The 50,798-nt window shown below is 72.8% G+C and carries 42 protein-coding genes; 21 read left to right on the top strand and 21 right to left on the bottom strand.

Features of this window, described 5'->3' with window-relative positions; translation table 11 throughout:
- Positions 1 to 443 precede the first annotated feature (443 nt).
- Positions 444 to 1,184, top strand: coding sequence for a hypothetical protein (locus AB0K34_RS28005; protein ID WP_364551940.1), 741 nt, complete (start codon positions 444 to 446; stop codon positions 1,182 to 1,184).
- A gap of 5 nt (positions 1,185 to 1,189) precedes the next feature.
- On the opposite strand, the gene AB0K34_RS28000 is transcribed toward AB0K34_RS28005, so the two are convergent.
- The 4 genes from AB0K34_RS28000 to AB0K34_RS27985 all read right to left on the bottom strand — a co-directional run bounded on the left by AB0K34_RS28000 (position 1,190) and on the right by AB0K34_RS27985 (position 5,715).
- Positions 1,190 to 2,587 carry a serine/threonine-protein kinase gene (locus tag AB0K34_RS28000; RefSeq protein ID WP_364551938.1) on the bottom strand — a complete coding sequence of 466 codons (1,398 nt, stop codon included), beginning with the start codon at positions 2,585 to 2,587 and terminating at the stop codon, positions 1,190 to 1,192.
- Positions 2,588 to 2,639: 52 nt separating this feature from the next.
- Positions 2,640 to 3,707, bottom strand: coding sequence for an NDP-sugar synthase (locus AB0K34_RS27995; protein ID WP_138639523.1), 1,068 nt, complete (start codon positions 3,705 to 3,707; stop codon positions 2,640 to 2,642).
- 31 nt (positions 3,708 to 3,738) lie between these two features.
- Positions 3,739 to 4,887 (bottom strand): glycosyltransferase family 1 protein, encoded by a 1,149-nt coding sequence (locus AB0K34_RS27990; protein ID WP_364551935.1) that lies wholly within the window; start codon positions 4,885 to 4,887, stop codon positions 3,739 to 3,741.
- A 123-nt stretch (positions 4,888 to 5,010) separates the two neighbouring features.
- The gene (locus AB0K34_RS27985) at positions 5,011 to 5,715 is read right to left on the bottom strand and encodes a class I SAM-dependent methyltransferase (protein ID WP_138639521.1); all 705 of its coding nucleotides are present in this window, start codon (positions 5,713 to 5,715) and stop codon (positions 5,011 to 5,013) included.
- Between the two features lie 65 nt (positions 5,716 to 5,780).
- Between AB0K34_RS27985 and AB0K34_RS27980 the strand changes: the two genes are divergently transcribed.
- Entirely contained in the window at positions 5,781 to 6,749 is a 969-nt protein-coding gene (locus tag AB0K34_RS27980) for a lysylphosphatidylglycerol synthase domain-containing protein (protein WP_240808284.1), read from the top strand.
- Positions 6,746 to 7,069, top strand: a complete 324-nt coding sequence (gene trxA, locus AB0K34_RS27975) for a thioredoxin (protein ID WP_138639520.1) — start codon at positions 6,746 to 6,748, stop codon at positions 7,067 to 7,069. The genes AB0K34_RS27980 and trxA overlap by 4 nt, the downstream gene beginning before the upstream one ends.
- Here trxA and AB0K34_RS27970 read toward each other — a convergent pair.
- Genes AB0K34_RS27970 through AB0K34_RS27960 form a run of 3 tightly spaced genes read right to left on the bottom strand, consistent with a single transcriptional unit; the run spans position 7,044 to position 11,306 of the window.
- Positions 7,044 to 8,132: a glycosyltransferase family 4 protein gene (locus AB0K34_RS27970; protein WP_364551933.1), complete on the bottom strand. Its 1,089-nt coding sequence runs from the start codon at positions 8,130 to 8,132 to the stop codon at positions 7,044 to 7,046. The two genes, trxA and AB0K34_RS27970, sit on opposite strands and share 26 nt — an antisense overlap.
- Before the next feature lie 17 nt (positions 8,133 to 8,149).
- Entirely contained in the window at positions 8,150 to 9,205 is a 1,056-nt protein-coding gene (locus AB0K34_RS27965) for a glycosyltransferase family 2 protein (RefSeq protein ID WP_364551930.1), read from the bottom strand.
- Between the two features lie 40 nt (positions 9,206 to 9,245).
- The gene (locus AB0K34_RS27960) at positions 9,246 to 11,306 is read right to left on the bottom strand and encodes a hypothetical protein (protein ID WP_364551927.1); all 2,061 of its coding nucleotides are present in this window, start codon (positions 11,304 to 11,306) and stop codon (positions 9,246 to 9,248) included.
- 122 nt (positions 11,307 to 11,428) lie between these two features.
- On the opposite strand from AB0K34_RS27960, the gene AB0K34_RS27955 reads away from it, so the two are divergent.
- The 5 genes from AB0K34_RS27955 (at position 11,429) to AB0K34_RS27935 (ending at position 19,986) form a co-directional block, all read left to right on the top strand.
- Positions 11,429 to 12,313 (top strand): TIGR03089 family protein, encoded by an 885-nt coding sequence (locus AB0K34_RS27955; RefSeq protein ID WP_364551924.1) that lies wholly within the window; start codon positions 11,429 to 11,431, stop codon positions 12,311 to 12,313.
- Positions 12,314 to 12,429: 116 nt separating this feature from the next.
- Positions 12,430 to 13,845: an LCP family protein gene (locus AB0K34_RS27950; protein WP_138639515.1), complete on the top strand. Its 1,416-nt coding sequence runs from the start codon at positions 12,430 to 12,432 to the stop codon at positions 13,843 to 13,845.
- 14 nt (positions 13,846 to 13,859) lie between these two features.
- Positions 13,860 to 15,155 (top strand): acyltransferase family protein, encoded by a 1,296-nt coding sequence (locus tag AB0K34_RS27945; protein ID WP_364551920.1) that lies wholly within the window; start codon positions 13,860 to 13,862, stop codon positions 15,153 to 15,155.
- Between the two features lie 150 nt (positions 15,156 to 15,305).
- Complete coding sequence (locus AB0K34_RS27940; protein WP_364551917.1) at positions 15,306 to 18,806, top strand: CDP-glycerol glycerophosphotransferase family protein; 3,501 nt, start codon at positions 15,306 to 15,308, stop codon at positions 18,804 to 18,806.
- A 172-nt stretch (positions 18,807 to 18,978) separates the two neighbouring features.
- Positions 18,979 to 19,986 (top strand): CDP-alcohol phosphatidyltransferase family protein, encoded by a 1,008-nt coding sequence (locus AB0K34_RS27935; protein ID WP_364551914.1) that lies wholly within the window; start codon positions 18,979 to 18,981, stop codon positions 19,984 to 19,986.
- On the opposite strand, the gene AB0K34_RS27930 is transcribed toward AB0K34_RS27935, so the two are convergent.
- The 7 genes from AB0K34_RS27930 to wecB all read right to left on the bottom strand — a co-directional run bounded on the left by AB0K34_RS27930 (position 19,974) and on the right by wecB (position 28,274).
- Positions 19,974 to 21,563, bottom strand: a complete 1,590-nt coding sequence (locus AB0K34_RS27930) for a hypothetical protein (protein ID WP_364551911.1) — start codon at positions 21,561 to 21,563, stop codon at positions 19,974 to 19,976. The two genes, AB0K34_RS27935 and AB0K34_RS27930, sit on opposite strands and share 13 nt — an antisense overlap.
- 143 nt (positions 21,564 to 21,706) lie before the next feature.
- Positions 21,707 to 22,858, bottom strand: a complete 1,152-nt coding sequence (locus AB0K34_RS27925; protein ID WP_364551909.1) for a glycosyltransferase family 4 protein — start codon at positions 22,856 to 22,858, stop codon at positions 21,707 to 21,709.
- 8 nt (positions 22,859 to 22,866) lie between these two features.
- Positions 22,867 to 23,379 carry a hypothetical protein gene (locus AB0K34_RS27920; protein ID WP_364551906.1) on the bottom strand — a complete coding sequence of 171 codons (513 nt, stop codon included), beginning with the start codon at positions 23,377 to 23,379 and terminating at the stop codon, positions 22,867 to 22,869.
- 338 nt (positions 23,380 to 23,717) lie between these two features.
- The gene (locus tag AB0K34_RS27915) at positions 23,718 to 24,140 is read right to left on the bottom strand and encodes a hypothetical protein (RefSeq protein WP_138638158.1); all 423 of its coding nucleotides are present in this window, start codon (positions 24,138 to 24,140) and stop codon (positions 23,718 to 23,720) included.
- A gap of 180 nt (positions 24,141 to 24,320) precedes the next feature.
- A complete protein-coding gene (locus tag AB0K34_RS27910) occupies positions 24,321 to 26,501 on the bottom strand; it encodes a glycosyltransferase family 1 protein (protein WP_364551903.1) in 2,181 nt (726 codons plus the stop codon).
- Positions 26,502 to 26,512: 11 nt separating this feature from the next.
- A complete protein-coding gene (locus AB0K34_RS27905) occupies positions 26,513 to 27,211 on the bottom strand; it encodes a hypothetical protein (RefSeq protein WP_240807929.1) in 699 nt (232 codons plus the stop codon).
- Positions 27,204 to 28,274: a UDP-N-acetylglucosamine 2-epimerase (non-hydrolyzing) gene (wecB, locus tag AB0K34_RS27900; RefSeq protein WP_364551942.1), complete on the bottom strand. Its 1,071-nt coding sequence runs from the start codon at positions 28,272 to 28,274 to the stop codon at positions 27,204 to 27,206. Before wecB ends, AB0K34_RS27905 begins: the two co-directional genes overlap by 8 nt.
- A gap of 54 nt (positions 28,275 to 28,328) precedes the next feature.
- Between wecB and AB0K34_RS27895 the strand changes: the two genes are divergently transcribed.
- The 3 genes from AB0K34_RS27895 (at position 28,329) to AB0K34_RS27885 (ending at position 32,330) form a co-directional block, all read left to right on the top strand.
- On the top strand, positions 28,329 to 29,771 hold the full coding sequence (locus tag AB0K34_RS27895; RefSeq protein ID WP_364551900.1) for a glycosyltransferase family 4 protein: 1,443 nt from the start codon (positions 28,329 to 28,331) through the stop codon (positions 29,769 to 29,771).
- A 19-nt stretch (positions 29,772 to 29,790) separates the two neighbouring features.
- A complete protein-coding gene (locus AB0K34_RS27890; RefSeq protein WP_138638162.1) occupies positions 29,791 to 31,053 on the top strand; it encodes a nucleotide sugar dehydrogenase in 1,263 nt (420 codons plus the stop codon).
- Positions 31,054 to 31,202: 149 nt separating this feature from the next.
- Positions 31,203 to 32,330 carry a glycosyltransferase family 4 protein gene (locus tag AB0K34_RS27885; protein WP_364551898.1) on the top strand — a complete coding sequence of 376 codons (1,128 nt, stop codon included), beginning with the start codon at positions 31,203 to 31,205 and terminating at the stop codon, positions 32,328 to 32,330.
- 24 nt (positions 32,331 to 32,354) lie between these two features.
- Here AB0K34_RS27885 and AB0K34_RS27880 read toward each other — a convergent pair whose 3' ends face one another.
- Positions 32,355 to 34,283 carry a PQQ-binding-like beta-propeller repeat protein gene (locus tag AB0K34_RS27880; protein ID WP_364551896.1) on the bottom strand — a complete coding sequence of 643 codons (1,929 nt, stop codon included), beginning with the start codon at positions 34,281 to 34,283 and terminating at the stop codon, positions 32,355 to 32,357.
- Positions 34,284 to 34,470: 187 nt separating this feature from the next.
- Between AB0K34_RS27880 and AB0K34_RS27875 the strand changes: the two genes are divergently transcribed.
- The 6 genes from AB0K34_RS27875 to AB0K34_RS27850 all read left to right on the top strand — a co-directional run bounded on the left by AB0K34_RS27875 (position 34,471) and on the right by AB0K34_RS27850 (position 40,417).
- A complete protein-coding gene (locus AB0K34_RS27875; RefSeq protein ID WP_364551894.1) occupies positions 34,471 to 35,067 on the top strand; it encodes an HD domain-containing protein in 597 nt (198 codons plus the stop codon).
- A 57-nt stretch (positions 35,068 to 35,124) separates the two neighbouring features.
- Positions 35,125 to 35,622: an SRPBCC family protein gene (locus tag AB0K34_RS27870; RefSeq protein WP_364551892.1), complete on the top strand. Its 498-nt coding sequence runs from the start codon at positions 35,125 to 35,127 to the stop codon at positions 35,620 to 35,622.
- A 51-nt stretch (positions 35,623 to 35,673) separates the two neighbouring features.
- A complete protein-coding gene (locus tag AB0K34_RS27865) occupies positions 35,674 to 36,408 on the top strand; it encodes an acetoacetate decarboxylase family protein (protein ID WP_364551890.1) in 735 nt (244 codons plus the stop codon).
- Entirely contained in the window at positions 36,405 to 37,070 is a 666-nt protein-coding gene (locus AB0K34_RS27860; protein WP_364551888.1) for an SDR family NAD(P)-dependent oxidoreductase, read from the top strand. The genes AB0K34_RS27865 and AB0K34_RS27860 overlap by 4 nt, the downstream gene beginning before the upstream one ends.
- Before the next feature lie 91 nt (positions 37,071 to 37,161).
- Positions 37,162 to 39,675 carry an AAA family ATPase gene (locus tag AB0K34_RS27855; RefSeq protein WP_364551885.1) on the top strand — a complete coding sequence of 838 codons (2,514 nt, stop codon included), beginning with the start codon at positions 37,162 to 37,164 and terminating at the stop codon, positions 39,673 to 39,675.
- A 100-nt stretch (positions 39,676 to 39,775) separates the two neighbouring features.
- Positions 39,776 to 40,417: a TetR/AcrR family transcriptional regulator gene (locus AB0K34_RS27850; protein WP_364551883.1), complete on the top strand. Its 642-nt coding sequence runs from the start codon at positions 39,776 to 39,778 to the stop codon at positions 40,415 to 40,417.
- Between the two features lie 22 nt (positions 40,418 to 40,439).
- Here AB0K34_RS27850 and AB0K34_RS27845 read toward each other — a convergent pair whose 3' ends face one another.
- The 4 genes from AB0K34_RS27845 to AB0K34_RS27830 form a co-directional block, all read right to left on the bottom strand.
- Positions 40,440 to 41,321 (bottom strand): glycosyltransferase family 2 protein, encoded by an 882-nt coding sequence (locus tag AB0K34_RS27845; protein WP_364551881.1) that lies wholly within the window; start codon positions 41,319 to 41,321, stop codon positions 40,440 to 40,442.
- Positions 41,318 to 42,175, bottom strand: a complete 858-nt coding sequence (locus tag AB0K34_RS27840) for a CDP-alcohol phosphatidyltransferase family protein (RefSeq protein WP_138640141.1) — start codon at positions 42,173 to 42,175, stop codon at positions 41,318 to 41,320. The genes AB0K34_RS27845 and AB0K34_RS27840 overlap by 4 nt, the downstream gene beginning before the upstream one ends.
- The gene (locus AB0K34_RS27835; RefSeq protein ID WP_171069320.1) at positions 42,165 to 43,220 is read right to left on the bottom strand and encodes an iron-containing alcohol dehydrogenase family protein; all 1,056 of its coding nucleotides are present in this window, start codon (positions 43,218 to 43,220) and stop codon (positions 42,165 to 42,167) included. The genes AB0K34_RS27840 and AB0K34_RS27835 overlap by 11 nt, the downstream gene beginning before the upstream one ends.
- Before the next feature lie 114 nt (positions 43,221 to 43,334).
- On the bottom strand, positions 43,335 to 44,066 hold the full coding sequence (locus tag AB0K34_RS27830) for a phosphocholine cytidylyltransferase family protein (RefSeq protein WP_138640143.1): 732 nt from the start codon (positions 44,064 to 44,066) through the stop codon (positions 43,335 to 43,337).
- Between the two features lie 331 nt (positions 44,067 to 44,397).
- Here AB0K34_RS27830 and ispD point away from each other — a divergent pair, with 331 nt between their 5' ends.
- Both ispD and AB0K34_RS27820 read left to right on the top strand, forming a co-directional pair.
- Positions 44,398 to 45,099, top strand: a complete 702-nt coding sequence (ispD, locus tag AB0K34_RS27825; RefSeq protein ID WP_138640144.1) for a 2-C-methyl-D-erythritol 4-phosphate cytidylyltransferase — start codon at positions 44,398 to 44,400, stop codon at positions 45,097 to 45,099.
- A complete protein-coding gene (locus tag AB0K34_RS27820) occupies positions 45,096 to 45,860 on the top strand; it encodes a glycerophosphodiester phosphodiesterase (protein WP_138640145.1) in 765 nt (254 codons plus the stop codon). Before ispD ends, AB0K34_RS27820 begins: the two co-directional genes overlap by 4 nt.
- Here AB0K34_RS27820 and AB0K34_RS27815 read toward each other — a convergent pair whose 3' ends face one another.
- Positions 45,861 to 46,604: a hypothetical protein gene (locus AB0K34_RS27815; RefSeq protein ID WP_364551878.1), complete on the bottom strand. Its 744-nt coding sequence runs from the start codon at positions 46,602 to 46,604 to the stop codon at positions 45,861 to 45,863.
- Between the two features lie 105 nt (positions 46,605 to 46,709).
- Positions 46,710 to 47,738 carry a glycosyltransferase family 2 protein gene (locus tag AB0K34_RS27810; protein WP_364551875.1) on the bottom strand — a complete coding sequence of 343 codons (1,029 nt, stop codon included), beginning with the start codon at positions 47,736 to 47,738 and terminating at the stop codon, positions 46,710 to 46,712.
- Between the two features lie 294 nt (positions 47,739 to 48,032).
- On the opposite strand from AB0K34_RS27810, the gene AB0K34_RS27805 reads away from it, so the two are divergent.
- Both AB0K34_RS27805 and AB0K34_RS27800 read left to right on the top strand, forming a co-directional pair.
- A complete protein-coding gene (locus tag AB0K34_RS27805; protein ID WP_364551872.1) occupies positions 48,033 to 49,703 on the top strand; it encodes an LCP family protein in 1,671 nt (556 codons plus the stop codon).
- Between the two features lie 47 nt (positions 49,704 to 49,750).
- Entirely contained in the window at positions 49,751 to 50,551 is an 801-nt protein-coding gene (locus tag AB0K34_RS27800) for a thioesterase family protein (protein ID WP_364551870.1), read from the top strand.
- Positions 50,552 to 50,798 lie beyond the last annotated feature (247 nt).

Raw genomic sequence — 50,798 nt, 5'->3', positions numbered from 1 at the left:
GGGTGGGACGGAGTCCCATCGCGAAGCGACGCCGAAGGCGCCCTTGACTTTGGAGGGGCGGCCCCGTACGCAGCGCCGCCCCCACCACAATTCCACGAACACCGAACAGGCCATCCGGAACACCAGCCACGCCAAAGCGCCGAGGATCCAGCTCTCGGCATGTCCAGCCGTATGCCGGAACACCACACTCGGTTTGATGCCACTGCACCACTGACCCCTTTTCATCCGTTAGGCGAAGTGCGGCCCCGGCAAGGCCCGGCCACCTCCTCACGACCATCGCCGCCCTACAGAACTACGTGATCACCCAAAGACCAAAAAAGGCTCCCTGGCCATCACCCGCCTCGCGCGCCTGCCCGCCTCAGAGTTCACATGCAGTCGAGGCGGAACGGTGAGTACTGTGAGGCGTGCTTTCTCAGCCCAGTGAAGCCACGAGCACTTGGTGGGTGATGATGCACGCCGCTGTCCGTGATGGCCGTCCTCTCACTTTGTGGCAGGCCACCAGAATTCTGGTAGTAGCAGCCACCTCGGTTGGGATCACGGCGTGCGGCTCTTCCGGAGGGACCCCGGATGGCGCCTCTCACTCCCGCGCCTCCGCAGCCGCCGTTGTACGGGATGGCGCCGGTCTCTTCCTGGAGGTTCCCGACGTAGCTGGGCTGGTCGCCGGATCGCTTCCGCCGGACGTCGCCAAGAGCAGGTACTGGCGTGATCCCTTCAACGACCGGACGGGGAAGCAGTTCTTCTCGTGGAAGGTCTTCGACCTTCGACACAATCGCAACCTGACCGTCGAAGTGACCAGGAAGGCGAGCGTCGCGCAAGCCCGGGAAAAGGCCGCTTACGTCCGGACGGTTCTCGCGGACGATGACGTGCGGGAAGGCAGGCAGATCATCCGCACGAGCAAGGCGACGGAGGTCCCCGGCATCGCGGACGAGTGCCTCGGCTTCCGCATCTCACGCAAGAACGCCATGAGCGCGCTCCCGGACGACCCCGGCCAGAAATACGCCATGAGCGGCCGGTACCTCTACTGCCGTCTCGGCAACGTCAACATCGTGATCGACTGGGAAGGGCTGGACTACTCCCAGCCGGGGACCGTGGATGCCGGAACCGGGCTGGGCGACGTGGCCGCCGACCGCGATACGCGGCGCATCGCCCACTCCATCGGAGCGGCATTGCGGAGCTTTCGATAGAGCGGTCAGCTTTGCGGGCCGGCGGAGTTGGCGGCTTCCTCGGATGCCGCGGTCAGCCACGGCTCAAGGTCGCCGTCTCTGGTGAGGTCGGAGCGGTAGGCCATGACGGTGACCAGGTAGCGGAAGTGCACCCGGTTGCGCGAGTGGCGATAGTACTGGCGGCCCGGGATGAGGGGCCTGATGTCGGCTCCGTCCGGTTGGTGCCATGTGGTGAGGTGCCAGCGCGCGAGGCCGTTGAGGTAGTCGTACATGGCCCTGGCCGTGGCGGCGTCCGGGAAAGGGAAGATCGAGACTGAGACCCGAAGCGGACGGCCGGTCGCGGGACAGGAAGCCCGCTCTTCGTAGAGTCCCGCCATCACCTGCGTGCAACCGTGGGCGGTGATCTCCTCGAACACTTCTTTGGCGGTGAGCGGCCCATCGCCGGTGACCATTTGGCCGCACGGTCTGGCCCCGGCACCGACCAGGGTGAACTCGACGCCCTTCTCATCGGTGAACCTGCGGGCGAGCAGGGCGTCTGCGGTGAAGGGCGTCGAATCGGTGTCGCGGTTGTTCCAGGAAGCCGGGTCCAGGACGGGGCTGGTGTCGGTGTAGTCGAATCGGGTGTTCTCGGGCGGCGGGGATGTGGCACGGCCGGTGATCAGCATGTCGAGGACCTGGCGTGCCGTGGGACGCTCCGCGGGGTCCTTGGCCATGCACGCCAGGACGATGTCCAGCATGGGCGCGGCCAGGTCGCCGGTCTCGGGCGAGCCGGTCAGGACGCGTTTGATGCGGGCGGCCTGGCTCGGGCTGGGGAACGCCTCGCCTCCGGTGGCCGCGTAGATCATGACCGCTCCCCAGGCGAACAGGTCCGCCGACGGCCCCAGGGTCGTGCCCTCCAGTTGCTCGGGAGCCATGTAGCCGACGGTGCCGATCCGGGTGGCCGAGGAGGTGTCGGCGTCCAGCACGCGGGCGATGCCGAAGTCGATCACCCGCGGGCCGTCCGGGCCCAGCAGGATGTTGGCGGGTTTGAGGTCGCGGTGCACCACCCCGGCCGCGTGGACGGCGCTGAGCGCGGTGATGGTCTGCACCGCGAGGCGCTGCAGGTCACCGCCGGTGCGGGGGCCGTGCTCGCGGACCGCCTGGGCCAGGGTGGGGCCGTCGATGTACTCGGTGGCGATCCAGGGACGGGGCGCCTCGGCGTCGGCGTCCAGGATCTCGGCCAGGCAGAAGCCCTGGACCCGGCGCGCGTTGACCAGCTCCTGGGCGAAGTAGCGGCGCACCTGGGGGTCGTTGGCCAGGTGCGGGTGCAGGAACTTGATCGCCGCTCGGCGTCCGGAGGCGTCCTGTCCCAGGTACACCGAGCCGAATCCGCCCGAGGCCAACTCCCGGATCAGGCGGAAACCGCCCGCCCACTGCTCAGCCAAGGCCGCTCCCCTCGCTCACCTGCTCCCACTCAGCGTGCCTGCCCGGGGATGGTCAGGTGTCGGTGGAGAAGCGGATGGCGGTCGGGGGAAGTTCTATGCCGGGCCAGACGCGCAGGCCGGGGCGCAGTTCGTTGCCTGGGCCCACCACTGCGGCGTCGCCGAGGACCACGCCGTCCAGGACGGCACCGGGGCCCACCCGGGCGCCTCGGCTCAGGACGGAGTCGCGGACGGTGGCGCCCTCGGCGACGAAGGCGTCCTCCAGGAGGACGCTGCCGGTCACCGTGGCGCCCGACTCGATCACGGCGTTGCGGCCCACGGTGGTGCCGCCGCGGACCACGGCGCCCTTGGCGACGCGGGCGCCGGAGAGCGTCAGGCGTTCGCCCGGGTCGCCGGGCATGGCGGGGGACGCGAGGGCGCCCATGACGAGGTCTCGCGAACCCTGCACGAAAGCCTCAGGGGTGCCGACGTCCAGCCAGTAGGCCGACTCGACGTGGCCCATGACCAGGGCGCCGGACGAGATCAGCGACGGGAACGTCTCGCGCTCGACGGAGACGACCTCGTCCTCGGGGATCGTGTCGATGGCGGAGCGGCGGAACACGTAGCAGCCCGCGTTGATCTGGTTCGTCACCGGATGCGGGGTCTTCTCCAGGAAGGCGGTGACGCGTCCGTCGGGGGAGGTCGGGACGCAGCCGAAGCGGGACGGGTCGTCGACCTCGGTGAGGTGGAGGGTGACGGCGGCGCCGGCCTCCTCGTGCAGCTTCACCTGGGCGCGGACGTCGTGGCCGGAGAGGATGTCGCCGTTCAGGATGAGGACGGGGTCGTCCGGGCCGCAGGTCAGCGCGCGCGCCGCGTTGCGGATGGCGCCGCCGGTGCCGAGCGGCTCGCGCTCGCTGACGTAGGCGAGGTCGACGCCGTAGGCGTGGTCGCCGAAGGCGGCCTCGAACATCTCGGCCCGGTAGGACGTCGCGAAGACGATCCGCTCGACGCCCGACGCGTGGGCCCGGGCCAGCTGGTGGGCCAGGAACGCCACCCCCGCCGTGGGCAGCAGGGGTTTCGGGGTGGAGATCGTCAGCGGGCGCAGGCGGGTGCCCTGGCCGCCCACCAGGAGGATCGCTTCCACTCGGTTCCTTTCTCCGGGTTGGAGAGAGAGCCTAGTGGGTGCGAGTGGCGGTGTATTGGGCGACCGCGCGCTGGTATGAGGCCATGTGGGCGGTCGCGGAGGCCGTCCAGGAGAACTCCTGCGCGCGGGTGTGCGCGGCCTCGGCCAGGTCGGCGCGGCGGGACGGGTCGTCGATGAGCGCGGTCAGGGCCGAGGCGATGCCGGCGGCGTCGGGCTCGGTGTAGGCGACCGCGTCGCCGCCGACCTCGGGCAGCGGGCCGCGGTGGGTGGTGAGGACGGGCGCCCCGCACGCCATCGCCTCCAGGACGGGCAGCCCGAAGCCCTCGCCGCGGCTCGGCAGCGCGACGACGAGGGCGCCGCCGAAGAAGCCCGGCAGGGACGGCCACGGCAGGTAGCCGGGGCGCAGCACGCGCAGCCCGAGCGGGACGGTGGCGAGGGCCGCGTCGACCTCGTCGTCCCAGCCGCCGCTGCCCGCGAGGACGAGGGCGGGCGGGTCGTCGCGGCCGGCGCAGGCGCGGGCCCAGCCGCGGATCAGGTTCGGGACGTTCTTGCGCGGCTCCAGCGCACCCAGGTAGGCGATGTAGGGGCGGCCGTGCAGGCCGAGCCGGTCGGAGACCTGCTTGACCTCGGCCTCGGACGGGCGGTGGAACACCTCGTGGTCGACGCCGTGGTAGGCGACGTCGATGTGCGCCGGGTCGGCGCCGAGGACGCCGACCAGTTCGTCGCGGGTCGCGCGGGACGGGACGATCAGCCGGGTCGCGCGGCGGGCGGCGCTGCGGGTCGCCGACTTGATGTACGACGTGCGCACCGGGTCGTGCTGCTCGGGCTCGGCGAACAGGGTGACGTCGTGGATCGTCACGACGGTCGGCAGGGCCGCGCCCACCGGCATCGTGTAGGCGGGCAGGTGGATGACGTCCGCGCCGACGCTCTCGGCGACGCGGGGCAGGCCCGACTGCTCCCAGGCGAGGCGGGACGCGCGATGCGCCAGCGTCGCGGGGCCGGCGACGACCCGGGCCCCCGGGACGAGGCCCTCATAGCGTTTCTCGTCCGCCCGCTGGCAGGCGACGGCGAGGTCGGCGCCCTGCGCGTGCAGGGCGGTCAGGAGCCCGTCCACGTACCGGCCGAGCCCGCCGCGGTCGGCAGGCACGGCGGTGGCGTCGAGGAGAATTCGAGGCGCCACGGTCCACTCCCCCATCCAGCGCGGTGGCGTAGATCACTCTTTACGTTCCGAGCCTACGCCCGCCGGGCGGGCGCTCGGGTGACCTCGTTCCACGCGATTCACGATGGCCCTCTTACCCGACCGCTATCTCTTACGCGCTTGAACGAGCACAATGCTGCCCTGCTCGTTCGGTGCCTTGCGGTCGGCGAGGGCGACGAGCGGGGTCAGCGGCGCGGCGGCGTTGAAGCCGACCTTGCCGCCGTAGGTGGAAAGCGACAGGTAGAGGCGCTCCGTGGCGGCCGTGCGGAACTGGTAGCTGTGCCGGACGAGGTCGAGGCCGCGCTCGTCCATCAGCTTGCGCAGGCTTTCGTGGGTGTAGGTGTGCTGCACGTGGTACTTGGCCTTGTGCGCGTCGCGCAGCTTCGGCCAGGCGTCGGCGCGGCTGAGGACGTCGGCGGACATGAAGATCTGGCCGCCCGGCTTCAGCACTCGCGCCATCTCGTCCAGGGACTTGCCGCCGTCGTCGAAGTGCTCGATCGCGCAGACCGACAGGACCGCGTCGAACGAGCCGTCGGCGAACGGCAGCCTGAGGGCGTCGCACTCGATCAGCGCGGGCGCGTGCGCGAGCGTCCGGCCGTAGGTCATCTTGCCGCGGGCGAGGTCGATCGAGACGGCGTCGGCGCCGCGCCTGCGCGCCTGCCCGGCCCAGTACCCGTCACCGCCCGCGACGTCGAGGACGCGCTTGCCGCGCAGGTCGCGTCCCATCCAGCCGAGCAGCGTCCCCGCCTCCCGGTACCGGCACACGTGCACCTGGTGCCCCATGAAGGCGACCACATCCGAAATCTTCATCGTCCCCAACTCTAGGCCGAGCGCGCGGGTGGGAGGCCGCGTTCGCCTACGCTGGGCGCGTGAAGATGAAGGTCGTCGCCGTGCGCGCGCTGCGGGTGCTGCTGGTGCTGCTGGCACTGGCGTTCTGCGGCTACAGCGTGGCGTCCCAGTGGGACGACACGGTCCGCGCGTTCCAGCAGATGTCCTGGGCGACGCTCGCCGCGGCGCTGGCCGCGGGGCTGGCGGGGCTCTTCGTCTGGATGCTCGGCTGGCGGGAGTTCCTCGCCGGGCTCGGGTCGCCGCTGCCGGTGCGCGCCATCTTCCGGATCTCCGGGATCTCCCAGCTCGGGAAGTACGTCCCGGGCAAGGTGTGGGCGCTGGTCACGCAGATCGAGATGACCCGCGAGCACAAGGTGCCGCCGGAGCGCAGCTTCGGCTCGACGCTGCTGGCGGTGGCGACGTCCACGGCCTGCGGGCTGGCCGTCGCGGCGGTCACGCTGCCGCTGACGTCGGCGGCCGCGCGGGACGAGTACTGGTGGCTGTTCCTGCTGGCGCCCGTCCTGCTGGTGCTGCTGCACCCGAAGATCGTGACGTGGGCGCTCGGGACGATGCTCAAGCTCATCCGCCGCCCGCCGCTGGAGCACCCGGTGAGCCTCGCCGCGACGCTGAAGGCCATCGGCTGGACGGTGCTCGGCTGGGCGCTGTTCGGCGTGCACACCTGGCTGCTGTGCATGGCGGTGGGAGGCGACGGCGCGGGCCTGCCGTTCGTCGCGACCGGCGCCTACGCGCTGGCGTTCGTCGCCGGGTTCCTGGTCTTCATCGCGCCGGGCGGCATCGGGGCGCGGGAGGCGGCGCTGACGGTGGTGCTGACGCCGGTGCTGCCGGCGGGCGCGCCGGTCGTGGTCGCGATCGCGTCCCGGGTGCTGCTGACCGCCGCCGACCTGATCAACGCCGGGGTCGCGTTCCTGCTGGGGCGTACGGCGCCGGACGCGGGGAATGAACCGCCCTCCGAGGCGCTTGTGACGGGTACGCAGCCTACGAAGGAGGGACCGTGACGGCCCCGATCACCGTGACCGACGCGACATTCGCGGACGAGGTCCTCAAGAGCGACATCCCGGTGCTGGTCGACTTCTGGGCCGACTGGTGCGGGCCCTGCCGCATGATCGCCCCGATCCTGGAGGAGATCGCGCAGGAGAAGGACGGCAAGCTCAAGATCGCGAAGATGGACTACGACGCGAACCCGAACACGCCGAACTCCTACGGCGTGATGGGCCTGCCGACGCTGCTGCTCGTGAAGAACGGCGAGGCCGTGAAGCAGATCGTCGGCGCCAAGCCGAAGCGCGCCCTGCTCAAGGAGCTCGAAGGCCACCTGTGAGGGTGTCGACGTAGGCGGCCCACAGCGGGCCGTGGTCGACCGGGCGGACGCCGGAGCGCAAGCGCTCCGGCTCCCCCGGCTCGTAGAAGCGGCGCAGCGCGCCCGCCAGTGACGCGACGTCGTCCGGCGCGCAGATCAGCCCGTCGACGCCGTCCCTGACCTGGTCGGCGAAGCCGCCCACGTCGGTGGCGATCACCGGCAGGCCGTGCTCGTGGGCCATCCAGACGTTCTGCGAGGCGGTCGCCGTCCGGTACGGCAGGACGAGCGCGTCGGCGGCGGCGAACAATCCCGGAACGTCGGCGGCGGGGACGTACCCCGGACGCAGTTCGACCCGCGAGGTCAGGTCGAGCGAGCCGATCAGCTCGCGGGTCTCGTCGAGCCCGCCCCAGAACTCGCCCGCGACGGTCAGCGACACGTCGTCCGGGCCTTCGGCGAGGGCGCGCAGCAGGACGTCCAGCCCCTTGTACGGGCGGACGATCCCGAAGAACAGCAGCCGCCGGCGGACCTTCTCGTCGCCCGGTGCGGCGGCCCCGCCCGACGGCAGGTGCGCGGCCATCTCCGCGACCCGCACGGGACGGCTCGTCAGACCGCGCGCGACCTCGGCCTGCGCCTCGGTGTGGACGAGCACGCCGTCCACCTTCCGCAGCAGGCGCTTCATCAGCGGCTCGTCGTAGGGCTTCCGCTCGTGCGGCAGGACGTTGTGGCACAGTGCCACCACCCGCGTCCCCCGCCGAATGCCCGTGAGAATCCCCAGGTAGGACGGCACCTGGACGGTGCTCAGCACCACGAGCACGACCAGGTCGTGCGAGCGCAGCGCGCGGCCCGTCCGCCACCAGCCGTCCGGGCGCCGCCAGTCGAGCCGGTGCCGGGTGCCGGGGAACGGCTCGCCCTCCGGCTCGGCGATCGTCTGCTGCCCCGGGTACAGGAACGACGGGTACTGCGCCCGCCACGACTCGATGGCGACGTCGTGCCCGGCCGCCGCGAGCCGGTGCGCCAGCTCGGTCGTGTGCCGGGCGCCGCCGCCCTTGTACGGGAACGCCGGCCCGACGATCGCGATGCGCATGCCGCTGGACGCCACCGCTAGACGTCGCCGCGGGACCGGACGATCAGGTCCGCGAGCAGCGCCAGCGACGCGATGATCAACCCGGTCACGAAGATCATGATGGTGTTGTTGGCGAAGTAGCCGAAGTGCACCACCATGTCGAACACGCCCTTGCCGAGCCCGATGAGGATCAGCCACAGCGCGGGCGGCATCAGCACCTTGAGCGGGTTGAAGTACATCACCATCCGCAGCACCTGCAGGATGTAGCGGTAGGCGTCCTTGGTGAAGTGGAACTTGGACTTGCCGGCCCGCTTGGCGTAGTCGATCGGCATGTACCGGACGGGGTGCTGGTTCGACAGGAACGCGATCGTGATCGTGGTGACGCAGGAGAACCCGGGCGGCAGCAGCCGCAGGTACGGCAGCGACACCTCGCGGCGGAACGCGCGCAGCCCGGAGTTCAGGTCCGGGATCTTGGAGTTGGTGAGCCGTTCGGCGATCTTGCGGATGAACCACTTGGCGGGAACGCGCAGCACCTTGTGCGTGCCCTCCTCGGTGGTGCGCGCCCCGACGACCTGGTCGATGGACGGGTCGGTGTCGAGGGCGTCGACGAGGTCGGGGATCCGCTCGTTCGGGTACGACATGTCGGCGTCCGTCCACACGACGATGTCGCCGCGGGCCTGCTGGGAGCCGATGCGCCGGACGGTGCCCGAGCCGCTGTTGTGCTGGAACGCCATCACCCGCATGTTCGGGAAGCGCGGCTCCGCCTCGCGCAGCCGGGCGAGCGTGTCGTCCGTCGAGCAGTCGTCGACGGCCAGCAGCTCGTAGGTCTTGCCGCTGGCGTCCATCGCCTTGCAGATGCGCTCGACCTCGGCGATCACGTGGTCCTGCTCGTTGTAGCAGGGCAGGACGATCGTGACGTGGACGGGCCCGGCCTCGGGTGCGGGCGCGGGCGCGGCTTCGGGCGCGGGCTCGGGCGGCGCGGCGGCCTCTGGCTGCGCGGCGGCCTCGGGCTGGACGGGCTCGGCCGCGGGCTGCGCGGCGGGCGCGGTCGCGGTCGCGGTCTCGGTCGTCGGCTCGGCAGACTGGGTGCTCACGCAGCGCGAGGATACTCGCCCCGCCGAACCTCGGCAGCCGCTAAGGCGCGGACGGCTCCGCGATCCAGACCTCCATGGACAGTCCCCACGTCCCGCCGGGGGGCTTGGTGAGGGTGCGCCCGTCCTGCCGCGTCCGCACGTGGAGGACGCGTTCCGGCGTGCCGTAGGGGGCGACCTGCTCCCGCTTCGCCGCCATGATCACCGGACGCCGTCCGGCCCCGGTGACGCCGGCGATGACGCGCCGCACGTCGGCGGTCGTGGCGCCGCCGCTCACCCGCGCGGCGGGCAGCCCGCACATGCCGCGCACGACCTGGAGGAACCGGTCGGCCGTGGACTGCTCGACCACCACGACGGAGCTGCGCGGCTTCAGCGCGTCGCACATGCCGCGCACGGCGCCGACCTCGTGCTGCTCGGTCCGCGTCACCAGGAACCCGCCGGACGTCAGCACGATCGGCACCAGCATCAGCGCGACGCCGATGACCGTGCCCCGGTTCACCATCTTCGGCCCGTACCCGACGCGGCGGACGCGCCGCACCGTCCACGCGCACGCGAACACGGTGAACAGCAGCAGTCCGGGGATGACCAGGCCGATCAGCCGCCGGGACGCCCACGGATGGTCGGGGGTGATGCCCGGCCGCAGCAGCACCTGCGCGGTCGTCCAGACGACCATCGCGTAGGGAAGCAGCCACTCCGGCGACTGCCCGCGCAGCAGACGCCGCACCAGCAGCGCCGCGCCGAGCGTCGCGAACAGCAGCGCGGGGACGCCGATGTACCAGACGACCCAGTAGAGCGACAGCTCCGAGTACTGGCGGGTGCCGTCCACCGGCAGGTGCTGGATGCGCTGGATCGTCTCGATGAACTGGACGTTCAGCTGGTCGTCGCGTGTGGCGGGCACCCGGCGGACGGTCTGCACCAGCGGCCGGACCGCGAAGCCCGCCATCACCAGCACGGTGAGGACGGCGGCGACCCCGGGCAGCTGGCCGCGCGCCACCGCCGTGCCGAGCCGCCGCAGCCGCGTGCCCGTGCGGTCCGCGCGCAGCAGCACGACCATGGCGACGGTGGCGACGAGGATCGCCGCGCTGATCGCCAGCAGCGGCTTCAGCGACGACCCCAGATAAGAGAGGTAGGGCCGCGACAGCGTGAACCCCTCGACCAGGCCCGCGGCCGTGCCGAGCAGCAGCCCGCCGGCGACCCAGTAGCCGGTGCGCCGCCTGCGCCCGATGAGGAGGCCGGCGAACACGAGCACCGGCAGGACGTCCCGCAGCCCGTCGATCCGGACGAGCACGATCAGCCCGAGCGCCGCGCCCGCCAGGAACGCCTTGAGGTCGGCGCCGCGCCCCTCGTCGCGGCGCATGTCGTACAGCAGCGACAGGCCGCCCAGCAGCAGGACGATCGCGGGCAGCTCGCTGAACGTGCTGCGCGAGACGTAGAGCATCGGCAGCGTCAGCGCGAGCAGCAGCGCCCCGGCGGGCGCCCAGCGCGGGCCGGCGAGCCGCGCGACGAGCCCGGCGAACGCGAGCACGCAGCACGCGCCGAGCAGCGGCGCCATCAGCAGGATGCCGTGGGTGCCGCCGAGCCAGCCGCCGAGCGCGAGGATCAGCGGCATGCCCGCCATGAACTGCGGGACGACCGCGCCGCCGTCCTGGTAGAAGGCGGGGCTGGCGAACCCGAGGACGGGGTCGGGCCCGCCGAAGGCCGCCGCCGACTCGGGGATGGGCAGCGACCCGTGCTCGGCCAGCCACGTCGCGAACTGGACGTAGGACGCCGGGTCGCGCCGGACGACGATCTGCTCCGCGCACATCACCACCTGGAGCACCAGGAACGCGACGGTGATCGCGAGGACGCTCCAGGTGACCCACCGCGGCACCGACTCCACGCCGCCGGGGGCGTTGAGGCTCCCCCGCTTCGCGGCTTCGTCCACGCCGGGACGGGAGCGCAGGCCGAACCACAGCACCGCGGCCGCGACCGGCACGAACAGCGCGATCGCCGGGACCGGCCGGAACACGCCCGCCAGCAGCAGCGGCAGCGACACCGCCAGCCACGCCACCACGAGCAGCGCCGGGGCGACCGTGACGCGGACGAGCAGCCGGCCAGCGTTCATCGTCCCGCCCCGAGTCGGTGTGCGCAGAAATGGTGTGTGCGGTGGTCGTCCACCCGTGCGGAGCGTAGCGGCACCCGGTGGGTGGTGGGCCTCGGGCGATCATGCGGGCATACGCTCGGGCCATGAGCGAACCCGACCCGGGCGCGGCCACGCCCGCCGAGCTGCTGCGGCGGCGGGTGGCGGACGCCCCCGCCAACCCGCTGGTCACCTTCTACGACGACGCGACCGGGGAGCGCGTCGAGCTGTCCGCGAAGACGTTCGACAACTGGGTCGCCAAGACGGCGAACTTCCTCGTGGACGGGCTCGGCGCCGAGCCGGGCACCCGCGCCGTGCTCGTGCTGCCGCCGCACTGGCAGACGGCGGTGTGGCTGATGGCCTGCTGGTCGGCGGGCGTCGTCGCCGAACCGGTCGACCCGGAGGCGGTGAAGGGCCGCGCCGGCGAACCGGTGGGCGGTTCCGGGCCGTACTCAGGTGGGGGGACGACCCCCCACACCCCCCGGAAGGGCCCTTACATCCTGGCGGCGGCTCAGGAGGTGCTGGACGACGTGGTCGGCGACACGGAGGCCGAGGAGATCGTCGGGCTGTCACTGCACGCGCTCGGCGGCCCGCTCGCCGACTGCCCGCCCGGCGTGACCGACTACGCCGACGAGGTCCGCGGCCACGGCGACCGGTTCACGGCAGGGCCTGAAGTGACTCCAGGAGCTCCCGCGCTCAGTGTGACAAAGACCACACTCGGCCAGGGCGAGCTGGTGGCCGCCGCCCGCGAGGCCGCCGAGAAATGGGAGCTGGACGCACGCGACCGCCTGTTGGTTGACGTGCCGTTCACCACACTGGAGGGGGTACTGGCGGGTCTACTCGCACCACTAGCCTCGGGTGCTTCCGTCATAATTCAACGAAACTTTGACAAAGCCATCCTAGATCAACGCCTGACCGTGGAGCATGTGACGGTGGTGGCCGGCACGCCGGGTCCGAATGACGGATCCGGGTCCCCGTACCGGCTCTCCTGACCTACGCTCTCCTTGCCCTCGTCCAGACCCCGACCCCGGAAAGCGGGCGATCCCGTGTGGGGGACCATCACCCCCCACGCCCCCAAGAACCGCTGAGACCCCGGACCACGGAGCCGATGAACAGCAATCCGATGTACATGGAGTACGTCGACGACGCCGATCCCCAAGCGGCGCCGCGACGCGGCTGGCGCATCCTCGGATGGGTGTGCATCGGGCTGTCGGCGGTCATGGTGGCCGGCTCCCTGACGGCCTACGGCCTGTACCGCAAGGCGTTCGGGAACATCTCGCACGAGGACGTCAACGCGCAGCTCGGCCCCAACCGGCCGAAGAAGCTGAACAGCGCGATGAACATCCTGCTCCTCGGGTCCGACACCCGCGCGGGGTCCAACGGCAAGTACGGGCGCGGGCTGAAGAACGAACTGCCCCGCTCCGACACGATGATCCTGCTGCACCTGTCGCCCGGCGGCGGGCAGGCGATGGGGATCAGCTTCCCCCGCGACCTGATGATCCCGATGCCGTCCTGCAAGGGCCGCAAGGGCGAGACGATCGCGGCGCAGTCCCGCGCCCAGATCAACTCGGCGTTCACCAACGGCGGCGCGGCCTGCGTCATCAAGACGATCGAGAGCATCTCCAACATCCGCATCGACCACTTCATGCAGGTCGACTTCACCGGGTTCAAGACGATCACCACGGCGGTCGGCGGCGTGCCGGTCTGCCTGCCGAAGGCGGTCAACGACCCGAAGTCCGGGCTCCGGCTGGGCAAGGGCCCGCACAAGATCAAGGGTGAGACGGCCCTGGCGTACGTGCGCGTCCGGCACGGCCTCGGCGACGGCTCCGACACCGACCGCATCAAGCGCCAGCAGAAGTTCATGGGCTCGCTCGCCAACCAGGCGATGAGCGCCGGCGTGCTCAGCAACCCGAAGAAGCTCTACACGCTGATGAACGCGGTCACCAAGTCGCTCACCACCGACGAGGAGCTGACCCCGGACGTCATGATGGACATCGCCCGCGAGATGCAGGGCATGACCTCCGGCAAGCTGCGGTTCGTGACCGTCCCGTCCGGCCCCGACCCGCAGGACCCGAACCGCGTCGCGCTCCGGGACGCCGCGCAGCCGTTCTTCGCGGCGGTCCGCAACGACAAGACCGTCCCGAAGGAGCCGAAGGCCGGGACGCCGAAGATCTCGCCGAGCCAGGTGCGGGTGCGCGTCTACAACGGCAGCGGCGTCCAGGGGCAGGCCGGGCGCGTCGCCGACGACCTGGAGTCGCAGGGCTTCCAGGTGACGGTCGGCGGAAACGCACCGGCCGCCACCCCGGCCACCAAGGTGTTGTACGGTGCCGGTGCCGACCAGCAGGCCCAGACGCTCGCCGATCTGATCCCGAGCAAGCCCCAGCCGACGGCGCGCAAGGGCGGCACGCCGGGCGTCGTCGACCTCGTCGTCGGGCGGAACTGGACGGTCCTGAAGAGCGCCGGCGCCGGCATCCCGAAGCAGGAGGGCGAGATCCGGGCCAGCGACAACATCTGCGACACCTGACCCCGGACGGCCTCATGACCTACCCCAGCCGGCCTCCCGGAGCCGAGCCGCCTCCCGGAGCCGAGCCGCCCCCCGCCCACGAACCGCAGGCGCCCCTCGGCGCGGCGGTGCCCCCCGCTCCCCGGGCGCCGGGCACGGCGGCCATGGCGCCGCCCGCGCCGGGCACCGCGCCGCCCGCCCCCGGCACGCCGCCGAGCAGCGCGGCGGGCAGTGCGGCGGGCGCGGCCTCACCGGGGCAGGGCGCGCGCCCGCGCAAGCCGCGTGACCCCTTCTTCGACAACGCCAAGTACTTCGCGATCCTGCTGGTGGTCGCGGGGCACGTCATCGCCAACATCCGGTCGGACGTGCCGATCGCCAAGGCGCTGTACCTGTTCATCTACATGTTCCACATGCCGCTGTTCATCGTGATCACCGGCTACCTCTCCCGGAACTGGACGTTCTCCACCGGCAAGGCGCGCAAGCTCATCACCCACGTCGGCGTGCCGTACGTGGTGTTCGAGGTCGCGTACGAGCTCTACGCCTGGCTGGGCAAGGGCGGCGAACTCACGATCAGCCTGCTGAAGCCGTACTGGCTGATGTGGTTCATGTGCGCGCTCTTCCTCTGGCGGCTGTCCACCCCGGTGTGGCAGCAGATCCGCTGGCCGCTGGGCATCGCCCTGCTGTTCGCGCTGCTGTCCTACATGAGCGATCTCGGCGGGACGTTCAACATCCACCGGGTGCTCGGGCTCCTCCCGCTGTACGTGCTCGGCCTCACGCTGAAGCCCGAGCACTTCGAGCTGCTCAAGAAGCCGATCGCCCGGCCGATCGGCGCCGCGGTGCTCGCCGGCGGGCTGGCCATGGCGTACTTCGCCAAGGACCGCATGACGGAGAACTGGGTCTTCTGGAAGACCCCGTACGAGGACCTCGGCGTCAACAACGTCACCGGCACCGTGATGACGCTGGCGATGTTCAGCTGCGCGACGGTGCTGGTCGCGGCGTTCCTCGCGGTCGTCCCGCGCGGGCGGCACTGGTTCAGCGCGCTCGGCGCCACCACGCTCTACACGTACCTTTTGCACGGGTTCATCATTCGGCTGCTGGACTACCTCGATTGGTGGGAGTTCGCCTGGATGCACACCGTTCCGGGGACGATCATTCTCCTCGGCGCGTCCGCCGTCCTCGGCACCGTGCTGTGCAGCCCGCCGGTGGTGCGGTGCATGAGCTGGGCCATCGAACCCAAGATGACCTGGGCATTCACGTCCCTGCGCCGTCCCGCCGGGCGCGGCCCGGCCGGCAAGGGCGCCAAGCGTGCGGCCGGCGGGCAGGCCCGTTAGCCCGCCGGGCGGCGCCCCCCGCCGAGACGAATCTCGTGTTGTGCCATGTCGGATATCATCAACTCGGCCTTATCCGCCTCTTAATCCCGCAGTGAAGCGGATTTCACCATCCCGCCACAATTTGGCGCTCGTCCCCCTGGGGAGAACCGGTTGTCACCGCTGCTGAGCATCGTCGTCCCGTTCTACAACGTCGAGGCCTATCTGGAGGCCTGCCTGGAGTCCGTCGCCCAGCAGACGCTGAGCGACCTCGAGGTCGTCATGATCGATGACGGCTCCACCGACGCGAGCGCGACGATCGCCAAGGAGTTCGAGACCCGCGACCCCCGCTTCCGGCTGGTCCGCCAGGAGAACCAGGGCCTCGGCCTCGCCCGCAACGCGGGCCTGCCGCACACCTCGGGCCGCTACCTCGCGTTCATCGACAGCGACGACATCATCCCCCGGTACGCCTTCGACCTGATGGTCGGCTCGCTGGAGGAGACCGGCTCCGACATCGCCTGCGGCGCCGTGCGGCGGATCGGCATCAACGGCCTGCAGCGGTCGGCCATGCACGACGACATCTTCCCGATCGACCGCAAGGGCACGCACGTCCGCAACTTCCCCGAGCTGCTGTGCGACCGCACCGCCTGGAACAAGGTCTTCCGCCGCGCCTTCTGGGACAAGCACGACTTTAAGTTCCCCGCCGGGCTGTACGAGGACATCCCGGTGACGATCCCGGCGCACGTCCTCGCCTCGAAGGTGGACGTCCTGCGCGAGGTCGTCTACCACTGGCGCATCCGCGAGACCGGCACCCGCTCGATCACGCAGCGGCGCACCGAGCCGGGCAACCTCGCCGACCGGATCCGCTCGGTGCGCGCGGCCTCCAGCTTCCTGGCCAAGAACGCGCCGGACCTGAAGGACGCCTACGACCGGTCGGCGCTCGCCGACGACATCCGGATCTACGTCAACGTCGTCGACCAGGGCGACGACGCCTACCGCGAGTCGTTCCTCGCGCTCGTCAACGAGTTCCTCGACGAGATCGACCCGAAGCTCCTCAACGACCTCGCCGCCATCGACCGGCTGAAGTTCCACGCCGTCCGCGAGCGGCTGATGGACGAGCTGATCGACATCGTCTCGTTCGCCAAGAGCAACCCGATGCGGCACAGCGCGATCCAGCGCGAGGGCGGCGGCGACACCTGGTACGGCGACTACCCCTACCTCGGCGACCCGCGCTTCCCCGACCACCTCTACGCGCTGTCCGACGAGCTCAAGCTGCAGACCGGCGTCGACGAGATCATGTGGCACAACGGCCGGCTGCGGATCGAGGGCCACGCCTACATCGACCGGATGGACGCCCCCGGCCCCGACGACAGCACGATCGAGGTGGAGTTCCGCAAGCGGCGGATGGTGCTCGTCCCGAAGATCCTGCGGCCGAAGCCGGAGCGGATCCGGCGGCCCGACGTCACCGCGCAGAGCGGCCAGGCCACCGCCTGCCACGACTGGTCCGGCTTCGCCGTCGAGATCGACCCCGCCCAGCTCGGGTCCAACGAGGGCACCTGGCACATCTTCGTCACGGTGACCACCCACGGCATCAAGCGCCGGGGCAGGCTCACCACGCCGCGCGGCGCGGGGCTGTGGCCGCCGGACCGCGAGGTCGCGCCCGGGATGCTGATCAAACCCAAGTACACCCAGGCCAAGGAACTGATCGTCGGCGTGCAGCCGGTCCGCGCCCTGGTGACCGACGTCAAGGTGGACGGGGAGCGGCTGCTGCTGTCCGGCCGGGTCCGGCAGGCCGACGCCGCCTACGTGCGCAAGGGCGAGATCACCGCGGCGTACCGGCAGGGCACCACGACCGTGTCGTGGCCGATGACCGTGACGAAGGACGCCCCCGCCGGGCACCTCGGCTTCACCGCCGTCGCCGACCTCAGGGACCTCGCCGAGGGGCTGGGCGCCGGGGGCGCGGCCGCCGGCGGCACGGCCGTCACCGACAGCATCGAGTGGGACTTCTCCCTCACCGCCAAGGGCGAGGACAGGCTGCGGCTGGCCGTCGAGGCCGACCTGCTCGACCTGCGCGCCGACGTGGCCGGCCGCGAGTACGACGTCATCGCCACCAACTACGGCAACCTCACGCTGGTCGAGCGCGCCCCCCGGCCCACGATCACCCGGGTCGAGTGGCTGGACGGCACCACGATCCGGGTGACCGGCACCAGCGCCGACGAGGGCACCCGCCCGGACCGGCTGATCATGCGCCGCCGCCGCACGTCCGACGTCCACGAGGTGCCGCTCAGCTGGGACGGGCCGGCGTTCACCGCGCTGCTCAACGCCCGGCGCGAGAGCGGGTTCCCGCTGCCGACCGGCCGGTGGGACCTGTACGTCCCCGGCGAGCACGGCGAGATCAACATGGGCATCGACCGGGCGACGCGCAAGGCGCTGCCCGAGCCGCGGTTCGTGGGCGTGCACGAGCTGTCGCTCCAGTCCCACCGCGGCGACCTGCTCCACCTCTGGATCCGGACGGCGCTGAGCGACGACGAGCGCGGCCCCTACGCGCAGCGCAGGCTGCAGCGGCACTACTACTCCTCCGCCAACACCGCGCCGCTGCGCGACCTGGTGGTGTTCGAGAGCTACTTCGGCCGCCAGTACTCCTGCAACCCGCGGGCCGTCTTCGAGGAGATGCAGCGGCGCGAGCCGGGGCTGGAGTACGTCTGGTTCACCGCCGAGGGGCAGTTCGACGTGCCCGAGGGCGCCCGGACGGTGCTGCGCGGCACCCGCGAGTACTACGAGCTGTCCGCGGCGGCGCGCATCGTCGTGAACAACTGCCTGCAGATGCAGGGCTACGCCAAGCGGCCCGGGCAGGTCTACCTCCAGACCTGGCACGGGACGCCGTACAAGCACATCGGCTACGACCTGGTGAAGAACGGCCGCATCGCGAGCAACACCACCAAGCTCAGCCGCTACGAGGAGGACGTCCCCCTCTGGGACCACCTCATCTCGCCGTCCGCGCACGTCACCGGCATGCTCCGGCAGGCGTTCCGGTACGAGGGCGACGTCCTGGAGGTCGGCTACCCGCGCAACGACCTGCTGTTCGCCCCCGACCGGGAGGAGCGGGCGCGGCGGGTGCGGGAGCAGCTCGGCGTCCCGCACGGGCGCCGGGTCGCGCTCTACGTCCCGACCTGGCGGGAGGACATCTGGCTCACCCGCGGGCGGCAGGCCGAGCTGGTGCTGGACACCGCGCGCCTCACCGCGGCGGTCGGCGACGAGTACACGATCCTGGTGCGCCAGCACCACATGGTCGCCGACCGGACGGCCGGCATCGGCGGCGACGTCATCGACGTGACCCGCCACCCCGACATCACCGAGCTGTACCTGATCGCCGACGTGGTGATCACCGACTACTCCTCGGTGATGTTCGACTTCGCCGCGACCGGCCGGCCGATCCTGTTCTTCACCCCGGACCTGGAGTTCTACCAGGAGGAGCTGCGGGGCACCTACTTCGACCTCACCGCGGAGGCGCCGGGCCCGCTGCTGCGCGAGGTCGACGAGGTCGCCGACGCGCTCCGCGACCTCGACGGCGTCACGTCGACCCACCTTCGCGCCTACACGGCGTTCCAGAACCGCTACTGTGCGATGGACGTCGGTCAGGCGGCCGCGCGGATCGCGGACCGGCTGCTGGGTTGACGATCATCGGTGACAAGTCGGCAACGACGCGCCGGGCCCGCTCCCGGGGGGAGTAGATTCTCCCTTCGGGAGCGGGCCCGGGCGCGTCATCGTCCCTTGTCAGCGGCCGGTTCCGCGTCTGCCACCCCGCGGCCGGGGCCCGGATCTCCCATCACGAAAGGACGGCTCTTCAATGGCGGACTTCACGCTCGACGACGTCCGGCAACGGACGTACAAAGCGCGTGACGCATGGTGGACGGTCCTGCTGGTCGACCCCCTCGCCTCCCGGCTGGTCAAGTTCACCGCCAACCGGACACGCATCACCCCCAACCAGCTCACCGTCGGAGCTCTGATCCTCGGCCTGGCCGCCGGCGCCTGTTTCGCCGTTGCCACCCCGCTCTGGCTCGTCGTCGGCGCCCTGCTCTACCACCTGTCGTTCACGCTCGACTGCATGGACGGCAAGATCGCCCGCCTGAAGGGCACCGGCTCGGTCTTCGGCGCCTGGCTCGACTACATCTTCGACCGCGTCCGCGTCCTCGCCTGCGCCATCACGCTGATGGCGGGCCAGTACCACAACACCGGGAACACCGCCTACATCTGGACCGGCCTCGCCGTCGTCTTCCTCGACATGCTCCGCTACATGGACGCCCTTGAGATCTACAAGGTGCGCAACCAGATGCGGGCGACGCTGCGCACCGCGCAGGAGAGGGCGCAGGAACTGCTGGACGAGGCCGCCCGGGCGGAGGGCGGGCCGTCCGCGGCGGCCGCGGCCGACGACCGGCTCCGCTCGGCGCAGGCCGACCTGGAGCCCTCCGAGGCCGACCTGGAGGACCAGGTCGTCGCGGAGAACCCGAACATCGCGCTGCAGCAGGGGTTCAACCAGCGGTTCCCGTGGTACGCCCGGATCCGCAACGTGCTGATGCGCGGGCGCATCCGGCCGCACCTGATCAGCGGCATCGAGTTCCAGATGGGCGTCTTCATCGTCGCGCCGCTCATCGCGGCGGTCGTCTCCGGCGCGGTGATCCCCGTGGTGGCGGTCAGCGCGGCCGGCATGCTCTTCTTCGAGTTCGTGATCATCTACAAGTTCTGGCTGTCCAGCCGGGACTACGGCCGCAAGCTCGCCGATGTGCAGGCCGTCATCGCCGAGCAGGAGGCCCGATTTCCCGAGCGGGCGCAGGTGAGCGCCGGTCAGCAGGCCTGACCGGACGGCGCCGGATCCAAGGACGTCCCCTGGGAACCCTTCCCGGGGGACGTTTCCTTTTCCCCGTCGCTCGGCTCGGCCCCGGACCCGTCGTCCTTCTCCGCGTCCTTCGCCGCGTCCGGACCCGCGTCCTCGGCCTTGTCCTCGGACTTGTCCTCGGTCTCCGGGGCCGTGACGGGGGCGGGGGCGGGCGGACGGCGGGCGAACGCCAGGCCGGCGGCGAGCGCGGCGAAGGGCATCGCGGGCAGCACGTACCGGTAGTCGAAGTCGGCCGTCGCCGCCGGGACCACCAGCAGCGCGAGCCCCGTGCCCCAGGGCAGCAGGACGGCGCCGCCGAGCCGCCGGATCCGCAGCAGCAGCCCGATCAGCCCGATCAACATCATCGCGCCGAGCATGGGGCCGCGGACGTAGAAGCGGTCCTGGTAGTCGCGCATCCATTCGGCGTAGGGGTCCACCACGCGCGGCTGCGCCGTGTCGCCGCCGTAGGGGTAGGCGACCATGGCGTCCCAGTCCCGGAGGACCGCGCCCACCGGGAACTCGTACTCGTCGGCCGTGATGCGCGTCGGGTAGGGATGGCGCTCCCATTCGAACGCGCGGAGCGTGTCCCGCAGGACGGTGTCGAGGTAGGCGCCGGGCTGCTCGCGGATGGCCTCCTTGGCGAACTCGCCCGCCAGCTCGTTGGCCCGGGGGTCGCGGATCCCGTCGGGGAACTGGCGGAAGGGCGAGTCGTTCCCCCACAGCGCCCTGAAGGCCGGGGCCGCGCCCCGGCGCTCCGGCAGGTGGTCGCGGCAGAACGCGGCGACCTCCGGGTCCGGCTTCATGACGGTGCAGTCGGCGAAGTCGACCGTGCGGCCGTACAGCCAGACGTTGCTCGTGTTCGTCATGGCGAACTGGCCATGGGCGGAGTGGAACCACGACATGTAGGCCACGACCGGGATCACGGCCGCCGCCACCGCCGCCGTGACGGCGCGCCAGCCGGCCCGCCGCACCAGCATGCAGAACACCACGACCAGCAGCATCGGCAGCCCGACGGAGCGGACGAGCGCGCCGCAGGCGACCAGCAGGCCCGCCAGCGCCCCGGTCCACCAGCTCATCCGCTCCCGCCACAGGACGACGGCGACGGCGGCGAACAGGACGACCGTGAACAACCCGTCCGCCATCAGCAGGTGTTCCAGCTCGATCTGGTAGGCGTCGTACAGGACCGGCACGCTCACCGCGGCGCCGACGAGACTCGCCGGCCACCACCAGCGCCGCGCTCCCGCACGGACGGCCCGCCACACCAGGACGTAGACCAGCACGCCGGTGAGGAGGCCGAGCAGGTGCTGCGTCCACAGCAGGACCGTGAAGCTGTGGAACGGGCCGAGTGCCCAGAGGAAGAGCGAGTACCCGCTCGGCCGGAGGACCGAGGGCTCCAGGTCCAGCGCGCCCTGCAGATAGGTCGCCGAGTCACCGAACCACAGGGGGGACGGGTAGCCCTTCATCGCGACCCAGCGGACCGCGAACGCACCGGCCAGCACGACCAGGAAGAGCCCATGGACGAGCAACGACCGTCCGGCGGCTCGCAAAAGCACGGGCAATTTCGGACGCTGTCCCATCGTCTCCCCGCCAGGATCGCCTTGCGGCACCACGTTATGCCACCGACCCGGACCCCCAAGTGGAGTCCGGGTAAATCACCTGATGAAGGACGGGCGCGCGCAGGAACGCCCGTCCGGCCGCCGCGTCAGCCCTTGGCGGCGGTGAGATCGGCGAAGAGCCGCTCCCACATGTCGCCGATCACGTCGGGGCCGTACCGCGCGGCCGTCTTGCGGGCCCCGGCGGCGAGGTCGCTCCGCAGGTCCGCGTCCGCGATCACGCGGCTCAGCTCCGCCGCCAGCGCGTCGGTGTCGCCGGTCGGCACCAGCAGGCCGTCCTGGCCGTGCGTCAGGATCTCGCGCGGCCCCACCGGGCAGTCGAAGCTCACCGCGGGCAGGCCGCAGTTCAGCGCCTCCAGCAGCACCATCCCGAAGCCCTCCGACCGCGAGCTCATCGCGAAGATCGACGCCTTCGCGAGCTCCTCGTCCAGCCGGGTGGTCGGGCCCATGAGGAACACGTGGTTGTAGAGGTGCAGGTCCAGGACCATCTTCCGGAGGCGCTCCTCCTCGGCGCCGCCGCCGAAGATCCGCAGCGTCCAGTCGGGGTGCCGCTCGACGACGGTCGCGAACGCGCGGATCATCTGGTCGAAGCCCTTGGCGCGGTCCAGCCGGCCGGCCGAGACCACGACCTTCCGGCTCAGGTCGGACTGCGGGACGTCCAGCGAGTGCAGCGGGTTCGGGATCCGCGCGATGCGGCCCATCCCCGGGAACGCCTCCGAGTACGAGGCGTGGTCGGCCTCGGTGAGGGTGACCAGGGCGTCGAAGTCGGGGTAGGCGGAGTCGATCGCGGCCCGCCACTCCTTGTTGTGCCAGGACAGGTGCGCGTGCTCCTGCACGACCCGGACCAGCCCGGGGTCGCTGAAGTGCTTCGCGATCAGCGTGATCGTCGGGCGCGTGCAGACGAGGATGCCGTCGTCGACGGTCCGCAGGTACTCGATGAGGGCGTTCACACGGGCGCGGCTCTCGGCCGTCGCCGCCATCTTCTCCGGGAACAGCGAGTGCCAGGAGGTGTCCTCGGCGGCCGGGTCCCGCGGCGTGTGGTCGACGCCGGGACGCCCGTCCACGAGGGGCTTCAGCCGCACCCGGGGATCGAGGTGGAACGGGAGGTCGTCGCTCGAACGCCACATGGTGACGAGGTCGACCTCATGGCCGCGCTCCACCATCGTGTTGGCCTGGGTGAAGATCGTGCGGACGGTCCCGCCGACCCCGTGGGCGTTGTAGAGCAGGTAGGTGATATGCAAGGGGTCCCTCACCGCTGGCTCTGGTCGCGGCGTGCGCACCGGATGGACAGGTGGTCGCCGTCGGTGTAGTAGGGACGGACGGCGACCTTCGCGGAACCTTCGACCGTCTGCTGCGGGAAGGTGACGATCTGCTTCTTGCCGGGCATGTCGTCGAGGTGGCGGCCCAGCCGGAGCGTGACGTCCCGCTCGTCGGCCACCGTGACGAGGTACAGGTCCCACAGCTCCTTCGGCGGCGCGTCGCGCGGCGCGAACATCTCCAAGGGGATCTCCACCTCGAAGCCGCTGCCGTCGGTCGCCGCCGGGATCGTGAGCACCGCGGGGGACGGCGCCCCGCCCGCGATGGCGCGGGCCTTGTTCAGCACCCGCCGGCCCAGCGAGGGGCGTGCGGCGTTCTTGCGCGTCCGGGACGCGAGCCGCAGCCGCCACCGCGCGCCCTCCGGCACGGGTGAGGACACGACCTCGCCTTTGATCACGATACGGCCGTCCCGGGGCCATACCTCGGAGATCTCCGCATGCGCCATGGTCCCGCCCCCTTCCGCTGGATTTCGAACGACCCGCCGCGCCGCCATCGGGGCCGCACCGGCCCCGGGCCTCGGACCAAGATCTTAATGGTCAAGATCCCGATAAATGACAGGTCGCTGCAAAATACCTCACTCTGGAAGCTGACCGGCATTTCGCGGCGGTCGCGACCGTTGGGGGCACGGAGCGCGACGAAAAAGTGACTCCGGCGATACCATTCCGCCATCGCGAAAGGGCGGATCTCCGGTGGCGGGCCTCACGCTCGGCGAAGCCCGCGACCGGGGGTGCCGCCACGCGGGACGTCCGCGGGCGGCACCTCCTGATGGTCCGCGGGGGGCGTTCAGTCGCGCCAGGCGAGCGCCTTCGCGTTCCCGCCGACGAGCCGCCCGGTGCCGGTGCCGTGCTGGACGACCTGGAACCGGACCCGCCGGCCCGAGCTCACCGCGTCCGCCGGCAGCGAGTAGTTGATGTAGGTGCTCCCGTCGGCGGCGACGTACTCGGCGATCGGCCCGTTCTCCTCGTTCCCGTCCGAGTCGGCGCGCTCGACGGCGCGCGCCTGCACCCGGGTGCCCGGCGGGACGTCCTCGATCCGCACGTTGGCGTTGAGCGTGTACCGCGCCGGGCCCTCGACCACGGACGGGCCGCCCTCGTTGCGGTGGTGGTGGCCCGAGTCGGAGTACTCGTAGTCCCACCTGACCGTGACCCACTTGCCCGGCGGCAGGTTCTGCGCGTCCTTGACCCCGACGCTGACGTATTCCGGCATGTCGTCCTCCTCGTCGCTGCGGTCCGGTCCTCGGCGCTCACACCGGAGCAGGGCACGACCCTACGACGACACCAAGGTCGATCGCTGCCATTCTCCGGCGATGGCCGTGCGGGTGAAGGACGACATGGTGATCCGAACGTCCGTCTGGTGGTGCCGGCCGTCCGTGCCGGTGCGCGCAGCTCACCTCCCGGAGGGCGTTGGCCTCCCTGCCAGGAGGTCCGTCCACTGGCGGCAGACTTCGGGCAGGGCGTAGGCCGCCTTGACCTGCTCTCTCGCCAGCTCGGCGTCCTGCTGCCAGCGGCCGAGGGAGACGGTCGTCGCGATGGACGCCGCCATCGCCGACGGGCTCTCGTGGATCCAGCGGGCGTCGTAGATCGTGTCGGCACCGGGCCAGTTCAGCAGCGCCGGGACGGCACCGGACGCCATGCCCTCGGCCGGGGCCAGGTGGAAGCTCTCGTCGTCGCTGGTCGACAGGACGAAGCCGATGCGGCGCAGCCAGGACGCCACATCGCGGCCGTAGCTGTCGAAGACGACGCCGCCGGAGAGCAGCCGCGACCGGCGGATGCGCCGGAACGCCTTCTCGTAGTGGTCCCGCTCCTCCTCCTTCTGCCAGATCCACCAGTACTCCCAGGGGAGCTTGGACTTGACGAAGAGGGTGAAGCGCGGGTCGTCGCGGCGGAGCTCCTCGAGGACGTCCAGCGCCAGGTCCAGGCGCTTGCGGGACGGGGCGATGCCGATCATCCCGAGGTGGTGCTCGGCGCCGGGGAGCTTGGCGCGGTCGAGCTGGGCGTCGTCCACCCAGTTCGGGACCGTGACGACCTTCGCGGCCGGCCAGCCGGTCATCTCGCGGGTGAGGTCGCTGTAGTGGGGGCTGACGCAGACGACCTGGTCGACCGCGTCGATGTCGAGCTGCTTCGGCCAGGCCGCGTACAGCTCGAAGCGGTGCAGGCGGACGACCAGGCGCTGGTCGGGGCGCTTGCGGCCCGCGAACCACAGCGCGTTGGGGCCGCACCATTCGCAGATGATGACGTCCGCCCAGTCGACGAGGTCCTGGCTGCGCTGCTCGTCGTGCGCCTTGAGCGCCGCCCAGTGGTCGACGCGGACCTCCATGTCGGAGCGGGAGCGCAGGTAGTCGAGCAGGCGGGTGAAGAACTTCAGGTCGTGGCCCGCCACGCCCACCCGCAGCGGGCGCTCCTTCACCGCCAGGACGCTCTCGGACGGCTCCGGGAACGCCTGCGCGAGGTGGCCGCGCAGCCGTTCGGCGGCGGCGTCGAGGGTGAACCCGGTGGCGGCCGCGCGGCAGCGGTCGGCGGCGAGGGTGTAGACGTCCGGGTTCTTGCCGATGAGGGTGAGGGCGTCCAGGACGTCGTCCTCGGTGGCGGCGAACAGCGGGTAGTCGGTGCCGAGGAGCCGCTCGTGCATGGGCGTCCGGTTCAGGACGACCGGCACCCCGAGCGTGCCGCATTCCAGCACCTTCGTGGACAGTTCCAGGCTCGCGTCCATGGACGCGTCGCGCCAGGACAGCCCGACGTCGCAGCCCGCGGTGAGGCGCATCGCCTCGGCGCGGGGGTGGCCGCCGTGCCAGACGACGCCCTCGCCGGTCTCCAGCGCGGTCCGCATCCGGGGCGCGAAGCCGGGGTCGGCGGGGTCGTCGTGGACCTTGTCGCCGACCATGTGGAGTTCGGCGTGGACGCCGCGCATGGCGAGCAGGCGCGGCAGCGACGTCATCTCGTAGGTGTTCCAGCGCGGCGCGAACTTGCCCGTGTAGACGAGCCGGAGCGGCCCCTCGGGGGCGCCGGGGGCGCGGGTCTCCAGGCCGTCCGGGAGGACGACGACCGGCGGGAACAGGACGCTCTTGCCCGCCGTCGCGGGGACGGCGCTCTCCAGGAAGCCGCGCAGCTCCTCGGTCTGGCAGAGCAGGACGCGGGAGGCGTCCGCGATGCGGCGCAGGCCGGCCTTCGCGGCGGCGTCGAACTCGCCCGCCGACTGCGGGACGTCGGTGAGGTACGTCCAGAGGCGTCCGGCCAGCGGGCCGGCGGCGAGGGTGCCGGCGAGCCGGCGGCCCCGGACCACGACCAGGTCGTGCGGGGCCTCCTCGTCGACCCGGGCGAGGACCTCCGCCGCCCGCCCCGGCGCCATCGGCGCGTCGGCGAGCCCCTCGGCGTGCGGGCTGCGGACGGTGACGCCGGGCAGGCCGCGCAGCGGGTCGACGAGCCGCCCGGTGCGCACGGGCGCCTTGAGGACCAGGGTCACCTCGCAGCCGGCGCGGGCGAGTGCCTGGACGATGCCCTGGGCCCAGATCGCCGATCCGTCGATGATGTTCAGGTCGACGTCGCCGTAGACGAGGGCACGTGGTCGCACGGTGGTTCCTTTCAACGGGCCGGTGCCGGGGCGGTGCCGGCGTCCTCGGCGATCTCGGCGAGCCGGCCGGGGGCGGTGGCGGTCGCGTCCCAGGGCAGCGCCGCGAGGGTCGCGGGCGGCGCCGCCCCCCACAGGACGCGCGGGAGCCCGCGGGCGGCGGCGATCTCGCGGATCCCGTGCAGCGCGAGGTCCCGGTCGTACATGCCGGGCACGCCCAGGTACGCCCAGGGGCCGCCGGGTTCGCCGGCCTCCGCGTCCACGACGAGCAGGTCCGCGTCGGCGGAGCCGAGCGCGATCGCCGCGTCGTGCGGGTAGAGCGGGATGACCTTGGCGTGCTCGGCGAGCAGCGCCGCCGTGGCGGGGCTCAGCACGCCCGCGACGATCAGTCCGTCGCAGGGGTTGGCGACGAGGAGGCGGTCCTCGGGCCGGTCGACGCGGTCGGGCTGGACGCCGCCGCGGCCCGGCCCGGATCCCGCCGCCACGGGCGCGTTCCGTTTGCGCCACAGCCGGTACAGCTCCTTGGGCAGCCGCTTGCCGCGCTTGGGGTTGCGCGCGGCGCCGGCGACGAGCCGCCCGAACTGGACGGCGGTGGACGCCTCCAGCGCGGCGATCCGCCGCTCCAGCTCCGCGACCCGCGCCTCGCGCTCGCGCAGCGTCGACTTCAGCCGTCCGAGCTGCTGGTACGCCTTCGCGTCCTTGGCGTCACTCACCCAGATACTCCATGATCACTTCGGCGATGCGGGGACCGGCCTTGCCGTCCCACAGGGGCGGGGTCCGGTCGCGCTTCGGCGGTCCCGACTCCAGCGCCTTGCGCGCGGCGGGCACCAGTTCCTCGAAGGTGACGAGGCGGTTCGTGCCGTGCGTGATGGTGATGGGCCGCTCGGTGTTCGGCCGGACGGTCAGGCACGGCACCTCGAGGATCGTCGTCTCCTCCTGGAGGCCGCCCGAGTCCGTGACGACCGCCGCCGCGCCCCGGACCGCCGCGATGAAGTCGATGTACCCGAGCGGCTCCAGGAGGTGCACGCCGGCGTGGTCGTCCAGCCCGGCGGCCAGCAGGTTCGCCCGGCCGCGCGGGTGCACGGGGATGACCAGGTCGGCGAGGTCGGCGACGCCGTGCAGGTGCCGGACGAGCGCGGCGGCCGTCTCCGGCGCGTCCACGTTCGCGGGCCGGTGCATGGTCGCGAGGACGTACCGGTCCGGGAGGCCGTGCTCGGCGCGCACCCGGCCGGTGTCGAAGGAGTCGAGGTTCCCGAGCAGCGTGTCGATCATCGGGTTGCCGACCAGGTGGGTCCGGGACACCGGGACGCCCTCGGCGGCCAGGTGCCCGATGCCCTCGGGGCTCGTGACCAGGCACAGCGCGGAGAGCTGGTCGGTGATCCGCCGGTTGACCTCCTCCGGCATGGTCATGTCGAAGCTGCGCAGCCCGGCCTCCACGTGGGCGACCGGGATGTGCAGCTTGGCCGCGACGAGGGCGGCGGCGATGGTGGAGTTCACGTCGCCGTACACGATGACCAGCGCGGGTGAACGGCTCGTGAACTCCCCCTCCAGGCCGATCATGAGGGCGGCGGTCTGCTCGGCGTGCCCGCCGGAGCCGACGCCGAGGTTCACGTCCGGCTCCGGAAGCCCCAGTTCGTCGAAGAAGATCTCCGACATCCGCGCGTCGTAGTGCTGCCCGGTGTGGACGACCGCCTGCTCGGCACCGGCGGCGCGGAGCGCGGAGATCACCGGGGCCGCCTTGACGAAGTTGGGCCGCGCCCCGAGGACGTGCACGATGGGTGCCAACACAATTTCCCTTCTGTTCATCGGAGCCGCCTAACGTCCGGCCTCGTGGTGAAGAAACCCGTGGTGAAGAAACCCGTCTACCTGGCCGGGCTGGCCTGGAGGCAGCTGCGGGACGATCCCGCGCGGGCGCCGCGGCTGGCCGTCCGGCTCGCCGCGCGGACCCCGCTCGGCGCGCGGCTCCGGGGCTCGCCGCTGGCCGTGCCGAAGCCCCGGGACGTCCGGCGCGAGACCGCGGACCTGCGCGCCCTGCTGGCGCAGCCGGTGCGCCCGGTGCGGGGCGAGCCCCGGCCCGGCGACGGCGTGCTCCAGTTCGTCACGAACGCGCTGCCCTGCACGAACGCCGGCTACACCGTGCGGACGCACCGGATCGCGCTCGCCCAGCGTGAGGCGGGCCTCGACACCCATGTGGTCACCAGGCTCGGCTACCCGCTCAACCAGGGCGTCGGCGACGCGCGGGCGCGGGTGGACGTCGACGGCGTCCCGTACCACCGCCTGCTGCCCTGGCTCCCGCCCGCGGACCCGCGGGACGCCGTCGCGACGAGCGCCGACCTGGCCGGACGGCTGGTCGAGGAGCTGCGCCCCGCCGTCCTGCACGCGGTCAGCAACCACCTCAACGCGGCCGTGGCGCTGGAGCTGGGGCGCCGGCACGGGATCCCGGTCGTCTACGAGGTGCGCGGCTTCCTGGAGGACTCCTGGCTCTCCCGCGACCCCGCGCACCGCGAGACCGACGACTTCTACCGGCTGACGCGCGAGCTGGAGACGCGCCGGATGGCCGAGGCGGACGCGGTCGTGACGCTCGGCGAGGCGATGCGGGCGGAGATCGCGTCCCGCGGCGTCCCCGAGGAGAAGATCTTCACGGTGCCGAACGGGGTGGACGAGGCGTTCCTGGAGCCGCTGCCCGACCCCGGCGACCTGCGCGCGCGCCTCGGCATCCCGGACGGCGCCACGGTCGTCGGCCTCACGTCCTCGTTCTACGGCTACGAGGGCATCGACACGCTCATCGACGCCGCCGCGCTGCTGCGCGACCGCGGGGCGCCCGTCACGCTGCTGCTGGTCGGGGACGGCCCGGAGCGCGGCGCGCTGGAGCGGCGCGCCGCCGGGCACGGCGTGCACGCCGTGTTCACCGGCCGCGTGCCGATGGAGTCCGTTCGCCGATACCACGCCGTCCTCGATGTGTTCGCGGTTCCGCGCCGGGCGGACCGGGTGTGCCAATTGGTGACGCCCCTGAAGCCGATCGAGGCGATGGCAGGGGGAATCCCCGTAATAGCCAGTGATGTCAAGGCTCTTCGCGAAACCGTGGAACCGGGCGTGACGGGGACGTTAACAGTTCCGGAAGACCCGGAAGCATGGGCGAATTGTCTGGAAGACCTGGCTTACGCTCCCGAGCTGAGACGAAAAATCGGGCGGTCGGCCCGGGAATGGGTCGCGGCGGAGCGCACCTGGCGCGCCGTGACCGCGGGATACCGGGCGGCCTACCGACGGACATAGACCGAAGGGAGCCGGGCGCATGGATCTTGTGGTCATCGGACTCGGCTACGTGGGCCTGCCGCTGGTGCGCGAGGCGTGCCGGGCCGGCCTGCGGGTCGGCGGGCTGGACCGGGACGCGCGGGTGGTGGCCGGGCTCAAGGCCGGGCTGTCGCACATCGACGACGTCTCGCCCGCCGAGATCGGGGACATGCTGGAGGCCGGGTTCGCCCCGAGCCTGGACGAGGACGTCCTGGACGGCGCCCGCACCGTGGTCATCTGCGTGCCGACGCCGCTGTCCCCGGAGGGCGGCCCGGACCTGACCGCGGTGCGCGGCGCCGCCGAGACGGTCGCGCGGCACCTGGTCCCGGGGACGCTGGTGGTGCTGGAGTCGACCACCTACCCGGGCACCACCGAGGAGGTCGTCCGGCCGATCCTGGAAACGTCCGGCCTGGTCGCCGGGGAGGAGTTCCACCTGGCGTTCTCGCCGGAGCGGATCGACCCGGGCAACCCCGTCTACGGGGTGCGCAACACCCCGAAGATCGTCGGCGGGCTGACCCCGGCGTGCGCGTCGGCGGCGTCGGCGTTCTACGGCAAGTTCGTCGACCGCGTCGTGGAGGCCAAGGGCACCCGCGAGGCGGAGATGGCGAAGCTGCTGGAGAACACCTACCGGCACGTCAACATCGCGCTCGTCAACGAGATGGCGGTGTTCTGCAACGAGCTCGGCATCGACCTGTGGGACGCGATCGACTGCGCCGCCACCAAGCCGTTCGGGTTCCAGGCGTTCCGGCCGGGGCCGGGCGTCGGCGGGCACTGCATCCCGATCGACCCGAACTACCTGTCGTACAAGGTCAGGTCGCTGGGCTACCCGTTCCGGTTCGTGGAGCTGGCCCAGGAGATCAACGACCGCATGCCGCGGTACGTCGCCGAGCGGGCGCAGCAGCTGCTCAACCGGGAGGGGCGCGCGCTCAAGGGCGCGAGGGTCCTGCTGCTCGGCGTCACCTACAAGGCCGACATCGCCGACCAGCGCGAGTCGCCGGCCCGCCCGGTGGCGCGGCGGCTGGCCCGGCTCGGCGCGGACCTGAGCTTCCACGACCCGTTCGTGGAGTCCTGGGAGGTGGACGGCGAGCAGGTCCGGCACGCGGGCGGCGACCTCGCCGCCGCGCTGCGCGAGGCCGATCTGACGATCGTGCTGGCCGCCCACGCCGCCTACGACGCCGGGACGCTGACCCGGCACGCGCGGCTGCTGTTCGACACCCGCGGCCGGACGCGCGACGCCCGGCGGGAGTCCGTGGAGCTGCTCTAGCCCGCAGCACCCGGCCAGGCGCGAACACACAGGGACGAGTCGCCGGTCACCGGACATGTCGCGGACGGGCGGAATTCATCGGCAATTTCCATCGGCGGCCGAGACTCGTCCTAAGACGATCGATTTCGGCGCCTTACGGAGTGAGTGTGATGCGGGTCTGCGTTTGCACGGTGGTGCACCATCCCGAGGACGCACGCATTCTGCACCGGCAGATCCGCGCGCTGCTCGATGCCGGCCATGAGGTCACATATATCGCTCCATTTCGGGCATGTAATGCGACCCCGTGGCGGGAGCTCAGCCCGGTGGACATCCCCCGCGCCACGGGGCGCCGCCGCCTCCGGGCACTGCGCGCCGCCCACCGGGCGCTCACCGAGCACGCCGCGTACGCCGACCTCGTCCTGCTGCACGACCCCGAACTGCTGGTGGGGCTGCCCCGCGAGGTCCGGCAGCGGACGGTCGTCTGGGACGTCCACGAGGACACCGCCGCCGCGCTGTCGGCCAAGGGCTGGCTCCCCGGCCCGGCGCGCCCGGTGCTGCGCCCGGCCGTCCACCACCTGGAGCGGCGCAGCGAGCGGCGGCACCGGCTGCTGCTCGCCGAGGAGGGCTACCGAGACCGGTTCCGCGGGGACCACCCGGTCGTGCCCAACACCACCTACGTCGCCGAGCGGCCGCCCGGCCCGCCGGACGGCCGCCGCGCCGTCTACGTCGGGCAGCTGTCCCGGGCGCGCGGCGCCCTCGACATGATCGAGATGGCCCGGCCGCTGGCCGCCGAGGGCATCCTGGTCGAGCTGATCGGCGCCGCCGACGCCGACGTCCGGGACGCGCTGCGGGCGGCGCAGCGCGAGGGCGTCGTCCGCTGGTACGGGTTCGTCCCGAACGACCGGGCGCTGCGCATCGCCGAGGGCGCGATGGCCGGGCTCGCGCTGCTGCACGACGAGCCGAACTACCGGCACTCGATGCCGACGAAGGTCGTCGAGTACATGGCCCGCGGCATCCCGGTCGTCACCACGCCGAACCCGCCCGCGGTCGACATCGTCGAGCCCGCCGGCTGCGGGACCGTCGTCCCGTTCGGCGACCCGCAGGCCGCCGCGAAGGCCGTCCTGCGGCTGCGGGACGACCCCGTGCGGCGGGCCGAGCAGGGCCGGCGCGGCTACGAGGCGGCCCGCGCCCGGTTCCACTGGCCCGTCCACGCCGCGCGGTTCGTCGCGCAACTGGAGGCGTGGGCCAACCGGTCGGCCGACGTCGCCGCCGAGCCGGAGCCCGTCCCCGAGTACTGACCCCGGCCGGCGCCGAGCCCCGCGTCAGGCCGGGTGGTGCAGCCGGTACGCGACCGACCGGGCGATGCGCGCCGCCGCCCCCGGCGGCCGGTTCGCCTCCACCACCACGACGTACCGGCCGACGCGCAGCGCGATCATCCCGGCGGTCGGGCCGATCTCGTACGCCTCGTCCCCGCCGATGTCGCGGCGCTTCCTGGCCTGCGACTGCGCGGCCTGCAGGGCGTCCAGCATCCGCGCGGCGGCCTCGTCGGTCTCGCCCACCCAGCGGACGCTCACCGTGAGGCCCCGCACGGGCGGTTCGGCGTCCGCGCTCGCGCTCGCGGACGGCTTCGGCCGGGCCGACCCCGACGCGCTCGGGCTCGACGTCGGCTTCGGTTTCGGCTTCGGCTCCGCCTCCGGCGACGCGCTCTTCTCGCCCTCCGGGCCGTCCTTCGACCCGGGCTCGTCACGCCCGCCGCGGTCCCCGCGCCGCTCGTAGCTGCACGACACCGGACGCGGCAGCCGGACGCCCCCGGCGGACGCGCGGTGCGGCTCGGCCGCGTAGCCGGTCATCCGCGCCGCCGCGAGGTCGGGCCCGGTGAGCAGCGAGCACGCGTCCGGCCAGTCCGCCGCGGGCACGCCGCCGAGCTCGGCCGGGCCGGTGCCGGTGAGCCCGCCGCGCAGCGCGACCAGCCGCGCCGCGCCGTCCGGGCGCGGCGCCGCCTGCGGGACGGCCGCGTACAGCAGCCCGCCCGCCGCCGCCATCCAGGGCCGCGCGCCGGGCAGGTCCGGGTCCATCGAGAACGGCGCCGGGGCCGTGGTCGTGGCGCCGCCGGACGGCTCGACAATGTCGACCCCGGCGGGCAGCAGCCCCTCCGACAGGCGCGGGCGCAGCGCGAAGACCTGCCCGCCTGCCTGCGCCAGCGCCACGTACGCGGGGACGTCGCGGCCCCAGGCGACCCGACCGGACGGCACGTCCACCGCCTCCATCCGGGTCGCGCCGGACCGGGACCCCTCCGGGTGGTAGACGACCAGGAGCCGCCCCGGCACCAGCACCCCCGGGCACATCAGGTCGCCGCAGACCCCGTCGCCCTCCCACATCCCGAACTGGTCGCCCTCGTCGTCGAACGCGCGCAGCGCCGTGCCGTCCGAGACGAGCGTGACGCCGTCCAGCATCGAGACCTCGGGCGACTCCCTGGAGCCGAGCCGCTCGTCCCAGGCGACGGTGCCCTTCGCCGGATCGACCGCGAGCAGCCGGCTGCGGCGCCGCCCGTCCTCCCGGCAGTCCAGGCCGAACGCGGCGAGGACCTCCCGGCCGTCGGCCGGGTGCGCGCCGCCCTCGAACAGCCGGCAGCCGCGCGGCAGCGCCAGCCGCCACACCCGCTTCCCGGTCACCGCCGACACGCCGAACAGCGTCCGGTCCGCGTCGTCGGTGGTCAGCACGATGTCCGAGCCGGCGGGCCAGCGCAGCGTCGACCGCGACACCGCGGCGGGGCGCTCGCCCTCCCGCCGCCACAGCAGCCCGCCCGACAGCGCGTCGAACGCCACCAGCACCCGGTCGGCGCGCTCGCCGTTGCGCTCGAAGTAGGCGACCAGCCGGGACCGGGTGGCGGTCCAGCCGAGCATCGTCCAGCCGGACCGGCGGTAGCTCCAGCGGTCGGCGCCGGTCCGCGCGTCCCGCACCTCGATGCCGTTCCCGGACGCGGTCACGACCTGGCCGAGCGCGACCTGGTAGGAGACGCCGTCGTAGCCCGCGACGGAGCCGTGGTGCGTCGGGGTCGTCCGCTCCCAGCTCACCGCGAGCGGCCCCGGCGGCGGCCCGACCTCGCGCTGCGGCGTGACGGGCTCGCCGGTCACCGTGTGCCGCACCTGCCACCACTCGGCGCGCAGCACGTACTTCTCGACCAGCACGACGCACAGCACGACGGAGACCGCGGCGGAGACCAGGCCGAGCGCGACGCGGACCCTGCCCACGGTCTCCGGTCGGCCACCAGGCCGCTGCCGGCTCCCGACCACGACCGCGCCGCCTCCCTCCGCCGACTGCACCGTGCCCGCCGTTCACCGTGCCCGCTGATTACCGTGCCTGCTGATTACTGTGTCTTGGGACGACACCCACCATGCCGTGTGCGGGGCGTCCGGCGCGACAGAACGGAGTTGAACCATGGAGGTCTTCACTCGCTGGCACACCTGGGACACGGCCCGTGCGGACATCGAGGCGTCCGGCGCCCCGATCGACGTGGACGCCCTGGGAAGGGCGGTGTCCGCCGCGGAGCGCTGGCATGGCGACCAGAAGCGCCCCACGGGCGCACCCTATGTCGAGCATCTGCTGGAAGCCCTCGAAGTGCTGGTGCGCGGGGCCGGGGTGACCGCGCCGTCCGTACTGTCGGCCGCGGTGCTGCACGACGTCGTCGAGGACACCCCGGCGACGCTGCGGGACGTGGAGGACGAGTTCGGCCCGGAGGTCACCGAGCTGGTCGACTGGGTCACCAAGCCGCCGGCGGGCGGGGCCGGGCGGCAGGCCAAGCGCGCCGCCAAGGCCGCCTACCTGCGCCGCCTCGGCGACGCCCCGCCCGAGGCCGTCCGGGTGAAGCTCGCCGACCGGGTCAGCAACGTCCAGACCCTCGACCGGATGCCGCCCGACTTCCAGCGCCGCTACTACGCCGAGACGATCACGTACATCGTCCCGCTGGCCGCGGCCGAGCCCTGGTTCAAGAGCTGGTACGCGGCCTGGCGGGCCGAATACGCCCACCTGCTGTGACCGTCGCTGTGACCGCGCCCCTATGACCGGATGGTCATGAGGTGGGAGGATTCCGCCATGGAACGCGAGTGGGTGGTCGAGGAGAGCACGGCCGTCGCGGCCGGGACCCGGGACGTGTACGCGGCCGTCGCCGACCTGCGCCGGATGGGCGACTGGAGCCCCGAGGTGTTCGCGGTCTGGGTGCGCGGACGGTCGATCGCGCCCGGCACGCGGTTCGTCGGGTTCAACCGGATCGGGTGGCGTGTGTGGTTCACCACATGCCAGGTGACGGCGGCGGTGCCGGGCGAGGCGTTCGCGTTCCGGGTGTCGAGCTTCGGCATGCCGGTCGCGCTGTGGGGGTACCGCTTCGAGGACGTCTCGGACGGCGCGGCCGAGCCCCGGACGCGGCTCACCGAGTACTGGGAGGATCTGCGCCGCGACGGCCGGGGCGCGGCGTTCGTCTCGCTGCTCGGCAAGGTCTTCACCGGCGTCCCGGCGGAGCGGCGCGCCGCCGTGAACCGCGCGGGCATGCGCGCCACGCTCGACCGCATCCGGACGGCCGTCGAGCGGGGTTGAGGCCCCGGCCGGTCCTTGGCAGCAAAACGAGAACCTGTTCTACTAAGCGGTGTGACAAGCACCGTGCAAGCGCATGCCATCCAGGGCGAGCGGGTCACCCTCCCGGTGCGGATCCGCGACGCCGCGGTGGCGTCGGCGATGTTCGCCGTGCCCGCCCGCGCCGCCCAGGCCGTCATCGCCTACTCCGGGCTGACCGTGGCCGAGCCGCTGCCCGGCCGGGCGATCTGCTCGCTGGCGTTCGTCCGGTACGCCGACGGAGACCTCGGGCCCTACCACGAGTTCGCCGTCGCGTTCCTGGTGCGCCCGCCCGGCGCGCCCGCGTCCGGGCTCCTCGGCGGGCTGCGCGGCATCGGCGCGTTCATCCACTGGCTGCCGGTCAACCAGGAGTTCACCCTGGAGGCCGGACGGACGATCTGGGGCTTCCCCAAGGAGATCGCCGACATGCCCATGGACCTGTCCGGGCGCGTCAAGCGGTGCGCGGTGCGGTTCGGCGGGCGCACGGCGATCGAGCTGGCCGTGAAGCCCGGCGTGCCGATGCCGGGGAGCACCGCCGCGCCCAAGGTCGACGCCTACTCGTGCCTGGACGGGGTCACGCGCCGCACACCATGGACGCTCACGCCCTCTGACGTCCGGACCCGTCCGGGCGGGGCCAAGGTCGTCCTGGGCGACCACCCGGTGGCGGAGGAACTGCGCGGGCTCGGTCTGGACCGGGCGCGCGCGCTGAGCACCAGCAGCGTCGGCCACCTGCAGATGGTCTTCGAGGGCGCCGAGGAGGTGCGCCCGTGAGGCGGACGGCACTGGTCACCGGCGCGGCCCACGGCCTCGGCGCGCTGGCCGCGCGGCGGCTCGCGGCGGCGGCCTGGGACGTCGTCGCGGTCGACGTCGACGAGGTGGGCCTGGCGAAGACGGCGCTGCGCTCCCCCAACATGCACGTGCGGGCCTGCGACGTCGGCGACTCCGAGGCCGTCGCCGACCTGCTCGCGGTGATCGGCCCCGTGCACCGCGTCGTGCACGCCGCCGCGACCGCGCCCGCCGCACCCCCGCTGACCCAGCCCCTCACCGAGGTAGAACACGTTCTCCGCACCGATGTGCTCGGTGCGGTGCACATCGCGCGGGCCACGCTGCCGGGCATGCTGGAGCGCGGCTCCGGCGAGCTGGTCCTCTGCGCGCCGCCCCCGGCGGCGGGCGCGACCGCCGCCGCGTCCGGAGCGGTCGCCGCCTACACCGAGACGCTGTACCGCGAGTACGGCGGGCAGGGCGTGGTGTTCCGGTGCGTCCGGCAGGACGGCGAGACGGCACCGCGCCACGTCCTCGACGCGCTGGACCGCTCGTTCGCGCGCCCGCCCGGCGACCTGCACGTACGGCCAGGTCAGGGCCGCGCGGCCCTGCTCGCGCCGGGCCGCGCCGCGCGCCGCCTCGCCCGCGCCCGGACGGCCGCTCCGCACTGAACCGAGGGCCGACCGCATAAGCTGTCTCCTTCGCCCCTTAGGCGGGCCGGGGGACGTCCCCGGCACGACACACGTGCGAGGAGCAGCCTGCATGTCGTCCCAGGTCACCGGGCGGCCGACCGGTCCCGGCGGCACGGTCAAGGATCAAGAGATCGCCGCCGAGCAGCGCTACGTCGACATCGCCTACGCGCGGCTGGAGGAGATGCGCGCCGCCGCCCAGGCCATGATCCGCGAGGGCTACCGCCAGTCGCTGGCCGGCACCAAGGGCTCGCTCGTCGACCGGGACGCCATGGTCCACCAGGCGTCGCTGCGCGCCCAGGCCCTCGACATCGCCGACGACGGGCTGGTGTTCGGCCGGCTCGACCTCCACCCGGCCGAGCAGGGCGACCGCGAGGTCCGCTACATCGGCCGCGTCGGGGTGCGCACCGGCGAGCACGACTCCCTGGTGATCGACTGGCGGGCGCCCGCCGCCGAGGACTTCTACCGCGCCACCCCCGAGGACCCGCGCGGCGTCGTCCGCCGCCGCGTCCTGCACTCGCGCGGCCACACCGTCGTCGACCTGGAGGACGACCTCCTCGACCCGGACGCGGCCGACGGCATGACCATCGTCGGCGACGGCGCGTTCCTCGCCTCGCTCGCCCGCGCCCGCGAGGGCGCCATGCGCGACATCGTCGCGACGATCCAGCGCGAGCAGGACGAGGTCATCCGCGCGCCCGCCGACGGCACCGTGCTGGTGCGCGGCGCCCCCGGCACCGGCAAGACGGCCGTCGCCCTGCACCGCGTCGCCTACCTGCTGTTCCGGCACCGGCGCCGGTTCGGGTCGCGCGGCGTCCTGGTGATCGGCCCGAACCGCCGCTTCACCGCCTACATCGAGCGGGTGCTGCCGTCGCTCGGCGAGGGCTCGGCGACCCTGCGCTCGCTCGGCGACCTCGTCGACGGGGCCGCCGCGACCGTCCACGACCCGCCGCGCCTCGCCCGCGTCAAGGGCGGCGAGGCGATGGCGTCCGTGCTGCGCCGCGCCGTCGCCGACCACGCCCCCGGCGCCCCGGACGAGCTGCGCGTCGTGTTCAAGGGCATCGTCGTCACCCTCGACCGGGCCCGGCTCGACCGGCTCCGCAACGACCTCCACCGGCGCAGCCGCGGCAGCGTCAACGCGGCGCGCGGCCGGGCCGCCGAGGCGCTCCTGGACGCCCTCTGGCGCCGCTTCACCGACGTCGGCGGGCCCGAGGCCGCCGCGGCCGAGGAGGACGCCGAGACCGGGCTGTGGAACGCGATCCTGGCCGCCGACGGGCTCGCCTCCCTCGACGACGAGCCGGCCCGCGGCCGGCGGAACGGCGGGGCCCGGCAGAACGGCGACCCCAAGCGCGCCCAGTTCGACGCCCGCGTCCGCGAGCAGCGCTCGTTCACCGACTTCCTCGTCGCCTGGTGGCCGCTCCGCCGCCCGCTGGACGTGCTGCGCTCCCTCGGCGACCCCGAGCGGCTGCGCCGCGCCGCCGGCCGCGACCTCGACCGCGCCGACGTCGAACCGCTCGCCGCGTCCTGGGCCGGGGCCGACGCCCCGCTCAGCTACCAGGACGTCGCGCTGCTGGACGAGCTCGACGCGCTGCTCGGCTCGCCGCCCCGCCCGTCCCGCCGCCGCAGGGCCGCGGCCGACGACGACCCGTTCGTGGTGGACGGCGTCAACATCCTCACCGGCGAGGAGGTCGCGGACGACACGTGGGAGCCGGAGATGCAGGAGCTCACCACGTCGATCGAACGGCTCGAACGGTCCCGCCGCGTCGACGACGGCGTGGTGGAGGAGCGTCCCGAGTACGCGCACATCGTCGTGGACGAGGCGCAGGACCTCTCCCCCATGCAGTGGCGGATGCTCGGCCGGCGCGGCCGCCAGGCCAGCTGGACGATCGTGGAGGACCCGGCCCAGAGCGCCTGGGAGGACCTCGACGCCGCCCGCGGCGCGATGGAGGCGGCGCTCGGCGGCGAGAAGCCCGCGCGGGGCCGCCGCCGCCCGCGCAAGGCCGCGCCGCGCACGCGGCACGAGTACGAGCTGACGACGAACTACCGCAACTCCACCGAGATCGCGGCGGTGTCCGCGCGGGTGCTGGCGCGCGCGCTGCCCGACGCCCGTCCGGCCCGCGCCGTCCGCACGTCCGGGATCGACCCGGTCGTGCGGGTCGTGCCCGAGCCCGACCTGCCCGCCGCCGCCCGCGCCGCCACCGAGGAGCTCCTCGGCCAGGTCGAGGGCACGATCGGCCTGATCGTCCCGATGCCCGCGGGAGAGACCGACCGCGCCGCCGCCCCGGAGCCCGCCCAGGCGTCCCTGTTCGACGCCCCGGCCGAACCCGCCCCCACCGGCGGAGCGGTGGCGTGGACGGAGGCCGACCGGGAGCGGCTCGGCGACGGCCTCCCCGAGCGGGTGCAGGTGCTGGACGTCCTGGAGGCCAAGGGGCTGGAGTTCGACGCCGCCGTCATCGTGGCGCCGGAGACCGTCGCCGCCCAGTCGCCGCGCGGGCTGCGCGTCCTGTACGTCGCGGTGTCCCGCGCGACGCAGCGGCTGACCGTCCTCACCGCCGACCCCGAATGGCGCGACACCCTGCTGACCGACTGAACGGGCCCCGCCGGCCCGCCCGCGCGAGGGTGATATCGGCCCGTGCGTGCGGGTTAGGCTGACGCTGCCCCCTTTCGCACGCACGGGTGAACGGAGACCAATGAGCGGCCGGAATCCCGCACCCAGGCGCAGCTACGGCGGCCGGTCCGCGGAGGAGCGCCGCGCCGAGCGGCGGGAGCGCCTGCTCGCCGCCGGGCTCGAACTGTTCGGCACCCGCGGCTACGCGGCGACCTCCATCGAGCGGCTGTGCGCGACCGCGAGCGTGTCGACCCGCAACTTCTACGAGGAGTTCTCCGGACGCGAGGAACTCCTCACCGCCCTGCACACCGCCGTCAACGAGCGCGCCGCGCAGGCCCTCGCCGACGCCTACGCGGGCGCGGCCGGGGCCGACCTCCCCACCCGGGTCGAGCGGGCCGTCCGCGCGTTCGTCACCGTCACCGCCAGCGACCCGCGCTGGGCCCGCATCGCGTTCGTCGAGGTCATCGGCGTCAGCGCGGACCTGGAACGGCACCGCTTCGGCTGGCGCGGGCGGTGGGAGGACACCCTGCTCACGATGACCCGGGAGGCGGTCGAGCGCGGCGAGGCCGCCGACCGCGACCACCGGCTCACGATGATCGCCGTGATCGGGGCCGTCAACAACCTCGTCCACCACTGGTCCGCCCGCGACCAGGACGTCCCGCTCGACGCCATCACCGCCGAGCTCACGCACCTCATCCTGGCCGCGGTCACCGCACCCAGATGAACCGCACCCAGATGAACCGCCCCTAGATGATGGGCGGGCGGCCCGTCCGCGTCATCCGCCAGGCCGTGCGGTAGGAGATCGGGCGGCGGGGCCCGGCCGACTTGCGCCAGCCCTCCAGAAAGCCCTTGAACCACGGCTTGAGCGCGCTCGGCTTGCGCTCGCGCAGGACGGTCATGCCGACCCACACGGCGAGGTAGGTGAGCGCCAGCGGCCACGGCAGGTTCCGGCGCGCCAGCCAGACCCGGTTGCGGGCGTTGTAGCGGTAGAACATGTCGTGCCGTGTCGGCAGCACCGCCGGGTGGAACATCACCGCGGACGCGTCGTAGACGATGCGGTAGCCCGCGTTGAGGATCTGCCAGGCGAGGTCGGTCTCCTCGTGGGCGTAGAAGAAGTCCTCGGGGAGGCCGCCGCCCGCGTCGAACGCCGCCCGCCGGATCGCGCAGGCGCCGCCGAGGAACGTCGTGACCGGCGACGAGCGCTCCGGGTCGCCGGCGCGCAGCCGCGGCACGTGCCGGCGCTCGCCGCGCCCGCCCTCGGGGTCGCGGACGCGGAACGAGACGACGCCGAGGTCGGGCTCGGCGGAGAACCGGTCGCGCAGGTGCACGCCGAGGCGGGGGGAGCGGTACCAGCCGTCGTCGTCCAGGAACAGGACGACGTCGCCGCAGGACGCCTCCACGCCCCGGTTGCGTCCGCCCGGGATGCCGAGGTTCGTGGGGAGGGTGAGGGTCTTGACGCGCTCGTCGTCGAACGGCGCGACGCCCGCGCGGTCGCCGACCGGGTCGACGCCGTTGCCGACGAGGACGACCTCGACGTCCACGTGCTCCTGCTCCAGGGCGCTGCTGACGGCGCGGGCCAGCTCCGCCGGCCGGTTGCCCATCGTCAGGACGACGACGCTGAGTTTCACTTCAGCCTCCGGGAGGCCAGGATGCTGACGAGGTGGAGCAGGGTCTGCAGCACCGCGACGGCGGCCACCGCGACCGTGAGGACGCGGACCGCGGCGGGGGTCTCGGTGCCGAGCACGGTGTCGAGCACGGCCGCCGCGAGGATCAGCAGCGACAGCTCGACCGCCCCGATGATCCGGTGGAAGCGCAGCATCGACGCCGCCTGCCGGGCGAGCGCGATGCCGGTGGAGCGGGGCCGCAGCGCCCGGTCGCCGCCGGTCGGGTCGGCGGCGAGCCCCGACTTCGCCCGCGCGACGACGACGTTGTCGGTCTCCGCCTTGATCAGCGCGGCGCCGAGCGCGGCGACGAGGCCGAGCTCCACCCAGCCGCCGTTCTTCCAGCCGCCCTGCGCCATGAAGCCGAGCCCGATCAGCAGCGAGACCTCGGACAGGTAGTGGCCGATGCGGTCGAGGAACACCCCGGCGACCGAGGTCTGCCGCAGGTAGCGGGCGACCTCGCCGTCCACGCAGTCGAGCAGCAGGTAGACCTGGATGAGGACGGCGCCGCCGATCGCCGTCCACAGTTCGGGCGCGGGCAGCGACACGACGACGCCGGCGATGACGCCGCTCGCCATCATCAGGTACGTGAGCTGGTTCGGGCTGAAGCCGAGCCGCAGCGCCAGCCACCCGAAGTAGGGCGACAGGGCCCGCATGTAGAGGCGGCCCGCCCAGTGCTCCTCGTTGCGCCGGTCCTTCAGGCCGGGAGGCTGCCCGTACCGGCGGACGTCGGCGACCTTGGCTCCTTTGCGGTGCGGCCGGTGGTCGCCGTCGCCGGGCGGTGCCGCGGAGTCGTTCTGCCCCGGGAGCTCAGCCTCCATGGGCCTGGACATACTCTTCCACCGCCTTGCGGGTCTCGCCCTCGTCGAGATCGAGGTATTCCAAGATGGTGTAGCGGCCGGGCCGGGTCTGCGGCGCGAGCCGCACGGCCTCGCTGAACTGCTCGACGCTGAGCCCGATGTCGCCCGGCAGGCGGGGCAGGCCGTGCCGGGCGAGGCAGTCGAGGATCTCGTGCAGCCGCTCCCCGCCCACGCCGAGGCGGGTGGAGCGCAGGTGGTAGCAGAACGCCGTGCCGATCCCGGCGAGCTCCCCGTGGTTCGCGGTGTCGGGGAACAGCTGGTCGATGGCGTGCAGGATCTCGTGGTCGCCGCCGCTCGCCGGCCGGGAGTCGCCGGCGAACGCCATCGACATCCCCGACAGCACCAGGCTCTCGGCGAGGACGGTGAGGAACCGGTCGTCCTCGATGGAGCCGGGCTGGTGCAGCAGCGCCTCGGCGGCGGTGCGCGCCACGGTCAGCGCCATCCGGTCGACCCGCTCGCCGCACTGCTCGGCGGCGAGCAGCCAGTCGTCCACCGCGGAGAAGTTGCTCACCACGTCGCCGATCCCGGCGCGGATCAGCCGGGCGGGCGCGGCGTGCACGTAGTCGAGGTCGACGACCATCGCGAGCGGCATCACCACGCCGAACGAGCCCTTGCCGCCGTCGTGCACGAGCGAGGCGACCGGCGAGCAGATGCCGTCGTGGGACAGGTTCGTCGCGACCGACACCATCGGGATGCCCGACAGCGTCGCCGCGTACTTGGTGGCGTCGATCGTCCGGCCGCCGCCGATGCCGACGACGGCCTCGTAGGAGCCGGCGCGCAGCTTGGACCCCAGCGCGACCGCGGCGTCCACGGTGCCGCCCTCGACCTGGAACACGTCGCAGGCCGACAGGGACGGCCGTACCTGCTCGGCGATCTGGTCGCCCTGGCCGGGGCCGACGGCGATCGCCACCCGTCCCTCGGTGGCGATCCGCCGGTCGGCGAGCAGTTCGCCGAGGGCCGCGACGGCACCGCGCCGCACGTCGATGGAGAGCGGCGCGTTGAGCATCCGCGTCAGCAGGGGCATGAGCCTCCTCGCTCGGGGTCGGGCGCCTGGTTCCGGGGCCTGCGTCGCCGGGATCCGCGTCGTCCGGGGGTCTGCGTGTCCGGGTATGCCGCCGGGTCAGTAACCCTTGGCGATGCCGCGGGCCTTCTCCAGGTCGTCGTGGTTGTCCACCTCGACCCACGCCACGTCGCCGATCGGCGCGACGCCGATGACGCCGCCGCGGTTCACGTGCTCCTGGTAGCCGTCCTCGTAGTAGAGGTCGGGGTCGCGCTCCCAGGTGGCCTTGAGCGCGTCGGCCAGCGGCCCGGCGGCGGCGGGCTCGATCAGGGTGGCGCCGATGTACTCGCCGCCGGCGGCGGACGGGTCCATCAGCTTGGTGATGGTCTTCAGGTGGCCCGCACCGTCGAGGATGACCTTCATCTCCTCGTCGGCGAGAGTTTTCACGTCGTCCACCGCGAGGAGGATGTCCGGCCCGCGGTTCGCCAGTAGCGTCTTCTCGACGCTCACCGGATGGACCGTGTCGCCGTTGACCATGAGGACGCCCTTGGAGAAGTGCTCCCGAGCCAGCCACATGGAGTAGGCGTTGTTCCACTCCTCGGCCTTGTCGTTGTGAACCAGCGTGATGCTCACGCCGTACCGCTCCTCGAGGGCGGCCTTGCGCTCCTCGACCGCGCCCGCGCAGTAGCCGACGACGATGACGACGTCCGTCAGCCCGACCTCGGCGAGGTTGCGGAGGGCGATGTCCAGGATGGTGGTCTCGCCGTCCACCGGGACCAGGGCCTTGGGGAGGGTGTCGGTGTAGGGCCGCAGCCTCCGGCCCGCACCCGCCGCCAGCACCATGCCGATCATGCTTCCTCTTTCCTCACAGGTCGAACGGGTCCGCGCGCGGCGGCGTTCCCGCCGCCGGGTCAGGACGCCAAAGTAGGCGGTCGGCGCGGCGCGCGCGAACCGGGGCCGGGCCCTCGGCGGGAGCGCGGCGCGCGGGCGCCGCCGCGGCGGAGCGGCGGTGCCGGTACCGCCTGCACTGAGCCCTGCACGGCGAGGTAACCATACTCGATCCCGCGCGATCGGGCGGGCGGGCCGCTTCTTCCGTCCCGCCCCGGGGGCCGTCCGGTACGTTGAGCATGGCCGGTGATGCCGGGAACGGGTGCCGGGGAGACCTGTCGGAGGATCGAAGGACATGGCGGCGCGGACGGTTGCGGTGGTGCTCGCCGGCGGGGTCGGCGAGCGCATGGGCGCGGGGCGCCCCAAGCAGCTCATCGAGGTCGGCGGGCGGCCCATCCTGGCGCACGCGGTCGGCGCCTTCGACGCCCATCCCGGCGTGGACGAGGTCGTCGTCGTGATGGCGGCCGGCCACCTGCGCGACGCCGCCGCGATCGCCGCGCCCTTCTCCAAGACCGCCGCCGTCATCGAGGGCGGCGACACCCGCACCGCGTCGACGGTCGCGGCGCTGCGCGTGCTGGACGGGCGCCCCGACGACGTCCGCGTCCTGTTCCACGACGCGGCCCGGCCCTTCGTCGACCGCCCCGTCATCGACCGCGTGCTGGCCGCCCTCGACGACCACGAGGCCGTCGCCGTCGGGGTCCCGTCGTCCGACACGATCGTGGTGGTGGCGGACGGCGTGGTCGCCTCGATGCCGCCCCGCGAGACGCTGAGCCGGTTCCAGACCCCCCAGGGCTTCCGGCTCGGCACCATCCGCAAGGCGTACGAGCTGGCGCTCGCCGACCCCGCGCTGCGCGCCACCGACGACTGCGGCATCGTCCACCGCTACCTGCCGGACGTCCCCATCCGCGTGGTCGAGGGCAGCGAGCGCAACCTCAAGGTCACCCAGCCCCTCGACGCCGTCGTCGCCGAACATCTCGCCACCGAGGTGAACTCTTGATCTTCGAGAAATCCCCCACCGTCATCGGGCATCGCGGTTACGGGTCGGGCGATCTGCTGCCGCCCGGTGCGGTCATGCCGGTCGCCGAGAACACGCTGCCGTCGCTGCTCGCCGCCGCCGACGCGCTCCGCGACGCCCCCGGCGGGCCCTGGGTCGAGATCGACGTGACCCGGACCGCCGACGACCACCTCGTCCTGCGGCACGACCCGACGACCGTGGAGGGCGACCACCTGGTCGACCTGCCCGCCACGGACAGCGGCCTGCCGCTGCTCACCGAGATCCTCGACGCGCTGCCGGCGGACGTCGCGGTGGACGTGGACGTCAAGACCGTCCTGGAGGACGCGCTGGACGAGCCGTCCCGCCGCACTGGCGCGCTGCTCGTCCCGGTCCTGCGCCGGGAGGCGAAGCGGCGCCGGTTGCTCGTGACCTCGTTCGACCCGTCGCTGCTGATGTTCCTGCGCGAGGAGCTGCCGGGCGTCCCGCTGGGGCTGCTGACGTGGCTGCGCTTCCCGCTGTGGCACGCCGTCCCGGCCGCCGCCGGGCTGGGGCTGGACGTCGTCGCCGTCCACACCGGGTCGTGCGGGATCGAGCACCCCGACACGCGGCTGCGCCCGCTGGAGCACTGCGTGGACGTCGCCCACAAGGCGGGCCTGGAGACGATCGCCTGGTGCCCGTCCGCGGAGGCGGCGCCGACCTACGCGGAGGCCGGGTTCGACGCGATGGTGGTCAACGACGTCCCCGGCGTCCTCGCGGCCGTCTAGCTACTTGTTGCCGCCGTACATGCGGGTCCACTCGCCGGGGCCGCCGTCGTCCTCGTCGTCGGCGGACGGCTCCGCCTTCTTCTCCTGGGCGGGCGGCGGCGACGCCGGGAGCGGCGGCGGGCCGGACGAGGCGGGCTGCGCGGGCGGCTGGCCGAACTGGGGCTGGGGCGCGCTCTGCCAGGACGGGCTCTGCGCCGGGGCCCCCATGGGCGCGGGGGCGCCGGGCATGGGGTGCGCGGCGCCGGGCATCGGCGGGCCCATCGGGGCGGGCGGCGGGCCGGCGAAGTGCGGTGCGGCGCCCGCGGAGGTGCGGGCCTTCCAGCGGGACGGCGCCAGCGACGCCACGAGGAGCATCACGCCGAGCATGAAGAAGACGCCGAGCGAGCCGAGCGTGGTGTAGCCGAGGCCCAGGTCGCGCGGCAGCACGTCCGGGCCGGGGTGGAGCACGGCCCAGCGGGGCGACGCGAACCAGATGAGGCCGACGACCGTGAAGAGGGCGCCGGGGACGAGCGAGGCGAGCGGCGACAGCCGGCTGCCGCTCACCAGGCCGAGCATGATCCCCACCAGCAGGACCAGTCCGGCGCCGATCCACATCTCCTTGCCGTGGTAGCTCTGGAATCTGGCGTAGCCGAGGGTGAGGACCAGGCGCAGCTTGTTCGTCCCGTACATCAGGCACGCGGCGATCGCCGGCGTCACGACGAGACCGACCAACACGCCGAGGCCGTGGCGTGCTCCGTTGGACATGTCCACCCTCCAGGGCCCGAGGTTCGCGGGCGAGATCCCGTCGAACCTAACCCTGAGACGCACAGCATTGCACGTCGGTTCGGCGATGGATATGCCGTCTGCCCGTTACTGGACGCTTTCGCCGGGTTTCACCGGGGTCGGCTGGCCGAGCCGCGGCGGGCTCGTCAGGAACCCGACGCCCCAGGTCACGTGCATCGTCGCGAAAACCAGCGGCAGCCGGACCCAGGCGGCGAGCGGCAGCCCGCGGCCCTCCACGGCGGCGCCCGCGATCATCGCGGCCGCGTAGCCGCCGGGCAGCAGCCAGCCGGGCCAGAACCCGAACGCCCCGGCGATCGCGCCCGCCGCCATCGCGACCACCGCGATCGGCGGCGCCAGGTAGCGCAGGTTCAGCGTCCCCTGGTGCTCGCGGCCGACGACGCGCCGCCAGCGCCCGGTGTGGAAGTACTGCTTGGCGAGGGCCCGCAGGTTCGGGCGGGGCCGGTAGGTGACCCGCATCCGCGGGGTGAAGAAGATCCGGCCGCCGGTCTCCCGGATGCGGTGGTTCATCTCCCAGTCCTGCGCGCGGACGAACGTTTCGTCGTAGCCGCCGACCCGCTCCAGCGCGCTGCGGCGGAACGTGCCGAGGTAGACGGTCTCGACCTCGCCGGCCTCGCCGCCGGTGTGGAACCGGGCGTTGCCGACGCCGAGCTTGGACGTCATCGCGCGCGCCACGGCCTTCTCGAAGGGCGTGACGCCCTCCGCCGCCATGATGCCGCCGACGTTGTCGGCGCCGGTCTCCTCCATCGTCTCGACCGCGGCGCGGACGTAGTCGGCGGGCAGCAGCGAGTGCCCGTCCACCCGGACGATGATCGAGTACTGCGAGGCCTTGATCGCGATGTTGAGGCCCTGCGGGGTGCGCCCGGTGGGGTTGGCGACGACGAGGACGCGCGGGTCCTCGGCGGCCAGCTTCCGGGCGATCTCCTCGGTGCGGTCGCGGGACGGCCCGATCGCGAGCACGAGTTCCAGCTCGCCGGGGTACTCCTGGGTCAGGATGCCGCCCACGGCCTCGGCGAGGTGCCGTTCCTCGTTGAGGACGGGCATCACCACAGAGACCGCGGGCCAGGTGCGTTCACCGGAGTCGGGACGGGTCTTCACGGCGTAGCGGGTTTCCTGGTTCGTGGCGCGATGGGCACGGGGAGACGAATTCATGTGGGCTCGCGGACGCGCGCCGTCCGGATTCCGGAGGCGGGCGCCCCTTCCTCTCTCTTGCTCGCTTGCCTGACGCAGCCCACGCCACCCAGGTTCGCGTGCGGGCCGCCGGGGTGTGGTCAAGACGGCGCCACGTTACTGCAAGGACACGAGGTCCAGGTAGCGAACGGACGGGTGTCCCCCACTTTAGAGTGGTGGGGACCCACGGCGGAACGTGATCTTCGGGAGGCGGCGGCCGGCATGGCAGACGGGCACGATTCGGGTCGCGGCGGCCCTCGCTCGCCGGAGCCCGACCCGCTGGAGCGCTACTTCCGGCCGCGGCCGGGCTCCCACCCGGCGCCGGACGGCGACGCCGGCGACGGCATCGAGGGCGTCACGATCGACGGGATGCCGGCGCCGCGGGTGTCGGTCGACGGCCCGCGCGGCCCGCGCCGGCCCGGCCGCGGGCTGAGCCCGCGCGCGGCGATGAGCGCCCGCCGGCAGAAGCGCTTCCTCACCCTGACCGGCACGATGTCGGTGTTCGTGCTGCTGACCTCGGGCGGCGCGTGGGCGTTCCAGAACTACGTCACCGGCATGATCGACAAGGTGTCGGTGAACGGGCTCGGCAAGGGCGGCGACGGGCCCAAGGGCGCGATGACGATCCTCGTCGCGGGCGTCGACCGGCGCCAGGGGCTGACGAAGGAGCAGCAGAAGGCGGCCAAGCTCGGGCACGACCAGGGCGAGCGCTCCGACACGATGCTGCTGGTGCACGTGTCCCGCGACCACGACCGGGTGTCGGTCGTCAGCCTGCCGCGCGACTCCTACGTCACGATCCCGGCGCACAAGTCGAACGGGTCGGAGGGCGCGAAGGGGGCGCGAGTGCCCGCCCGTCCGGGCAAGCTGACCTGGGCGTACCAGTTCGGCGGGCCCGACCTGACGGTCAGCACGGTCAAGCAGGCGACGGGCGTGTCCATCGACCACTACGTCGAGGTGAACTTCTTCGGCTTCGTGCACATGGTGGACGCGCTCGGCGGCGTGGACGTGTGCACCGAGGAGGCCGTGAACGACCCGAAGAGCGGGCTGAAGCTGCCCGCCGGCAAGTCCCACGTGGACGGCCTGAAGGCGCTCGCGTTCGCCCGCGCCCGCTACACGCTGACGGGCGGCAGCGACCTCGGCCGCATCGACCGGCAGCAGCAGTTCATGGCGGCGATGATGAAGCAGGCGCTGTCGACGAAGACGCTCGGCGACCCGGTGAAGTCGACGAAGTTCCTGAACGCGGCGCTGAAGTCGCTGCGCGTGGACGACAAGCTGGCCGACAAGCTGCCGAAGCTCGCCGACCAGATGAAGAACCTGTCGACCGACGACCTCACGTTCGCGAAGGTGCCGCTCGCCGATCCGGACTACAACGCCGTGCTGTGGAACGCGCCGACCCCGCAGTCGACCGTCCAGTGGGACCGGGGGAAGGCGCAGGACCTGTTCACCCGGATCAGGCGCGACCAGCCGGTGGCCGAGGAGAGCCCGAAGCCGAGCGCGACGCCGACGGAGAAGCCCGAGGACGAGCTGACCGTGCCGCCGGACGAGATCTCGGTCCGCGTGCTGAACGCGATCGGCACCCCGGGCCTCGCGACGAAGGCGGGCGGCCAGCTGCGCGACGCCGGCTTCAAGGTGACGGTCGCGCCGGGCGTCGCGCGGCGCGGCCTGCAGACGACGCAGATCCAGTACGGCCCCGACCGGGCCGACTCGGCGAAGACGCTGGCCGCGGCGATCCCCGGCGCCAAGCTGAAGAAGGTGAGCTCGCTCGGCTCCCGCGTGCAGGTCATGGTCGGCGCGGACTGGGACGGCGTGGAGAAGGTGAAGGTGACGCCGAGCGCGTCGCCGTCGGCGTCCCTCGAGGTGGAGACGGGCACCGCGACCTCCAAGCTTTGCGCCTGACGCCCCGCCACTAGAATAATCTTCTAGTGGACGTGGGAGGGAGCCGCATGACCGAGGACGTGCCCGCCGAGGCGTTCTACGAGCCGCTGGGCGACGGCCGGTTCGCCAGCACGGTGGCCACCGCCGGGCCCTGGTCGCCGGGCCTCCAGCACGGCGGGCCGGTGTCCGGCCTGATCGGCCGGGCCTTCGAGCGGCACGACCCCGTCCCCGGCACCCGGGTGGCGCGCGTGACGGTCGAGATCATGAGCCCCGTCCCGGTCGCCAAGCTGGACGTCCGCGTCCGGACCGTCCGGCCCGGCAAGCGGATCACGCTGCTCGAAGGCGAGATCGCCCACGAGGGGCGGACGGTCGTCCGCGCCGCCGCCTGGCGGATCATGGCGGCCCCGTCCCACCTGGACTCGGTCACCCACGCCCCCGCCCCGCCGCCGCTCCCCGCCGCGACGCCGCCGTTCGAGGCATGGCGCGACCTGCACATGGACGGCTACCTGTCCGCGATGGAGTGGCGGCCGGTCGCGGGCGACTTCGGGCAGCCGGGCCCCGGCACCACGTGGGCCCGCGCCCGCGTCCCGCTGGTCGCCGGCGAGCCCGACACGCCGCTCGTCCGGGCGCTCACGCTGGCCGACAGCGCGTCCGGCATCGGCAGCCAGCTCGACCTCGGCAAATGGCTGATCATCAACACGGACCTGACCGTCGCGCTGCACCGCGACCCGGTCGGCGAGTGGCTGTGCATGGCCGCGTCCCTGGACGCCAGCGCCGGCGGCAGCGCCCTCTGCCAGGCGACCCTCGCGGACCGCTCCGGCGAGATCGGCCGGGCCCTGCAGACCCTCCTGGTGGACGAGCGGCGCTGACCAGGTTTCCCCACTTGATCACTCTGGGTAGTGGATCAGTGACAGATCGAAGTCACCTATCCAGGAGACCAGAGGATGTCGACAAGGATTCTCGGCCTGCTCACCACGACCGCCGCCGCCTCGGTGGCGCTCACCGCCGGCATCGCCGCCGCCGCGCTTCCCTCGATGACGCCCCGCGTCGAGTCGCCGTCCACGGGCAGCCACACCTTGCGGACGCTGCGGGCCAGGTACCGGGAGTGCCCCTTGG

Source organism: Actinomadura sp. NPDC049382, from assembly GCF_040677125.1.
In the GTDB taxonomy this organism is placed as follows: Bacteria; Actinomycetota; Actinomycetes; order Streptosporangiales; family Streptosporangiaceae; genus Spirillospora; species Spirillospora geliboluensis.
The sequence above is the reverse complement of the archived record's forward strand: the minus strand, read 5'-3'. Positions and strand labels throughout refer to the sequence as shown.

Excerpts from the sequence above, each read along its gene's own strand:
- AB0K34_RS27815 (WP_364551878.1), bottom strand. The coding sequence starts at position 46,604 with ATGTCCAACGGAGCACGCCACGGCCTCGGCGTGTTGGTCGGTCTCGTC.
- AB0K34_RS27830 (WP_138640143.1), bottom strand. The coding sequence starts at position 44,066 with ATGATCGGCATGGTGCTGGCGGCGGGTGCGGGCCGGAGGCTGCGGCCC.
- AB0K34_RS27800 (WP_364551870.1), top strand. The coding sequence starts at position 49,751 with ATGACCGAGGACGTGCCCGCCGAGGCGTTCTACGAGCCGCTGGGCGAC.
- AB0K34_RS27840 (WP_138640141.1), bottom strand. The coding sequence starts at position 42,175 with ATGGAGGCTGAGCTCCCGGGGCAGAACGACTCCGCGGCACCGCCCGGC.
- AB0K34_RS27920 (WP_364551906.1), bottom strand. The coding sequence starts at position 23,379 with ATGGCGCATGCGGAGATCTCCGAGGTATGGCCCCGGGACGGCCGTATC.
- AB0K34_RS27835 (WP_171069320.1), bottom strand. The coding sequence starts at position 43,220 with ATGCTCAACGCGCCGCTCTCCATCGACGTGCGGCGCGGTGCCGTCGCG.
- AB0K34_RS27960 (WP_364551927.1), bottom strand. The coding sequence starts at position 11,306 with ATGAACGCTGGCCGGCTGCTCGTCCGCGTCACGGTCGCCCCGGCGCTG.
- ispD (WP_138640144.1), top strand. The coding sequence starts at position 44,398 with ATGGCGGCGCGGACGGTTGCGGTGGTGCTCGCCGGCGGGGTCGGCGAG.
- AB0K34_RS27945 (WP_364551920.1), top strand. The coding sequence starts at position 13,860 with ATGACCTACCCCAGCCGGCCTCCCGGAGCCGAGCCGCCTCCCGGAGCC.
- AB0K34_RS27985 (WP_138639521.1), bottom strand. The coding sequence starts at position 5,715 with ATGAAGATTTCGGATGTGGTCGCCTTCATGGGGCACCAGGTGCACGTG.
- AB0K34_RS27805 (WP_364551872.1), top strand. The coding sequence starts at position 48,033 with ATGGCAGACGGGCACGATTCGGGTCGCGGCGGCCCTCGCTCGCCGGAG.
- AB0K34_RS27855 (WP_364551885.1), top strand. The coding sequence starts at position 37,162 with ATGTCGTCCCAGGTCACCGGGCGGCCGACCGGTCCCGGCGGCACGGTC.
- AB0K34_RS27950 (WP_138639515.1), top strand. The coding sequence starts at position 12,430 with ATGAACAGCAATCCGATGTACATGGAGTACGTCGACGACGCCGATCCC.
- AB0K34_RS27915 (WP_138638158.1), bottom strand. The coding sequence starts at position 24,140 with ATGCCGGAATACGTCAGCGTCGGGGTCAAGGACGCGCAGAACCTGCCG.
- AB0K34_RS27955 (WP_364551924.1), top strand. The coding sequence starts at position 11,429 with ATGAGCGAACCCGACCCGGGCGCGGCCACGCCCGCCGAGCTGCTGCGG.
- AB0K34_RS27850 (WP_364551883.1), top strand. The coding sequence starts at position 39,776 with ATGAGCGGCCGGAATCCCGCACCCAGGCGCAGCTACGGCGGCCGGTCC.
- AB0K34_RS27970 (WP_364551933.1), bottom strand. The coding sequence starts at position 8,132 with ATGCGCATCGCGATCGTCGGGCCGGCGTTCCCGTACAAGGGCGGCGGC.
- AB0K34_RS27890 (WP_138638162.1), top strand. The coding sequence starts at position 29,791 with ATGGATCTTGTGGTCATCGGACTCGGCTACGTGGGCCTGCCGCTGGTG.
- AB0K34_RS27980 (WP_240808284.1), top strand. The coding sequence starts at position 5,781 with ATGAAGGTCGTCGCCGTGCGCGCGCTGCGGGTGCTGCTGGTGCTGCTG.
- AB0K34_RS27875 (WP_364551894.1), top strand. The coding sequence starts at position 34,471 with ATGGAGGTCTTCACTCGCTGGCACACCTGGGACACGGCCCGTGCGGAC.
- AB0K34_RS27870 (WP_364551892.1), top strand. The coding sequence starts at position 35,125 with ATGGAACGCGAGTGGGTGGTCGAGGAGAGCACGGCCGTCGCGGCCGGG.
- AB0K34_RS27935 (WP_364551914.1), top strand. The coding sequence starts at position 18,979 with ATGGCGGACTTCACGCTCGACGACGTCCGGCAACGGACGTACAAAGCG.
- AB0K34_RS27885 (WP_364551898.1), top strand. The coding sequence starts at position 31,203 with ATGCGGGTCTGCGTTTGCACGGTGGTGCACCATCCCGAGGACGCACGC.